The 57,671-nt window shown below is 50.2% G+C and carries 52 protein-coding genes (2 of these 52 cut by a window edge); 44 read left to right on the top strand and 8 right to left on the bottom strand.

Annotation, left to right across the window (positions count from 1 at the left end; genetic code table 11):
* The 18 genes from D0C16_RS13230 to D0C16_RS13150 form a co-directional block, all read left to right on the top strand.
* Positions 1-1,458: the 3' portion of a hypothetical protein gene (locus D0C16_RS13230; RefSeq protein WP_151032818.1), read on the top strand. Its footprint begins 168 nt before the window's first position; the window shows 1,458 of its 1,626 coding nt (coding positions 169-1,626); its start codon lies off the left edge, out of view; its stop codon occupies positions 1,456-1,458.
* Positions 1,451-1,978: a phage tail protein gene (locus D0C16_RS13225; protein ID WP_151032817.1), complete on the top strand. Its 528-nt coding sequence runs from the start codon at positions 1,451-1,453 to the stop codon at positions 1,976-1,978. The genes D0C16_RS13230 and D0C16_RS13225 overlap by 8 nt, the downstream gene beginning before the upstream one ends.
* Positions 1,975-2,847, top strand: coding sequence for a hypothetical protein (locus tag D0C16_RS13220; protein ID WP_191968484.1), 873 nt, complete (start codon positions 1,975-1,977; stop codon positions 2,845-2,847). The genes D0C16_RS13225 and D0C16_RS13220 overlap by 4 nt, the downstream gene beginning before the upstream one ends.
* 43 nt (positions 2,848-2,890) lie before the next feature.
* Positions 2,891-3,049 (top strand): hypothetical protein, encoded by a 159-nt coding sequence (locus tag D0C16_RS24045; protein ID WP_191968483.1) that lies wholly within the window; start codon positions 2,891-2,893, stop codon positions 3,047-3,049.
* Positions 3,042-4,091, top strand: coding sequence for a phage late control D family protein (locus tag D0C16_RS13215; protein ID WP_151032816.1), 1,050 nt, complete (start codon positions 3,042-3,044; stop codon positions 4,089-4,091). The genes D0C16_RS24045 and D0C16_RS13215 overlap by 8 nt, the downstream gene beginning before the upstream one ends.
* Before the next feature lie 2 nt (positions 4,092-4,093).
* Complete coding sequence (locus D0C16_RS13210; RefSeq protein ID WP_151032815.1) at positions 4,094-4,729, top strand: phage baseplate assembly protein V; 636 nt, start codon at positions 4,094-4,096, stop codon at positions 4,727-4,729.
* Positions 4,723-6,453, top strand: coding sequence for a hypothetical protein (locus D0C16_RS13205; protein ID WP_151032814.1), 1,731 nt, complete (start codon positions 4,723-4,725; stop codon positions 6,451-6,453). The genes D0C16_RS13210 and D0C16_RS13205 overlap by 7 nt, the downstream gene beginning before the upstream one ends.
* 19 nt (positions 6,454-6,472) lie before the next feature.
* Positions 6,473-6,850, top strand: a complete 378-nt coding sequence (locus D0C16_RS13200; RefSeq protein WP_151032813.1) for a GPW/gp25 family protein — start codon at positions 6,473-6,475, stop codon at positions 6,848-6,850.
* A 3-nt stretch (positions 6,851-6,853) separates the two neighbouring features.
* Positions 6,854-9,013 (top strand): putative baseplate assembly protein, encoded by a 2,160-nt coding sequence (locus D0C16_RS13195; protein WP_151032812.1) that lies wholly within the window; start codon positions 6,854-6,856, stop codon positions 9,011-9,013.
* A gap of 28 nt (positions 9,014-9,041) precedes the next feature.
* Positions 9,042-11,585 (top strand): hypothetical protein, encoded by a 2,544-nt coding sequence (locus tag D0C16_RS13190; protein ID WP_151032811.1) that lies wholly within the window; start codon positions 9,042-9,044, stop codon positions 11,583-11,585.
* Complete coding sequence (locus D0C16_RS13185; protein WP_151032810.1) at positions 11,582-12,532, top strand: hypothetical protein; 951 nt, start codon at positions 11,582-11,584, stop codon at positions 12,530-12,532. Before D0C16_RS13190 ends, D0C16_RS13185 begins: the two co-directional genes overlap by 4 nt.
* Positions 12,529-14,598, top strand: coding sequence for a hypothetical protein (locus D0C16_RS13180; RefSeq protein ID WP_151032809.1), 2,070 nt, complete (start codon positions 12,529-12,531; stop codon positions 14,596-14,598). The genes D0C16_RS13185 and D0C16_RS13180 overlap by 4 nt, the downstream gene beginning before the upstream one ends.
* A 2-nt stretch (positions 14,599-14,600) precedes the next feature.
* Positions 14,601-16,490 carry a hypothetical protein gene (locus tag D0C16_RS13175; protein ID WP_151032808.1) on the top strand — a complete coding sequence of 630 codons (1,890 nt, stop codon included), beginning with the start codon at positions 14,601-14,603 and terminating at the stop codon, positions 16,488-16,490.
* A 3-nt stretch (positions 16,491-16,493) separates the two neighbouring features.
* Positions 16,494-18,416 carry a hypothetical protein gene (locus tag D0C16_RS13170; protein ID WP_151032807.1) on the top strand — a complete coding sequence of 641 codons (1,923 nt, stop codon included), beginning with the start codon at positions 16,494-16,496 and terminating at the stop codon, positions 18,414-18,416.
* A 66-nt stretch (positions 18,417-18,482) separates the two neighbouring features.
* A complete protein-coding gene (locus D0C16_RS13165; RefSeq protein WP_151032806.1) occupies positions 18,483-20,057 on the top strand; it encodes a hypothetical protein in 1,575 nt (524 codons plus the stop codon).
* Complete coding sequence (locus D0C16_RS13160) at positions 20,050-22,182, top strand: ATP-binding protein (RefSeq protein WP_151032805.1); 2,133 nt, start codon at positions 20,050-20,052, stop codon at positions 22,180-22,182. The genes D0C16_RS13165 and D0C16_RS13160 overlap by 8 nt, the downstream gene beginning before the upstream one ends.
* The gene (locus D0C16_RS13155) at positions 22,179-25,739 is read left to right on the top strand and encodes a DUF4157 domain-containing protein (protein WP_151032804.1); all 3,561 of its coding nucleotides are present in this window, start codon (positions 22,179-22,181) and stop codon (positions 25,737-25,739) included. Before D0C16_RS13160 ends, D0C16_RS13155 begins: the two co-directional genes overlap by 4 nt.
* A complete protein-coding gene (locus tag D0C16_RS13150) occupies positions 25,736-26,647 on the top strand; it encodes a lipopolysaccharide assembly protein LapB (RefSeq protein ID WP_151032803.1) in 912 nt (303 codons plus the stop codon). The genes D0C16_RS13155 and D0C16_RS13150 overlap by 4 nt, the downstream gene beginning before the upstream one ends.
* Here the strand turns inward: D0C16_RS13150 and D0C16_RS13145 are convergent.
* Positions 26,644-27,309: a ChrR family anti-sigma-E factor gene (locus D0C16_RS13145; protein WP_151032802.1), complete on the bottom strand. Its 666-nt coding sequence runs from the start codon at positions 27,307-27,309 to the stop codon at positions 26,644-26,646. The two genes, D0C16_RS13150 and D0C16_RS13145, sit on opposite strands and share 4 nt — an antisense overlap.
* The gene (locus D0C16_RS13140; protein WP_225318669.1) at positions 27,306-27,923 is read right to left on the bottom strand and encodes a sigma-70 family RNA polymerase sigma factor; all 618 of its coding nucleotides are present in this window, start codon (positions 27,921-27,923) and stop codon (positions 27,306-27,308) included. The genes D0C16_RS13145 and D0C16_RS13140 overlap by 4 nt, the downstream gene beginning before the upstream one ends.
* Positions 27,924-28,175: 252 nt before the next feature.
* Between D0C16_RS13140 and D0C16_RS13135 the strand changes: the two genes are divergently transcribed.
* The 10 genes from D0C16_RS13135 (at position 28,176) to D0C16_RS13090 (ending at position 39,035) form a co-directional block, all read left to right on the top strand.
* On the top strand, positions 28,176-29,054 hold the full coding sequence (locus D0C16_RS13135; RefSeq protein ID WP_151032801.1) for a TraB/GumN family protein: 879 nt from the start codon (positions 28,176-28,178) through the stop codon (positions 29,052-29,054).
* A 106-nt stretch (positions 29,055-29,160) separates the two neighbouring features.
* Positions 29,161-30,051 carry an ABC transporter ATP-binding protein gene (locus D0C16_RS13130; RefSeq protein ID WP_225318668.1) on the top strand — a complete coding sequence of 297 codons (891 nt, stop codon included), beginning with the start codon at positions 29,161-29,163 and terminating at the stop codon, positions 30,049-30,051.
* Positions 30,048-31,400, top strand: a complete 1,353-nt coding sequence (locus tag D0C16_RS13125) for a hypothetical protein (protein ID WP_151032800.1) — start codon at positions 30,048-30,050, stop codon at positions 31,398-31,400. Before D0C16_RS13130 ends, D0C16_RS13125 begins: the two co-directional genes overlap by 4 nt.
* A gap of 67 nt (positions 31,401-31,467) precedes the next feature.
* Positions 31,468-32,802, top strand: coding sequence for a hypothetical protein (locus D0C16_RS13120; RefSeq protein WP_151032799.1), 1,335 nt, complete (start codon positions 31,468-31,470; stop codon positions 32,800-32,802).
* Positions 32,799-34,142: a hypothetical protein gene (locus tag D0C16_RS13115; RefSeq protein WP_151032798.1), complete on the top strand. Its 1,344-nt coding sequence runs from the start codon at positions 32,799-32,801 to the stop codon at positions 34,140-34,142. The genes D0C16_RS13120 and D0C16_RS13115 overlap by 4 nt, the downstream gene beginning before the upstream one ends.
* A gap of 41 nt (positions 34,143-34,183) precedes the next feature.
* Positions 34,184-34,564 carry a GntR family transcriptional regulator gene (locus D0C16_RS13110; protein ID WP_151032797.1) on the top strand — a complete coding sequence of 127 codons (381 nt, stop codon included), beginning with the start codon at positions 34,184-34,186 and terminating at the stop codon, positions 34,562-34,564.
* Positions 34,565-34,635: 71 nt separating this feature from the next.
* Complete coding sequence (locus D0C16_RS13105; RefSeq protein WP_151032796.1) at positions 34,636-36,195, top strand: alpha/beta hydrolase; 1,560 nt, start codon at positions 34,636-34,638, stop codon at positions 36,193-36,195.
* Entirely contained in the window at positions 36,192-36,992 is an 801-nt protein-coding gene (locus D0C16_RS13100) for an ATP-binding cassette domain-containing protein (RefSeq protein ID WP_151032795.1), read from the top strand. The genes D0C16_RS13105 and D0C16_RS13100 overlap by 4 nt, the downstream gene beginning before the upstream one ends.
* Positions 36,985-38,169: an ABC transporter permease gene (locus D0C16_RS13095; protein WP_151032794.1), complete on the top strand. Its 1,185-nt coding sequence runs from the start codon at positions 36,985-36,987 to the stop codon at positions 38,167-38,169. The genes D0C16_RS13100 and D0C16_RS13095 overlap by 8 nt, the downstream gene beginning before the upstream one ends.
* 152 nt (positions 38,170-38,321) lie before the next feature.
* Positions 38,322-39,035, top strand: coding sequence for a hypothetical protein (locus D0C16_RS13090; RefSeq protein WP_151032793.1), 714 nt, complete (start codon positions 38,322-38,324; stop codon positions 39,033-39,035).
* A 65-nt stretch (positions 39,036-39,100) separates the two neighbouring features.
* Here the strand turns inward: D0C16_RS13090 and D0C16_RS13085 are convergent, their stop codons facing one another.
* Both D0C16_RS13085 and D0C16_RS13080 read right to left on the bottom strand, forming a co-directional pair.
* Positions 39,101-39,661, bottom strand: coding sequence for a glutathione S-transferase family protein (locus D0C16_RS13085; RefSeq protein WP_151032792.1), 561 nt, complete (start codon positions 39,659-39,661; stop codon positions 39,101-39,103).
* A 13-nt stretch (positions 39,662-39,674) separates the two neighbouring features.
* Complete coding sequence (locus tag D0C16_RS13080; protein WP_151032791.1) at positions 39,675-40,142, bottom strand: nuclear transport factor 2 family protein; 468 nt, start codon at positions 40,140-40,142, stop codon at positions 39,675-39,677.
* Between the two features lie 261 nt (positions 40,143-40,403).
* Here D0C16_RS13080 and D0C16_RS13075 point away from each other — a divergent pair, with 261 nt between their 5' ends.
* The 4 genes from D0C16_RS13075 (at position 40,404) to D0C16_RS13060 (ending at position 42,850) form a co-directional block, all read left to right on the top strand.
* Positions 40,404-40,724 carry a hypothetical protein gene (locus tag D0C16_RS13075; RefSeq protein ID WP_191968482.1) on the top strand — a complete coding sequence of 107 codons (321 nt, stop codon included), beginning with the start codon at positions 40,404-40,406 and terminating at the stop codon, positions 40,722-40,724.
* Positions 40,725-40,806: 82 nt separating this feature from the next.
* Positions 40,807-41,331 (top strand): hypothetical protein, encoded by a 525-nt coding sequence (locus tag D0C16_RS13070; RefSeq protein ID WP_225318667.1) that lies wholly within the window; start codon positions 40,807-40,809, stop codon positions 41,329-41,331.
* A gap of 99 nt (positions 41,332-41,430) precedes the next feature.
* Positions 41,431-42,198, top strand: a complete 768-nt coding sequence (locus tag D0C16_RS13065) for a sulfite exporter TauE/SafE family protein (protein ID WP_151032790.1) — start codon at positions 41,431-41,433, stop codon at positions 42,196-42,198.
* A gap of 124 nt (positions 42,199-42,322) precedes the next feature.
* Positions 42,323-42,850: an outer membrane beta-barrel protein gene (locus D0C16_RS13060; protein WP_151032789.1), complete on the top strand. Its 528-nt coding sequence runs from the start codon at positions 42,323-42,325 to the stop codon at positions 42,848-42,850.
* Positions 42,851-42,904: 54 nt separating this feature from the next.
* Here D0C16_RS13060 and D0C16_RS13055 read toward each other — a convergent pair whose 3' ends face one another.
* From D0C16_RS13055 to D0C16_RS13045, 3 genes are all read right to left on the bottom strand, one after another.
* Positions 42,905-43,402 carry a hypothetical protein gene (locus tag D0C16_RS13055; RefSeq protein ID WP_151032788.1) on the bottom strand — a complete coding sequence of 166 codons (498 nt, stop codon included), beginning with the start codon at positions 43,400-43,402 and terminating at the stop codon, positions 42,905-42,907.
* 42 nt (positions 43,403-43,444) lie between these two features.
* Positions 43,445-43,783: a zinc ribbon domain-containing protein YjdM gene (locus tag D0C16_RS13050; protein ID WP_151032787.1), complete on the bottom strand. Its 339-nt coding sequence runs from the start codon at positions 43,781-43,783 to the stop codon at positions 43,445-43,447.
* 72 nt (positions 43,784-43,855) lie between these two features.
* Complete coding sequence (locus tag D0C16_RS13045) at positions 43,856-46,186, bottom strand: Tex family protein (RefSeq protein ID WP_151034922.1); 2,331 nt, start codon at positions 46,184-46,186, stop codon at positions 43,856-43,858.
* Positions 46,187-46,424: 238 nt separating this feature from the next.
* On the opposite strand from D0C16_RS13045, the gene D0C16_RS13040 reads away from it, so the two are divergent.
* On the top strand, positions 46,425-47,216 hold the full coding sequence (locus D0C16_RS13040) for a DUF2884 family protein (RefSeq protein ID WP_151032786.1): 792 nt from the start codon (positions 46,425-46,427) through the stop codon (positions 47,214-47,216).
* 26 nt (positions 47,217-47,242) lie between these two features.
* Complete coding sequence (locus tag D0C16_RS13035; RefSeq protein ID WP_151032785.1) at positions 47,243-48,016, top strand: GIN domain-containing protein; 774 nt, start codon at positions 47,243-47,245, stop codon at positions 48,014-48,016.
* Here the strand turns inward: D0C16_RS13035 and D0C16_RS13030 are convergent.
* Positions 48,013-49,341, bottom strand: a complete 1,329-nt coding sequence (locus tag D0C16_RS13030; protein WP_151032784.1) for a GGDEF domain-containing protein — start codon at positions 49,339-49,341, stop codon at positions 48,013-48,015. The genes D0C16_RS13035 and D0C16_RS13030 overlap by 4 nt on opposite strands.
* 167 nt (positions 49,342-49,508) lie before the next feature.
* Between D0C16_RS13030 and D0C16_RS13025 the strand changes: the two genes are divergently transcribed.
* The 10 genes from D0C16_RS13025 to D0C16_RS12980 form a co-directional block, all read left to right on the top strand.
* Positions 49,509-49,967 (top strand): hypothetical protein, encoded by a 459-nt coding sequence (locus D0C16_RS13025; RefSeq protein ID WP_151032783.1) that lies wholly within the window; start codon positions 49,509-49,511, stop codon positions 49,965-49,967.
* A gap of 5 nt (positions 49,968-49,972) precedes the next feature.
* Positions 49,973-50,680 carry a DUF4386 domain-containing protein gene (locus D0C16_RS13020; protein WP_225318665.1) on the top strand — a complete coding sequence of 236 codons (708 nt, stop codon included), beginning with the start codon at positions 49,973-49,975 and terminating at the stop codon, positions 50,678-50,680.
* A 39-nt stretch (positions 50,681-50,719) separates the two neighbouring features.
* On the top strand, positions 50,720-51,421 hold the full coding sequence (locus D0C16_RS13015; RefSeq protein WP_191968481.1) for a DUF4386 domain-containing protein: 702 nt from the start codon (positions 50,720-50,722) through the stop codon (positions 51,419-51,421).
* Positions 51,418-51,780 carry a GntR family transcriptional regulator gene (locus tag D0C16_RS13010; RefSeq protein WP_225318664.1) on the top strand — a complete coding sequence of 121 codons (363 nt, stop codon included), beginning with the start codon at positions 51,418-51,420 and terminating at the stop codon, positions 51,778-51,780. Before D0C16_RS13015 ends, D0C16_RS13010 begins: the two co-directional genes overlap by 4 nt.
* A gap of 1 nt (position 51,781) precedes the next feature.
* Complete coding sequence (locus D0C16_RS13005; RefSeq protein ID WP_151032779.1) at positions 51,782-52,657, top strand: ABC transporter ATP-binding protein; 876 nt, start codon at positions 51,782-51,784, stop codon at positions 52,655-52,657.
* On the top strand, positions 52,657-53,529 hold the full coding sequence (locus D0C16_RS13000) for a hypothetical protein (protein ID WP_151032778.1): 873 nt from the start codon (positions 52,657-52,659) through the stop codon (positions 53,527-53,529). The genes D0C16_RS13005 and D0C16_RS13000 overlap by 1 nt, the downstream gene beginning before the upstream one ends.
* Before the next feature lie 34 nt (positions 53,530-53,563).
* Positions 53,564-54,586, top strand: a complete 1,023-nt coding sequence (locus D0C16_RS12995) for an SUMF1/EgtB/PvdO family nonheme iron enzyme (RefSeq protein WP_191968480.1) — start codon at positions 53,564-53,566, stop codon at positions 54,584-54,586.
* A 41-nt stretch (positions 54,587-54,627) separates the two neighbouring features.
* Positions 54,628-55,455 carry a DUF2306 domain-containing protein gene (locus D0C16_RS12990; protein WP_151032776.1) on the top strand — a complete coding sequence of 276 codons (828 nt, stop codon included), beginning with the start codon at positions 54,628-54,630 and terminating at the stop codon, positions 55,453-55,455.
* Between the two features lie 17 nt (positions 55,456-55,472).
* The gene (locus D0C16_RS12985) at positions 55,473-56,309 is read left to right on the top strand and encodes a hypothetical protein (protein ID WP_151032775.1); all 837 of its coding nucleotides are present in this window, start codon (positions 55,473-55,475) and stop codon (positions 56,307-56,309) included.
* A gap of 127 nt (positions 56,310-56,436) precedes the next feature.
* On the top strand, positions 56,437-57,671 hold the 5' portion of the coding sequence (locus tag D0C16_RS12980) for an insulinase family protein (protein ID WP_151032774.1). The gene runs 1,624 nt beyond the window's last position; 1,235 of the gene's 2,859 nt are visible here — the first part of the coding sequence; its start codon is at positions 56,437-56,439; its stop codon lies beyond the right edge, outside the window.

Here is a 57,671-nt window from a genome sequence, read left to right as displayed (position 1 = left end):
CTCTTGGATCTGCTGCAGGCCAGCTATTCCCACTACAAAATTGAACTTGACCAGTTTCAGCGCGCTAACAAAAAAGATAGCGCGGATGTAGAAAATGCCGGCCAGCAACCTGAAATTCCACGGGCGTTTTCGCTGCAGGGATTGCCTATTCCCTTGCGCAGTCAGGAGGAGTTTCAACAATTATTTCCGCTGCGCGATGCGGCTCCGGCAGCGGCATCATTCATCAGTCGTCTTGGCGGCAATTACTTTTGGTTACCACTCGCCATCGCGGATTTCTTTCAGGCACAGGTGCTGCAATTGCCGCGTCGGTTGTGGATTATTGTAGTCCCACAATCGCTCGGGGTAGACGCATTCATGACACCCGATGCTGCGGTGGCTCCGGGCAGTAATGCACTGATCGATGCTGAATTAAAAAATAAGTCATCGTCACAGCAGCTTGAAGAATTGCTGGCACGGCAACCGGCACTGTTGCGTGCGCTGGATTTGCCGAACCTGGGGTTGCTCTGTTTGCCCGATTTTGAACGGCTGCATATATCGCCATCACTAACGCATATACCTCGCTTGCGCATCGCCAATCCGCTACCGGCATTTTTGCCCTGCAGCAGCAATACGGATGATGGCGTGCTTGAAACTGGCGCGATCGATGCAGAGGCGCCAGACGCATCCGCTTTTTTTGTGGCCCATTTGCAGCGACTGCTGCAAGTGATCGCCCGTTTTCGGCGCGACGTTAATTTGTTGTTGGCATTTCCATTTGATATGAATCGCAACGCCGAAGTGCCTCGGCATTCGCTGTTAGCGGTAGAGCAATTGCAGCAGTGGCAGAAGAATGGCGATGCCAAACTCTTGCGGCATGTGCAATTGATATTCCCCTATTTGCAGGATTCTCGTGGCAATTTAAGTTCACCCTGCGCGCTGCTCGCAGGGCAAACCCTCGCGACTTCTACGCGGCGTGGTGAATGGCGTTCCGTTGCCGGAGTTGCGCTACCCACGCTGAAGCGCACCTTCCCGTCAATTTCCCTCAAGCTTTGTGCGCAATTGCGCGAAACACCCGGGTTGGCAGTGTTGCGCGAAGAAAATGCCAGCCTGGTATTGGATGATGAACGAATTGCTGTTCCTTATATCGCTGATCAGCCCTCTACCAATTCAGGTGAGTTAGCACGGTTTATCGGTGGCTTGCAGCGCGCGCTGGAAAATCTTGGGTTGAATTTGGTGTTTGAAAATCAATTTGCAATTGATCAAAGCGAAATTTTGTTGCGCGATTTTTTTACCCGCCTGCATGTATTGGGTGCGCTGCGCGGTAGCCGGCCGGAAGATGCTTTTAGTTTGCGCCGTCACACCGATGTAGAAGGACAGGTGGTGTTTGAAATTGAAATTGCGCCGGCAATTGCGTTGGATAGTATTCAGGTAGATTTACGCAGTCACCAGAATAATCTGCAAATGGAGGTGCGCAATGGCTAATCCCACACCAGTTGCCGAACCTCTGCTCACGCGTGAATTTATCCCATTTCGGTTTGTGGTGTTGCTCTACCCTGAGGGCGGCTCTGCTGAACAACCATTGTGTGGTGGGGCGTTTAGTGAGGTGAGCGGTTTTGAATTCACTATGACCCCGAAAACAATTCAGGAAGGTGGACGCAATTGGGGCGAAGTGCAATTGGCTGGCAACACCAAATTTGCGCCCATCACCTTGAAGCGCGGAATTACTTCACTGAAAGATTTGTACCAATGGTTCGATATTAGCTCACGCCAAGCCAATTATGCGCTGCGCTTGAGTGGCCATATCGATGTGTTTGACCGCTCGGTTAATGGTAATGGCGAGCGAGTCAAGCCGGTACTGCGCTGGGAATTAACGCGCGCGATGGCAGTGAAGTTTAAAGGGCCGGATTTATCCGCCACATCGAGTCAGGTGGCGATTGAAGAATTGCAATTAGTGCACGAAGGCATGGAATTAAAAATTGCGCCAGAGGGGGATAACCCATGAGCAGCTTGCAAATTGTGCGCGCGCGTTTGGTGCCGATTAATAATGGTAAGCGCGCACCGGAAAAAGATTGGATTCCGGTGCAATTTAATCCCAATAGTTTGCGCATCAATTATTCCAATACGATGGCTGCGGAGCGTTCCACTGGCCGGAATAAATCGCCGGCGCCGCAATATATCGATAAAAGTGAATCGACATTCTCCGTGCAATTAATTTACGACACCACGGTTCCCGGCCCCGCGAAAGGTGAATTCAGTTGGGGAATTAACGACACGCCGGCAGCGGGTGACAAAAGCAGCGCCACCCATGAAGCGAATACCGATGTGCGTAACCTGACCAAAAAAATTACCGATCAATTTATGGATCCCGGCAGTTCGCCACAATCCAATGGTCACAGTGTGCCGCGCAAATGCCAGTTTGAATGGGGCGCGTTTATATTTCGCGGTATGGTCAGCAGTTATAGCGAAACGTTGGATTTTTTTTCGCCAGAAGGTATTCCACTGCGCGCAACCGTTTCGCTTACCTTAAAAGAAGATTCGTTTCAGTTTGAGCAATTGCAAGCGAAAGCTGGCGCGCGCGCGGCCTTAACCTTTGCTACGCACAACAGTGTGGGTGATGCAACTCCGCCATCCGCACCGACAGCGCCGGCCGCCGCCGCAGCCGCAGCGGGTAAAGACCCAAAAGACTGGCGCGCTATTGCTTTGCTCAATGGCATTGAAGATGCGCGTGCACAAGTAAGTGAAGCGCTGGCGATACCCAATATGGAATTGCAAAAAATTGCCAATCGTGTCGGTGCACCGGCGATAGGTTTTAGCGTGGGCGCCTCGGCGGAGTTAGGTTCATCCATTCCCGGCGCATTTAAATGGCGGTAGTTCTTATTAAACGGCATTAACAATTGTAAAACCGGATTTTTCTATGGCGCTGGTAATTAATGAATTAATTCTGGAAGTGGAGCGCACTGAACCACTCAATGAATTTGCGGATTATGGACTGCAGAGCGAGGAGCCGCAGCAAAAATTGATTCGCGATTTGGAAATTGCCGAAGAACGCAATAAGAGGTTGCAACTTGACTGAGCCCATCGCGTTAATTTCTGCCCGGCCGCAAATTGCGGTAAATGGCACGGCGCGCGCCGATCTGCAAGCGGCAGTGTTATTTATGCGTGTGAGCTTGCCGTTTACCGGTATGACGCACGCGGAAGTGCGCTTGGTAAATTGGGGTACAAATAGCGACAGTAACAGTGGCGAAGCTGGCTATGCGTTTCAACAGTTGGCGCTGGGCGATGCGGTGGAGTTAACGCTCGGTGATGTGCAAACCCCGCTGTTTAGCGGCGAGATTACCGCGATCGAAGAAGTGTACGGGCAGGGCGCACCGCGCTTGGTGTTGCTGCTGGAAGACAAACTGCATCATCTGGCCAAGTTGCGCAATAGCCGCGTGTTTGCGGCAACCAGCGTGGATGATCTGGTGCGCAGTCTGTTAAGCGATGTGCGTTTAACGGGCGATATTCAGGTCAGTAGCGATAGCGCTGACTATCACCAATTAAATGAAACCGGTTTGGGTTTTTTATTGCGTGTGCTTGCGCCTTACGGCGTTCCTGTTCGTTATAGCCCAACCGGGGTACGCGTGAAAAATGATGAAGAAGATGAGCAGCCAGTTGCTATCGATTCACAAAGTGGCGTGACATCGCTGCGTATCATTGCCGATGTAAATCGCCAGCCGCGCAGCGTTAGTGCGCGCGGTTTTAATCTGGAGGCAAATGAAAATGCCGAGAGTAGCGCGCAAGAATCCGGTGCGAATGGCGGCACAGATGCGCGTCAGTCATTAACGCAATTGAGTTGGGGGAGCGACGCCTTTTTAACTTATCCCCCGGCGCGCCATCAGGCAGAGGCTGATGCCTGGGCGCGCGCTGCCATGCGCACTCAAGCGCAAACGTTTTTGCACGGGGAGTTGCTTGCGAGTGGCAATGCCAATTTGCGCGCGGGTAAAGAAATTGAATTAAGTGGTGCATCGTCGCGCGTGAATGGCAAGTATCGCATTGTGCATGCGCAGCATTTGTTTGATACCGCCAATGGTTATCAAACACGCGTGAAAATCGCGCGCGCCAGTTGGAATTTGTGACTATGGAATTTAGTCCGCTGTTTCAAACCTTACATCTCGCGCGGGTGCTGGACAATCAGGATCCGCAAGGGCGCGGTCGAGTGCAAGTCGAGTTGGTAGTGAATCAGTTGGCGCTTTGGGCTAGCTGCATGACGAGCAGCGCCGGGCAAAATTATGGGGTCAGCTGTTTGCCGCGCAAGGATGAAATGGTGGTGTTGGCATTTATGGGAGCGGACCAGGCGATTGTGTTGGGCGCGGTGTGGAGTGGCAATAATTCGCACCCGCAAGAAGCGCAAGCAGTGGAAGATATTTATGCGCTGATCACGCCGGGCGGAACCAAATTGGTGATGGATGAATCCGCGTCGCCGCGCGTGCACATTGAAACTCCGGCAGGCCATAAAATTACTATTGATGATACCGGCGCAGGCGAAGTAATTATTGAGCGCGGTGGCGATCAGGTGAAATTATCCGCCGAGGGAATTGCCATCACCAGCTCACTCAAAGTGAAGGTAGAAGCGGCGCAAGTGGAAGTCAGCGCGGCCATGGTAAAAGTGGATGCGGGCATGAGCCAATTTTCAGGCGTAGTCAAATGCGACACCTTGATTGCGACCTCAGTGGTGGGAACCAGTTATACACCGGGAGCAGGAAATCTATGGTAACGCACGAGCCAATATTGCGCGCGCCCTGGTACGCCGATGCGAGTGACGGCACGCTTTTGCATCGCTATCTGCAAGATGATTTTGTGGAAACCTTTATTCAGGAAGCGCAGCAGGAAAAGTTAACGGCCAACCGGCATCAAGCCTGGATAGCTGCGGATAAATTCGGCGCGCAACATCCGCGCTTGCGCTTGCCCCTACAGCGTGCGTTTTACATGGTGGCTACCGAGGCAGTGTGCAACTTGCCCGGCAAGCCGGCGTTTACGCCGAAAAAAATTATTGCTGCCGGTTTTGTGGTGCGTAAAAAAAATAAATCGGGTTTGCAGCTCTGGCGTTTGCGCGATGGTAAAGCGCTCGGCTGGCAATCACCCAGTGGTTTGGACTTAACGCAGGACCCGGATTTGGCCAAACGCAATGCGCTCAATCCCTTGTTAAAAATTCGCGGCATAAAACCCATTGCGAATACCGCCACCGGTTTTAGCGGCGAGCAAACTTATCCGCTCCACGCGCGCGTGGTGCATACCGAGCAAGGGCCGCGCACCTTATTGTTTGGGTATTTGCCGTTGAACGGCCAACGTGAAGTGGAGGAGTCAACGAATCAACAGGCTGCTGGACAAACGGTTTCAGCTGCAGGTTACCTCGCTGAACTGGAGTGGCCGTTTGGCAGTTGGGATGGGCTTGCACGCGACACTGCCCTATGCAATTGCACTGGCAGCTTGCAAGACGTCATTCAAAAAATGTGCAATCAATTTGGCTGGGATGCGTCCTTGCAATTGCAAATAAAAAATGGCGTACCCACGCGCGCTTTGGGACGGTTACTCGCGCTGCTGGTGAATCGCTATCAAATTGGCGATGCAACGATCGCTGACAATGACTCGCTGCGCGCACTCTTGCAATCCATGCCGATTTTTACGCGCCTGTTAAGCGCACAGGAACTGGTTAGCATGCGGCAGAATTTTCCGCTGTTTATTCAACAGGCGCGGCAACAGAACATTATTCGCACCAGCCTATTGGGCTACCTGCAGGAACACAGTGAGATAGTTTCGCGCTGGTATAACCGCAATGAAGCGCGCATGGCACTGGGGCGGAATGAAGATAAAACACATCAAAACTCCACGCCCGGCTTTGATGCGCTGGAAAATTTTAACGGTCACCTTTACATCACCGAAGTACTCGCGCAAACCTGGCGCGCACAAATGCTGGCGCGTGCTGAACAAATTAACAATGTGATTGAAGCTGCCTTACCCTTGCCGCGTTACACGCAAGGAAAAGATGAGACCTATTTTGTGCAGCCTTTTATGCGCTACCGCGATGAATGCGATTGCGAAAAAGTGTGTTGGGGTCAGCCCAGTTTTGAATTCACTGTCGCGAGTCCTTTTGATACCCAAACCGTACGCCCGAGTGTAATTCAGTTGCCGGAGTTACGCGATATTAAAAAAGGTATGGCCAAGGGTGTCACTTTTCTTACCCCCAAATCCGTTGCCGATTTAATGCTGAAAATTGCACCGACTATGGAGATGAAAGAACAGCAGTCGCGCTCACCGCTCGATGCCTGTTTGGGTTTCAGTATCAGTTTCAGCATTCCTATCATTACGATTTGCGCGATGATTTTGTTGATGATTGTACTCAACTTGCTCAATTTAATTTTTCGCTGGCTGCCTTACGCGATTTTAATTTTGCCGCGCCTGTGTCTGCCGCGCGTCAATGTCAATGGTGATAACCCATGATCAACAAATGCGGGGGTGAATGATGGCGATGACACCGGGCTTTTCGCTGGATGGTATTAGTGAAGGCCGTTGCCATTGGGCGACAGGCAACGACAGCGTGCGCGATGTGCTGTGGAATATTTTGCTGACGACACCGGGCGAGCGCTTGATGCGTCCGGAATTTGGCGCGGGCTTGAAACAATTTATCCATCAGCCCAACAACGAAACGACCCGGCGGTTAATTGCGGATCAAGCGCGCACCGCCATTCAGCGCTGGGAGCCGCGTATTCAGGTATTGGAAATTCGGGTGGACACGGTGGCGCAATCGCTCAATGAAGTAGCGCTGCGTATTTTGTATCAACTGCCGCACAGCGGTGAACATCACAGCTTACAACTGGGGCTGCAATTGCAGAGCTAGATTATGCCGTTACCTATTACGTTATTAGATGATCGCCGGTTTGATGATTTGGTGGCCGAGGCGCGTCAGCGATTGGTATCGCAACTGCCGGAGCTTACCCAAGTGGTGGAAGGTGATCCGCTCTATGCCATTACCGATTTAATGGCCTGGATGACGGAAACCATTATTTACCGCGCGAATTTAATTCCTGAACGTCAGCGCCAGGCATTTTTAAATTTATTGCAAATTCCCTTGCGCCCGTCACTACCGGCGCGCGGATTGGTGGCGATTCACTCCAGCAGCAAGCAGGCGCAACTGCCCAAGCTTTTGCCAGATGCGACGCGCCTGAGTGCCGGTAAAATAATTATTTCCACTCGCGGTGAATTGCAACCCACACCGTTAACCTTGCGCTTGATGATTAAAGAGCGCCTGGGCATGAATGAATTAAATGCAATGGGCGTAACGCTTACACAATTACGCGAGTTGTATAACTTTGGTTCGCAAACCGCCTCACCCTTTCGCCCGCGCAGTTTTAATCTGGGTAGCGATCGCCCCAGCCTGCAGCAATCGCTGGATAAAAAATATTATTTGCTGCTGCATCTCAACGATAAAAAATTGGTGCAACACAAAGATAAGGTGCGTGCGAATCTCGCGGGCAAAATTCTTAATATCGGCCTCGCACCGGTGACTGATTTGCCCGCCGAGATTGCGCGTGAATTACCGCCGCGCGCACTGCGCTGGCAGTTATTGTGGCAGCAATCGGCTGACAGTCAGCGCGCGGAATTATTGCCGCTGGAAGTGCTGGACGACTCCTCGCGCGGCGCTCGCCAATGCGGAGTGGTGCGGATCAAAATTCCCGCCAATTTTCAGGCCTTTAATTCCGAGTTCACACAGGACCCGAAATACGCCGGTATGAATAACACGCCGCCGGAAGCACCGGTGGATGTCGACCCGCAAACCGTCATCGCCTGGTTGTGTCTGAGCGCGCCGGATGACCCGGATTTTTCGCTTGGCTTTATGGCGGTGAACGCAGTGGACGTAGTGGCGCAGGAGGTAGTGCAAGACTTGTTAATCGGCATGGGCGATGGCCGCGCCGGGCAGGTGGCCAACTTGAACCGTAGCGATGTGGATGCCGCCAGTTTGCGGATTGAAGTGAGCGAAAACGGCGCCTACGTGCTCTGGCAGCCAGTAGCTAACTTTAGCGGTTGTAGCCTCAATGATCGGGTTTATCAATTTGATGCGGCGTCTGGCAGTGTGATCTTTGGCGATGGAATTCGCGGCAAGCGCCCAGGCCCGACCGAGCGCATACGTGCGGCGCGTTTTTGCGCTGGCGGTGGCAGCAATGGCAACTTGCCCGCGGCCAGTGTGAAGCAATTGCTCTCTGCTGGAAACGCTGAATTGAAAGTCGAGCAGAACTGGCCCTTGGGCGGCGGGCTGGACGCAGAGACAGTCGCGCAAGCCGAACAGCGTATTCCTGCCGAGTTGCGCCACCGCGACCGCGCCGTTACGCGTGAGGACTTTATCCAACTGGCGCAGGACAACCCCATAGTTCCGGTAGGGCGCGCCGAGCTGATTCCGGGCCTGATGCCGGGCAATTCGCTCGAGGCGACCCAGCTGGACGTTCCGGGGGTAGTTAGCCTGCTAGTGATGCCACCGGCGGAGCCGGCCCTGAGCGCAGCACCCAAGCCGAGCGCGGGTTTGCTGGCGGACCTCTTTCGCTATCTCGCACCGCGCACCCTGCTGGGCACCGAGCTGTATGTGCTCAGTCCACAATTTGTCCCGGTCGCGCTATCGCTCAGCCTGGAGGTCATGGATCGCAGCAACCTTATCAGTGTCACCCGCGCGGTAGAGCAAAGCTTGTTAAAAAGTTTGTGGCCATTGGCCCCCGGCGGGTTCGATGGCAACGGCTGGCCCTTGGGCCGCGAGCTGGATGTGAATGAGCTGCGCACACTGGCAGGGCGCACTGCAGGCGTACTGGCGATCAACGCGTTACAGCTCTATCACCAGACGCGCGACGGTCAATGGCACAAGGTCAATAAGTTGCGCATGGATGCCTACCAGCTGCCGGAGTTGACTGAGGTGCATATCGAAGAAGGAGAGCAAGAACCCGGCCCGCCGCAGCGGGTAGTGCAACCGCCACCAGAGGCCGGCATTGCGGTGCCAGTAATCCCGGACTTTTGTTGATGAATGTAACCCTGAGATGAGTCGCGCTATGGACCCCACTCGCTATTTTGTGTTGAACAGCCTGGACGATTTCCGCACTCACCAGCGTCAGCGGTGCGTGTGGAATACCCGTGAGCAGCTGTTTCACCTGGCGATTAACCACCAGCCGCGTTTGCCCAGCCAAGGCCAGGCACTCGCGCTCGCCACCTGGGCAAAAGCGCAGCCCCTGGCGATGGATCAGTTCCAGCAACTGGGCTTTATCTCTCCCGACCAGCGGCAGTTGTATTACGCCCGAAGCTGGGAGGAAAAAGCCGAGTTTGATCGGCGCCAGCAGCTGCCCGAGGCAGAGCGCGCAACCCTCGCCAAGCTCGATGGTTGTGGGCCGGTTCTGGTGAACAGCGAGCAGCTGCAAGTAGATACCTTGGCGGAGCTAATTCTGGAGCCGGTGACGGCGAAAGCGGGTTGCAAGTTTAGTGATTTACACCTGGGGGGTGATGGACGAGTAGCGCTGCTTGAGGCGGATAGCGCTGGTGAAGTGGGCCTGCGTGTGGTGCATCTGGCGCGGCGCTGGCAGTTGAGCCTGCATTGGCCGTTGGCCGATTGGGGGCAGCCCAAACGCTGCTGGGTGGATTTGTTCAATCGCATCTGGGTGGCGAGCGACAGCCATCTACTGTTATTTGAAGGCGAGCCGCTGCCGCAGGATTATCGCCCTTGGGCAGACAGGTTCGAGCCGCTTCATATCAACCCCCACCCGCTGCGGTTGGTGGATCACTTGCCGCTTCCGCTCGGCCATGAACTTATGGCGCTGTGTGCCAACGCCGAGCAGTTGCACCTGCTGCTTTTGCACAGCGCTAACCAGACCCAGGAACTCTACAGCCTGCTGCTGGCGCAGTATAAAGCAGCCCCGGCGCGTCGACTTTTGTCTGGCCTCTTGCCTGGCTTGCCTTTGGTCATGGATATCGCATCAACCGAGACTGACCGGGTCTTTGCCCAATTTTATACCCCGCCGGAAGTGGTCAAGCACTGCGACTTCGTCTGCTTGTTGATTGACCCTGCGCAGCCGGACGGCAAACAACTTAGCCTGGAAGCGCGTGCCTATCCCATGCATAGCCAACGGAGTGTGCGCTTTGTGCAGGGCGATCCCTCCTCCATCCGCTACCTGCCCGACTCCGGCCCTACACGGGTAATTCCCCTGCCGCAAACCCGCTATCGCAGTGAAGGGCGCGCGCGCCTGACCCGCATTCTGGACAGCGGCGCGCCGGACACCTGGTGGGACAGGATCTACCTGGATGCCAGTATTCCCAGCGGTTGCAGCCTGCGGGTGTGGGTGAACGCCTATGAGGACTTTGCCCATGCCCCCAAAGACTGGCAGTTGCAGCCCGCGCCGCTCAAGTTACCGCTGGCGAGCGAGTTGCCGTTTTACCAAAGCCGTTTTAACTCCCGACTAAGTCACCAGGGTGTGTTCGAAATCCTGTTGCAGCGCCGCGATGGCAAGGTGCGTGATATTCGCGGGCGCTACCTGCAACTGGAAATTGAAATGTACGGCGATGGCCGCCACACCCCGGTGATTGAGTGCTTGCGCGTTTGCTACCCGCGTCAATCCTGGCAGGAACAATTCCTACCGCCACTGTTCCGGCAGGAGGAGTCGGTCGAGCTGTCCCAGCCTTTGTCGGGCGATGATCCGGATGCTCTGGAGCTACCGCCGCTGGACGCGGATTTGAACAATACCACAGCGCCGGTTGCTGCCAATGGTGCGGATTTTCGCGAGCGGTTGCTGAGCTCGCTCGATGGTTTGTTTAGCCCGTTGGAGCGGCGTATTGCCTGCGCGGAATCCTGGTTGTTACCGCAAGGGGCTCCCGCCGCCCAGTTGCCGGTATTGGCGGCCATGTTGGGCGAGCAATTGCCTGCTCATTGGCCGGAGCCGCGCCAGCGAGTATGGCTTGCTTGCATCAGCGAGTTGCAGCGTTGGAAGGGCACCCTGCGCGCGCTCTGTCTGGCGTTGGACATTGCCACCGACGGCGCCCTGGGACGTGGTCAGGTGATTCCGTTGGAGAACTATTTGATGCGTCGCACCCTCGCCACTATTCTCGGAATCGATATGGACGATGCGACCAATCCGCTCACTCTGGGTACTCGTCAGAGTGGAAATTCGCGGGTGGGCCAAACGCTGATCCTGAGCGATGAAAGCTCGCGGGACTTTGTCGCCTTGTTGGCGCCGGAGTTGTTGAATCAAAGTGACCAGGCTGTCGCGCGCCGGTTGATTGATGACTACGCCCAGCGCTTGAGTTTGCTGGTGCATCGCGATGCCTTCCCGCATCTGGCCAGTATTGAACAGGTACTAAAGGCCTATGTGCCGGCGGCGCTCAACATGAAAATTATTCAAACCGACAAGCCCTTCGTGTTGGGTTTGTCGCCCTTGCTGGGCATAGATACCTACCTGGAGCCCGCGCGCGCCGCGCGCCGTGTAGTGCTGGACGACACCTGGTTGGGGCGCGAGGGTCTGGTGCGCAACAACGCCAGCTTTTCACCGCGCGATCAACTCACCTCTGCACCCGCCAACTCCGCCTTAACTGCCAAAGGAGCAACCCTATGAGCCAGGCTTCATTTTCAGACACAGCCCTGAGCGAAAAACTGGAGCTGGACGCCCAACTGGCCCAGCCGCTGGAGCGGGTAAATTACGCCGCCGGGATGATGCTCAGCCTGGAGGCCATCAACGCCGAACAGCGCTATCACCGCCAGCGGGTCAATCGCTTGCAGTACTGGTTTCAGGGGGCGGGCACCCTGTTGGGGTTGGCCGTGAAGCAGGTTTCGGCGGTGGAAGTGGAAGAGGGCAAAGACCAGAGCCTGCGCCTGGTGGTTAGCCCGGGTATTGCCATCGATGGCCTTGGGCGCGAGCTGCTGTGCCACGAACCCTATTGCGTCAACTTGCGCGATTGGCTCGCGGCCCAACAAAAAAGTGACAGCGCCTTCCTCACCAACGCCAAAAAAGTCGGCGAAGAGGCCATCCAACTGAGTGTCACCATCCGCTATCAAAGCGCCTCCTCGGGGCTGCAGCCGGTGATGGCGCGCACTATCAACAGTGGCATAGATCCGGTACAGCCCAGCCGCGCTAAAGATGCACTCCTCTTGGAAATACTGCCCGGCGCGCTGCCGGTCGCGAGCACCGCATTTACCCGCGCCGGCCTGGCGCAGAACGCCGTAAACACCGCCGCGGTGGACGGCCCGCTGACAACCAGCGAGCGCGATTACCTGGCTGGCCTGACCGATGTTCAGGCGCAGCAACTGGCGCAGCTGCAAGCGCAACAGCTCTATGGCCCGCGCAGCGATGTGGGCGCGCTTGAGCTGCAGGGGCAATACGAAGAACTGGCGCGCGTGCTGCTGGCGGTGATCGAACTGCCGCTGCGCCCACCAAAACCCGAGCAGCCGCTGATAAGCCCGATTTTGCATCCCAAGGCGATTCGCATTAACAACCTCATTCGTCCGTTTATCACCACCCCTGACCAGTTGCGCTGGCTGTACCTGCAGGAGATTGCATCATGAGTTTTCTCGAAAGCCCGTTTAATCCTATGGCGACCTTTGAAACCCAGGCCAGCCTCAGCAGCACCGCCAGCCTGGACCCGAAACTGTCGCGTACTCACTACTACGATGGCCGCTTGCTCAAGGCCTCGGATCTGGTGCGCGACCAGTTCTATCTGGACGAACGCCTGTGTGAAGTCGGGCGGGTATTGGGGCAGGGTGTTGTTCGCGGCCTGCAGGTCCGGCTCAATCCCCAGGGTGGGCTGGACATCCAGGCGGGCCTTGCGATTGCGCCCTCGGGGCGGGTACTGGAACTGGAAACCGACATCGAAGGGCTCAAGCTGACGGACGATGCACTGCTCAACAGCTTCAATCCCAATTTCCGTTCCTTGGCGGCAGGGCTCTATGCGCTAGTGATTCGCTATGCGCAAAAAGGGGTAGGCACGGCCGAAGTCTTCCCCAAAGATCTGGAAAGCCAGCGCGGTTTTTACTTCAACGCCTATGAAGAGGGGGTCGAGTTCGCGCTGCAAAAGTTGGCGCAGCCACTGCCCTTGCAACACTTGCAACAGATGCCGGCAGATGAGATTGCCCTCTACGCCCGTGCGCAGCTGGTGCGTCCATTGTTGGTCAATAATCCCGGTCAACCGGTGGGTCTGGATGAAAGTTCGGTGGCGCTCGGGTTGTTGGCAGTAGAGCGGGGCATGCCCCAGTGGTTTGACCAGGGTTTGTTGCGGCGACCTTTCCGCAGCGCGCAAGCACTGAATTATGTGCAAATCGATTTATACAACCACTACGACGAATTGCTGCGCGCGCTTCTGGCACAGCGTCAGGTATTGCCCAACCGCGACCAGTTTTTGGCCTCACGTTATTTCTCGGTACTACCGCCGGTAGGTGCGATTCCCAAGGGCGCCATAGATCCGGAAAACGGCTACCAGCATTTTTTCCCCGCTGGTTATGAAGTCAGCATTTCGCCCCTGCGTGAAGACGATGTTGCCGCCGTGGTGCAGCAGAGCATGATGTTGGAGCCGATCGACCTGCAGCGCGAGCGGGATGTGGACATCATGGTTGCGGTAGTGCTGGACGATTTGCAATTCGCCACAGTCGCGCGCCAGTTGCAGCATTTAGCGGACAAGGTAGCGGGACAGAAAGAAGATTTTGCCCAGCCTCCGCATCTGGACGAATTTTTTCTGGGCAGTGCCCGCCTCAACAGCGCCGCCAGTGATAACCCATCGCTGTGGAAAAATATCTGGTCTAAAGCAAGCCGGGTTTTTTATGTGCGTCGGCCCATTCGCGTTGCCGAAACCCAGGTCAGTGCCGTGGTGTTAGCTACTGGCACACTGGAAGAATTAAAAAATTCCAGTGTGTTGTTGGAGCAACTGGAAGCTGCGAAAAAAAGCGTTGAAACCATGGAGAAAAATCTGGCCAGTACCATCAACCAACATCAACTGGCGTTGGCGAATAATCAGCTATTAAGCCAACAAATTATCGAGCTGAACAATGCGCTTGAAGCCACCAAGGCTGAATTAACTGCGTTGCAGGAAAGCAGTGCTTCGAGCGCGGATCTGACCGCGGCACTGCAAGAAATAGAGGCGTTAAATCAGCAAATCGCCAGCCATAAAAAAGCGTTGGACATTGCGCAAAAACAATTAGCCAGCAGCCAGGCCAATACGTTGGAAGCGCAGCAGGATGCACAACAAGTGCGAACTTTTATGGTGACGCTACTGGAATCGCAATCGGTGCAGTGGGAGAGCATGGAACTCCTCGCAAAACTGCGCATCCCCAATGAAGCTGAAGCAGAAGAAGCACAGAAAAAATTATTGGAAACGCTGGGTCGCAACAGCGATGCTCAACAGCAGCTGGTGCAATTGTTGGTACTGATGCCGGCCGCCTATGACGCGCTTAATTGGCCAAGTTTGTTATTTGTGTTTGAAAAAGATCAACCCAAAGCACTGCGCGAACATTTGTTGGCGGATGCATCGATCAGTTTCCTGGAATTGATGTTGAAATTTGGTGAGAGCAACGGTTTCCCCACCGAATTGCAAGCGGCCTGGAAAAAACGCCTAACCGCCTTGCGTCGCAGAGGGGGTTGATTATGGCTGAACAGTCAATTGTCATTTCTCCCGTCTATGGTGCAGCAGATACCCAGCGGTTACATTTTTTTGCTGGCCGCAGTTTATCGCAGCAGGAATTTGCGCTCATGCAGCGCTACGTGGACGAACGCTGCGAAGATTTATTGGTCGCGCGCCAACCCGGCATTGTTTATGGTTTGGAGGTGCTTGTACCGCGCGATAAAAATGAATTAACCCATAGTTCCTGGCGAATTAATCCTGGCCTGGGGGTGAGTTGGTCGGGCCGTGTTGTCAGCAATCGCACACCGATTCATTTGCGTTGGAATGAATTACGCGATGAATACCTGGCCCGTACAGCGGCCACCGGTGAAGCGCCGCTCGCCAATCTGCCCGATGGTTTTTATTTTCTCACGCTGCGTCGGCAAGTACGCGTTCTTGATGAACTGAAAAAAACCGACCCCTGTACGCGAACAGAATTGGACCCATTGCGCGATACCCGTGTGGCAACGCTCGCACAACTAAATTTGCAGCCGCTGCCTTTTGCCAGTGGTTGGATGGCGTTAAGCCGGCAACGCGTCGCCATGCGCGTGTTTAATGCCCTGCTGGTTGCGCATCCGCTGACACAACCATTGCCCTGGGAAAATAATCCGCTCGCGCCCGAGGATTTTCCTGATCCGGATGCAGGCGTATTTGCGGCCGAAAATCCCCACGAAGTAAAACTGGCGCTGGTAAAAATTAACGCCGGCGAGCCTGAATGGGTCGATGCGCAAGCAGGGCGATTGCTTGCCCGCGAGAATGCGGTGCAGCTGGCGATGTTGGATTACTGGCATAGTATTCTCAAAGCGCCAGCGCGTTTCCGTTTGGATGGTGCTGCCGCTGAGATTGCGCCGGAAAAAAATCTGCAGGAATTATTAGATCTGGATTATCTGCCTGCGGCAGGTAAATTTCCCGAGCAATTAATTAGCAATATTGCCGGCAAAGTCAGCCAAGTGGATTTTACCCAATGGCAGCGCCCGGCGTTGCAATTTGCCGCACACGGTTTGCAAATTGAAATAGTGCCGGTGCCAGCTAACAGTGTGCTGGGGGTGGTGCGTCAGGAGCTGGCGCGCGGCGTGATTGATTTAAGCGGTGCAGACATGGATCGTATTCGCTTGATGGTTGCGGTGAATCCGGACGATTACCACCCGCAACTATTTAATCTGCCGGAAATTGATAAAACCCTGGTGAAAGACGATTTGGCGAAAACCCAGTACCAGGCGTATCTCGCGTACAAAACCTGGGCGGAAGCCTATTGGAATCTATATTTCAAAATTGAAGTGCGAGCGCCTAAAAAATTGGCCGATCTTACGTTAAAAACAAAGGCAATTTTTTCGTCCCTGTATATCAGCCATATTCCCCATAACGCCTTTCCGGATTTAACGGCCGAACGCAGTTTGCGGCGTGAATTGGCAATTCCCGATATCTCGCCCAAGCCACAAAACGCAGCGGCTCTTTTGCGGGGATTAAAAATAGAGCGTTGCCGCGAATTAGGTTTTCCCATCAATAATCCGTTTACGGTCGATAACAAAAAATTACCGCGTCCCTGGAGTCTGTGTGATCAGGTGATCGCGGAATTGAAGGAAGAACCTTACAGCGATCCGTTATTTCCCGCAGGTGATGGGCTTATCGCCCAACGTATCGATACCCGCGAGGACATAGAGGAGATTGAACAATTTATTGTACGCACCAATCAGCTCATTGATGAGGTTCGCGATTATCTGAGCTCGCAGCGGCAGCAACTGGATTCAATTACTGTGTCTTTCTCGTCGCTGGCGGGTGGTATACCCGGCGATGGCACTGGTCTGAAATTATTCCGGTTGTCGGACAAACTGAAATTTACGACTTCCGCTGTAGTTAAAACTACGGAGAGCTAAATCATGGCCGATAAATTTAAAACTGATTTAACGGGTTTTGCCGGCATAGGTGGCTTTAATGCGATTAGCGGCGTAAATAACTTTACGTTTACACCGGCTAAAGAAACGCTACTGGAAAAAAACCTGGTTACCATAAAACCATCGCGTGCAATTGATGAGTTAATTAATTTTCGCCCACAAGTGCAGGAAATCTTTAATAGAAATGAAGTTCTGCCGGTAAAAGAAATTGTGCAAGTGGTCCCCAAAGAATTTGGTGTGCTGGGGCATATTGACCCTTCGCGGCAATTGCTGGTGGATGCACTGGCCGGTATTGCCAGCCTGCGCAGCCGGCTTAAAGGTGATGATGCGATTATTGCCAAAGCGAAAAAGTTGATGGACGACATTAGTGCGCGCAATGATGTAGAACAGCTGGGAATCAAAGCGGATTTTTGGACGTCATTTGACAATAAAGTGTCGCTGGCAACGGTCACCTATCAGGATGCGGCTAAAAATCCGGTTGATATACCCTTGAAGACGGTGGCCGATGTAACACTTCAACTTGATAAAGCAGAAAATACGGAAAAAGCCCCAGCGGCATCTTTGTACTCGGCGGGGCTATTTTCGGTTGGCAGCAATATGCGCAACGATATTCGCGAGATGGATAGCTTGCACGGTGTGCTAATGCGGCTGCAGGAAAACTTGAGTCGCGCGTTGGTAGCCAAGCGCAATTTGCTAACCAAACTTGATCTGGAGATTCCGGAGCGCCAACGAGAGTTGGAAAATCTAAACCAAGTGCGCCTAAAAGCACTGGGTGAAAGCAAAATGGTGGCATCGTTGGTAGAAGAAAACTGGCGAGAGGTAGAAGCCGCGTATGTAAAACGCGAAAAAATTCTCACTCATCATCGCGGTATTTACTTTGCCCGTGTCGGTGAGACACCGGTAGGAAAATCCACCTTGCTGGATGTGGATTTGCGCTACGGCACCTTGGAAGACTTGGTGCCGGGCACGGCGATCAGCCACCTGGAATTACCCGACGATATCGAGCCCTATATCGAAACGATTGCTGATATGCCTATCGCCCAGTGGAAATTTTTCAATCCCTACTGGAGCCAATTACCGGCGCGCCTGACGGTACTGAAATGGCTGGAAAGCAGACGCTTGCGGCTGAATTATCTCGCCGGACAGTCGCGCCAGGTTAATGGCAAATTTTTCAATATCATGCAGTCGCACCAAAGCATTCTGCAGGATTACGCGCGCTTTCATTTTCTCGGTGAAAATTCGCTGCAAGCCTTTTATCGCGAAGCGGTGCAAATTATTTCTTTGGAAGATTTATTAACTGGCGCTCCACACCAGTTGCGTGGACGCGCGCAATTTTTCCGCAATCAACTGGATCAAGCTACGCATTTACTGCTCAACAGTTTGCAGGCAGTAACACCCAGTTTGCGCCTGGACTGGGCTAACGCGGCAGAATTGGATCAGCTGGATTTGCGTCAACCTAACACCTGGCCTGGCATGCAACAGGCCAAGCTCGCCGACTTGAGTGAAATGCGCACCTTGGTGGAGTTGGTGAACTGGTGGTGGCGGCAATTAAATGACGGCGCCAGCAGTGCAGCGGTTACCACACTACGCAATTTATTGCGCGCGGCACTTATGGTTGCAGTGGGTGATGACCCCAAAGAAATGTTGCACGGATATTTGCAAGTGCTGCCAACACAGTTTCGGACTGGGGAATTAGTGCGCGCGACCCTGAATCGCCACGCGACTATAGGTACCGAATTGCAACTGGTTAATGAGCAGGATCAACTTATTGGCAAGTTGCATGTGGAAGATGCCGACGAGCGCGGTGCAATTCTGCGTATCGCACAGGTATACAACTCCAACGCAGTAAAACCGGACGCGCAATTTTCACTGGTAGGTGCTAAAGCGTCGGTGCGCAGTTTGGTGTAGAAATTTTTGCCTGAACGTAGGTTGCAAGAAGTAGATCGTAAACGAAAATCCTAACAGGTAACTGCAATGAGCAATCTGGCCGGTGTGCAAATTCATCGTTTAGTCTTGCGTGGTGATACGCGCGAGAAAGCGAGTTTGCTGGCGTCGCTGGATGCGCAGCGGTGGCCAGGAGATGATGACCAACGCATTATTTTTATCCGGCGTCTGGAAGTGAAATCACCCTGGTGGACGATGGCAAGCAAGCTGGTTCAAGAATGCGACGCTGAATATCATTCGGCGGCGCAGGCAAATACCGTTAGCGATGACAGTAACCTGATTATGTTTGCGTGCGAAGCACAATTGATTGCACAAGTCATCATCAATTTACAACGGAACCAATCGCCTTGGTATCAACAATCCTGGCTAGCGCAAACGCAGGTGATCGCGAAACCCATTGCGCTCTTGCTACACCGTCCGGTTCTGATTCCCGATGTCTTGCAGCAGTTACAGCAGCAACAGCAACTTGCATCCTTGTTTGCCCGTTTAACTGAAATGGAGTTGCGTCAGTTGGTTGAAGAGATGCAGCTTTTTTTAGCGATAAATCCGGTTCTTTTTGCTCGATCACTTGGTTCAACAGGTGACGATGTTGGAGCGGACAACAAGTCCCGCATTTTGCCTCCTGTGCAAACGCGGTGGATAAAAGCAATGCTGCCATTGTTGGCGGAAATATCGAGTGCTTCTGCGCAACAACTTGCATTGCAACTAGTTATCTGTTTGGGGTTGTGGAAGTTTTCGCCGCAACAGTTGCAACAGCCTTCGGCGTGGGTCTTGTGGTTTCGGGTGTTAGGCGAAAATGTACGCGCATTAAATTTAGCGGGCGCCTTTTCGTCGAAGGCGAAAAATTTTACCTCCGAAAACGCTGAGCCGAGTGCTGATAAAAAATCCGCACAGGTTGCAAACATGCTGGCAGAATCAGTCGGTGCTGAATCAGGAAATGCAGCAGTCGGTATGAGCGACACCAAGGATGCTGTATTGCCACCAGCGCGCCCCCTTGCAGATGTAAACGCGCAAGGTTCCATTCCTCAAGGTCACGAGCAAGTGGCAACAACGGGCCCAGCACAATGTGAGCAGTCTGAATTCAATACACCTTTAACTTATCGCTACATTCGGCACGCCGGCTTTTTGTATCTGCTCAACTGGCTGCGCGACTATCCCGCTTTGGTTAATTTACCGGTTCCCTTATCGCCCTGGTTGTGGATTGCACAGCTTTATGCGGAGTGTTGTTCGGTTTGGCGATTGCCACCGGATAAATCGCTGCAGCAATTGTTGGTAGAAATTAGCGGTCTGGATGACATCGAGCTTCATCAAACGACTAATCTATTTCCAACTGCAGAATTACGCGCAGCACGCATGTATTTGCAAGCACGTTTGGAAAAATTTCAGATTGACGATTACACCTGGGTGAATGTGCCGGCGCGGGTGTGGGTGGAGCAGGGTTACATCCAAATTTATATTCACGAATCCTGTGTGCGCTTAGCACTGCGCCTTGCGGGTTTGGATATCAACCCCGGTTGGGTTCCCGGTTTGGGGCGGGTTATCCAATTTCACTTTGGCCATTACCCTGAGTTGCCTGCTGCCGAGGGAGGTTTACCTAATGAATGATCTCGTTACGTCGCTAAGGTCGCCAGCAGTGCTAACACCGCCAAAAATAAGCCGGGAATTAAATCTGGAGCTGTGGGTTCGCGGTAGTCTCAGCTGGTTCATGCAAACGCAAATAACTGCAGTAGACGTTAATACGAAAGAAAATAATGCAATTGACGTAAATTATTTGCCAGCTTCATGGTCGCAAGAGCTGGCGGCACATTTGCAGTGTACGAGTGCAACTATGGAGACATACTTGCATCAGTTGACGCTGGCGCAATTGGATTTGTCTCCGGGTGTGCGACGTTTGGTGGAGCAAGGTGCTTTGGAAAAAGCGCAACTATTTGTTTTGGGCTTTTGTGCGGTACTGAATGATTACTACGAATTAAATCTCGCGCTGCAAACCTTGCAAGGCACACAGCAAAATGCCTGGCCCAGATTGTATTTACTGTGCGATCTGGTAGAGGCAATTTGTGGTCATAGGGTTTCTCCCACCGAAATGGCGCAGTGGCATTGGTTGCACAGCAGCGTTTTGCAATTGCATTCGGCGGGGCCTTTGGCGCTAGCCTGGGTGGAATTCAATATTCGCGATTGGCAATGGCTGCAAGGTGTTACGGCGGCGACCACTGTTCGCAATGAATTTTTTAGCGTTATCCAATACCCCGGTGAGGTTTACCGGGGCACTCCCTCTAATGGTGTGAATACTCGTAATGCTGTGAATACTCGAACGGCAAAAGAGTGTTCTGATTTTGCGGTTGCTATTCGTCTGGAACAATTGCAGCAGTTGCATCTGTGTGGCAGCCGTGGTGCGGTGATGAGTTGGGTGAAAATTCTGGCTGAAAATTTAAATAAAACACCGGTGTTATCGTCAGCGCGCTGCCCATTGCACTGGATGAATTTGTTATGTATTGCAAACAACCTATTGCCGGTTGTCGAGGCATCTGGTGATTTGCCGAAGCCAAACGATTTTTCTTGCGCTGCTGATTTTAATTGCGATGTAAAACACACACCTATCGTTGTATGGCATGTCGCCCCCTTGAGCGTCGCCGATCTGGCGGAGCTTCAACAATATAAGTCGGTGGCGATCCATTATTTACCCGGCAGTCTTCGCGATGAGCGCTGTACTGCCTGGCGGCGCTGGGTGCCGCCTGCCCAGGCCGAGGAATTTGGCCGGCGTTGGCTCATTGCGCCGGAAACAATTCCCGCTCTAGCGGCAAGCTTGCCGTTATCGGTTTGGCAACAGCCCGCAGCAGAATTGCGTGCAGCAATTGGTCAGGCGCGTCAGCAATTAGCGCCGGAACATTTGCAAAACCTCGCGTTTCTGGTGCCGAACCAAGTAGCGGCAGATGCGTTGGTACTTAGTCCAAAAATTCACGTGGAGCTTGAGGCGTTGCAGGTTCGATGTGAACAGCGCGAGCAGGTATTTAGTGAATTGGGTGCGGCGGTGGTCGGCGGTGGACACGGTGGTGTGAAGGCGCTCTTATATGGCGAGAGCGGCACCGGAAAAACCCTCGCAGCGCTTTACCTGGCGCACCGATTGGCTACCCCTGTGTATCGTCTGGATCTGGGGGCGGTGCTCAATAAATATATTGGTGAAACCGAAAAAAATATTCATCAGCTAATGTTGGAGGCGGCGGCGGGTGATTTTATTTTGTTGATTGATGAAGCCGATGCGCTTTTTGCCAGACGCGGTGATGGCGATAGCGGTGGCGAGCGTTTTGCCAACATGTTAACCAATTATTTACTGGCGCGTATTGAACAGCATCCCGGCATTGTGCTGATGACAACCAATGGCTTGGGGCGTATGGACGGCGCGTTTATGCGGCGTTTTGATCGTGTTATTGAATTCCACTCCCCGGCATTGGATGAGCGTGCGCAGCTCTGGCAAAACCATTTGGGCGCGCGCAGCCCGGGTGAGCAAGCTTGCATGCACCTCGCGAGTCTGTGCGATTTAAGTGGCGGGTTTATTCGCAATGCGGTTCTTGCAGCAGCGGCTGAGTTGCCGGTTAGCGAACAGTCACAGTTAAGTTTTACGTGTTTGTTGCAATCCGTTGCGCGTGAATACCGAAAATCCGGCAAGCCGCTACCGCCTAAATTGCTCAATCAATTAAATCTGGCGCAGCCTGATAAGGCAGTGCAAGTATGAGCCAGACTCAATCACTCAAGAAAAAATCAGCGCAAGACAGCGGAGAAAAACAATCGCTGCAGCGCAGTGCCCAAAAAAATTCCGATGAGGCGCTAAACAAAAAAGCAACCGCTACCCCCGAAGAGACTCCCGCGCTACAGAAAAAAATTTACCGTACCGCAGAGCCTGAGCAGCCAGAAGGCAACGCGCAGCGAAAACCTCGCTTGCAAACCAAGCTCAGTGTCAGTGAACCGGGCGATAGCCACGAACAAGAGGCAGATCGTGTTGCCGACGAAGTGGTTAGCCGCAGCGCAGCACCTGTTGCAGAGGAAAATAAATTAAATCCTGGCAATACCAAGCCGGAAAATAACGCCGCTAGCCCGCAATCCCTGCAAACCAAAATCTCGCGCATGGAAGAACCTGCTGCTGAATCTGCACCGGTAGAAACTGAAGTACCATCAACCGAGACGGAAGCCGCTACTGACGCGGCAGCAAATTCCGAACAGGGCGTGAGTGAAGAGGTTGAACAACAAATTGCCGGGATGCGCGGCCAGGGTGCGCAATTGCCAGAGCAATTGCGCACGGAATTGGAAGGCCAATTCAATCACGATTTTTCCTCTGTCTCTATTCATACCGGCGGAACCGCCGATGCACTCTGTAAACAATTAAGCGCACGCGCGTTTACCGTTGGCAGTGATATTTTTTTCGCGTCCGGTGAATACGCACCGGATTCACAAGAAGGCAAACGTTTGCTGGCCCATGAGTTGACGCACGTGGTGCAGCAGGGGAGTGGCGTTACAAGGAAGATAATGCGGGATGTAACACCTGCTCCATCACCTGCAGTTAGCCCGGGTTCAGATGCAGAAACCAAGTTGAATGAACTCTGCAAACTCGAGTTGCCGCCAATAAAACACCGCCACGCGGCACTTTACACCGGACATGGCGCGCGCCGTGCGGCAGGCTATGCGCGTAACACGAGCGAGCAACAGATAGATGTTTGGAAGCGTGATGTAAATTTAACTGAGGCAATCATTGCGCAAAAAATACAGGCGTCGCTGCAACGTTCAAATCCGAATGCGACCTTCACGATACCGTCTTCCCCGCATGCGATGGTAAATTTTTCACTACCGGGAAGTCCAACACCAATCAGCGGTCAATGGCGCGGGTTGCGAAATCAATTGTTGATCCCTGATTGGGACAGGCGGGGTGTTGCGTTAACTACTCGTGAAAATAAATTCCAGGTCGATCACATGATCGAGTTGCAAGTCTATGGTGATTCAACTGGAAATTCTGGCAACGTCGTTGGAAATATGGAGTTGCTCAAAGGGTCATCAAATGCAAGCTCTGGTTCTACCATAAAAAATAAAATATACGAAAAAGTATTTGATTTTCTGGGAGCGCAGGACAGTAATTTCGCCACCCTCGCTGAAGACACTAAAAAAGCGCGCAGGCGCAGCTTTCTCAGTGCCCATACCATAAATTTCACTGAAATGGTTCGTGGTTCAGGTCGCGGCGGTGATGATGCTGATTGGTGGACTAAAGCCGAGATTGAAACCGGGGCGCACATGGATATTTTGCAAGCCGCACCTGCGACACGGTTGCAAGGTAGCTCTGGGAATTTCGTATTTGCGACTGGTCCAGGGGGTAGTGAAATTCGTCGTTACTCCTACACAGGCTTTCCAATCGCAGTAACGGATCCAGCTGGACAGAACGCTTTTGCTGGGATAATCATTAATTCTTTCAATCTGAACAATCAAGTCGAAGTTGGCACAGAAGGGGCTGATGTCGGAACAATTCAGGGGACTTGGAATTTGCCACAGGGTTTCGCATCCGGTGCCGCTGTAACCATCCCATTAAAAGCGATTGGACCTTATTGTGCTGGGCCAGGGCAAATTCCGCCGTTAAATACCACTTTTAATCATCTGAGCCCGGTTGAATTTACCGAGTTCGAAATTCGCAACAATGAACTTTATTCGATGGGGCGAATTCCCACTCCGACGATTCCGTTATTGTCGCGCGCACAAATTGGTCTGGTGCTACAGGGAGATGACATTCGTTTCCAGATTCAATACAACACTGGCATGTTGAATTTGCCTATCCCGGGCGTCTCGATTGACGATAGCAGCATTGCGCTTTTTTACAGTGTGCAACAGGGGTTCGGTGCAGAGGGTAGTTTGGATTTTGGCATCAATAATCTGGGCGCGGGCAATTTGTCGGTAGCCGCATCGCAAGAAAGTGGATTTTCTGCGAGCGGTAACTTTTCATTTGATACCAGTTTGTTTGATCGCGCGCGCATCGGTATTTGGTATAGAAATGGTGCATTTGGGGGCTCTGGTGAAATAGGTATAGATACACCCAATAAAATTCGTGGTATTCGACGAGCAAATTTGAATGTAAGTTTCACCGACGGAAACTTTTCAGCAACAGGAGATATTCAACCAGCAATACCAGGTGTTCAACAGGCGGGATTGCGGGTTATCTACACTGAGCAAGAAGGCTTAACTATCGGAGGCAATTTACAATTAAATAATGAAACTCCCGGGCTACAATCCGGATCTGTTGATGTGACGTTAAACAAGCGCGACGGCCTTTGGAAGGTTTCTGCAACAGGTACAGCAGTTCCTGCGATTCCAGGCGTAAATTCCCAGTTAACGATTAACTACAACGATGGTACTTTCACCGCCGAAGCCAATGCTGATTATTCGCGCGGTATGTTGTCCGGACGCGTGAACGCGGGCGTGACTAATCGCACGGTTAATGCGGATGGTTCGCTCAGTGAAACTGCTACAGAGGGAAATCCGCTAGTAATTTACGGCGGCGGCCAACTCACCTTACAAATCGCCCCTTGGTTGCAAGGAACTGCCGGAGTGCGTTTTGCGCCGAATGGCGAAGTCACCGTTACCGGCGAAATTGGTTTGCCGAGTCAGTTAGAAATATTTGCGCGCAAAGAAATTAATAAATCGATTTTTAACATAGCAGTACAAGCCCCCATATTTCCCGGCATTGTTGCAGAAGTGGGGGGCGGCTTGAGCGCTACTGCTGGTATTGGACCGGGCGTTTTGGATCGCTTGAGTTTGGGGATCACTTACAATCCCGCACACGAAGACCAAACGCGAATTACCGGAGACGCCCATTTAAATATTCCTGCCAATGCCGGTTTGCGTTTGTCGGTGCGTGCAGGAATTGGATTGGGTATTACCGGCGCCAGTGCAACCGGCGGTTTGGATATTGGCGGAACTCTGGGTATTGAAGGTGCAGCAGAAGCCGGTGTGCATGTCGAGTGGACACCAGCAACCGGTTTGGATCTTCGCGCCGAAATTGCGGTACACGCCCAACCCAGTTTTACCTTCGATATTGGTGGTTATGTCAGCGTACGCGCATTGGGTTTCGAAGTTTATGACAATCGCTGGCAATTTGCCTCTTATACCTTCGGTTCAGATTATCGTTTTGGAATTCGCTTGCCCATTCACTATCACGAAGGTGAGCCCTTTGATATTTCGCTCGATGACGTTCAATTTGAAGTGCCTAACATAGATACGGATCAATTACTGCGTGGCCTGATAGCGAGGATTGCATGATGACTACTGACGCTCTGAGACAAAATCAAATCCAACAACAATTGCGCGCCGGAGTAGATGCGCATGTGCGCGGAAATTTACTCGCCGCCGAAAATGCGTACAAAACAGTGTTGAGCCTGGATGATATTAATGCAACGGCGCACAACAACCTGGGGTTTGTTTACGGCCAGCAAGCCAAGTGGCCGCTGGCGCTGGAGCATTTGCACAAGGCCATTGAAATAAGCCCTGACTATGCCACGGCCATGTCCAACCTTGGGCAAATTTATTTTTCTACCGGTGAGCAGGAGAAAGCATTAACGCTATTGGAGCAAGCCATCGCATTGGATGCCAATGACCCACAGCATTGGCACAACCTCGCGCGTATAGATTTGCTTCGCGGCAATTTCCAGCGCGCCGAGTATGGTTGGTGGCGGGCCTGCAATTTGCGTGCGGATTTTCTGGATTATCAAGTCAATATGGCAATTGCCATAGCAGCGCAGCACAGGTTTGCGGAAGCAGAAAAAATTTATCAGGGCGTTGTCGCGCAACAACCACAACATTTTAATGCGCTTCTGCAATTGGGTATCTGTTGGTTGCTGATGAAAAACTATGGCAATGCGCAACAAATTTTTCAACGCGCCTTGCAGCTAGATCCACAAGACCCATCGCTATTGCGACATTGTGGTTTGGTTGAGTTGACGTTGGGCAATAAAGTCAGTGCGGCGCACTTCTTTCAGTCCTTGCTGGACCTAACGCCGGAAGATCAAGACGCGCGTGTTGATTACGCGTTAGTACTGCTGGAATTGGATGACAAGCTGGCATTAGCGGAGCAGCGTGATTATTTGCAGGCAGTTGCTCTGCCGGGCGAACGTGTGCTCCGCTATTTGCCGGTGATTGACCGTGCGTTAGGTGAGCCGGAGCTGCATTAGCTCCATGCGATAAATGGATTTAATATCCGGTGCCAACCAGTAAATTTCAACGGCGCACTAAGCACAGTTAAGCAAATACAATCTTCATTTTGTAATGCCGTGGGGCTGTGTTTATGGCTTGCATCGCGCGCAATAAAATCGCCTGTGTGATAAACACCGAGCTCATCGGAAAAGCCGCCGTTTAAAATCACCGTATACTCAACACCCTTGTGGGTATGAGTAGGAATTTTTGCCCCGGCTTTAATTTTCTGCAGCGCTACCTGAAAGCCTTTGGTTCCGAGTAGTTTGGTCAAATCGTATTTACTTACTTCTTTGGTTTGTCGATGCCAGGATAAATTCTCCAAGGGTTCAGGCAGGTATTTTTGAAGTGGATTTTGCGCCGCTGGTGCTGTTTGTGTAGCCGGTGCAGCAGGGCGCGAGTTCCTGATTGCTGGAAGGTCTTTATCGATTTCTGCCATGAGCGCATCAAAACTGGAGCCGTCGGTGCTTGCAGGCGTAATGTTTTCCAGCAATGCGCCGCCCAAATGGTTGAAATTTTTCACATGCGTGCGGCACTCATGACAAAAACACAAGTGCATCGCAATTGCCAATGCCTCGGGCGCGCTTAGGCTACCCGCAGCATAGTTCATCAGCGTCATATCATCCGGGTGCCAGGCGTTCATAGTTCTTTAGCCTCAAACATAACTCTTAACTTTTGCAGTGAAAGGCGCAAGCGCCCTTTCACGGTACCTAAGGGAATATTCAATTCCTCTGCCACTTCTTCGTGAGTCTTGCCCTCGTAGTAGACTTTGCGCAGGGCAATCATTTGTTCTTCGGGTAATTTGTTGATGGAATGATTAACAAATTTTTCGGTGGATAAATTCTGAATCGAACAAACGGTCGTGTCCTCTTCAGTGGGTATTTGCCAGAGGTCTTCTGTCTCAATGACGACTTCCGCGCGCGTGCGATTTAATTTACGCAGCAGATCGATGCGTTGGTTGCGGGTGATGGTAAAAATCCAGGTCGAAACTGAAGCAAGCGCGGGCGAGTATTTATCGGCATTGCGCCAGACGTTGGTCATAACCTCCTGCACCAATACCTCTGCATGTTGGCTAAAGCCCTGGTTAATCGCATAGGCCTTAATACGGGGCGCGAAATAGGTGTATAGCTGCCGAAACGCAGCGCGATCATCCTGTTGCGCGACCCGGCCAAGTATTTCGGCCCAATGCAGCGCGTCACCGGGCATATCACTACCCGTCGTAGAGTCATTCATGGACCTGGCCTTTGCGTCAGTCATCAGTTAATGCCTCATTATCGCTGGTTAAGGGCTGCTTGCCAGAAGAAAAATGTTTAGGTCCCTTTATACGTTGAAGCGCTTGGGCTGGATCAGTGGGGTACAGCCACGTGATGCGGGCAGGTAAAAAGGCTTGCCAAGAGGTTTTTTGTGTATTAGTGTATTATTTAAATAATACACAGTGCGAGTGCGCGCTGGGGCTATGCCAGGCCCTATGCCCGCAGTCTCTTAGGTTTCTCTGGCAAGGAGTGAGTCATGAAAAAATTAATGGTTGTCCTGGGGTTTAGTGTCGGTTTGTTGTCCACCTGTGCGGTGGCGGAAACCAGTCTTTACGAAATCAGCAAAGGCGAACAAAAAATCTACCTCGGCGGCACTATCCATGTGCTGCGCAATAGCGATTATCCCCTGCCTGCGGAATACGAACAGGCGTATGAGCAAACACAAATCCTGGTTTTGGAAACTGATTTAAAAAAATCCAACTCACCGGAGTTTGGCCAGCAGCTTGCGCAGGCGTTTATGTACACCGGTGGCAAAAATCTCGCCCAGGACCTGCAACCCAAGCTCTGGCAACAATTGCAAGACTATGCCGATAAAAACCAGTTTCCGCTCGGCCAAATGAGTATGTTCAAGGCCGTATTTGTCAGTCTGTCGTTATCGATTATGGAAATGCAGAAGCGCGGTTACGGCTTGGGGCAGGGGGTGGATATGTATTTTTACCAAAAGGCGAGTTTGGTGAATAAACCAATTCATGAGCTTGAGTCGGCCGAAGACGTGTTGTCGCACTTGAATGAGTTGGTTGATCTGGATGCAAATCAGGTAATCAAATCTACACTGCGCGATTTAAGCAAAATCGATAAGGTAATGAGCCAATCACTGGTGTTTTGGCGCAAGGGTGATTTGGAAAAGCTCGACAAAGAAATGGCGAGCGACATGCGCGAGCAAACCCCGGAAATTTATCAGCACCTGCTCGTGAATCGCAACCAAGCCTGGCTGCCAAAATTGGAGGCGATGTTTGCAACGCCGGAAACCGAATTGGTGCTAGTGGGCGCATTGCATTTGGGTGGCAAAGACGGTTTGTTGAACGCCTTAAAAGCCCGCGGATATCAAATAAAACCCTTCGATTTAAAGAAATAGTATTGCTAAAGCGCTCTTGTGGTTGTGCTGAAAAGTTCAGTGCAACGCGAGCGTTCGTTCGATAACCATAACAATTGATTGCACCACAAAGCTACAAGGAGTCTCTGTGCTCAGCCCGAATTCATCTCAACCGGTTTCGTTGCAAATCTTGCAGCGTACGCTTGGCGGCGTAACTATTTTAAAAGGAATTACCGCAGACGTATTACCGGGCCAGGTTATTGCCTTGCTCGGAAAAAACGGCGCGGGAAAAACCACCTTGCTGGAAACCATTTTGGGGTTTGGGTTTCCATCGGCAGGCGAAGCAAAATTGTGGGATACCAAAGCCACCTCGATCGACGGTGAGATTAAGCAGCGTTTAGGTTTTGTGCCGCAACAAGATGAATTGCTTGCAGGTTTGAATGGCAAGGATCATTTGGAGTTATTCAAAGCCTTTCGTAAAACCTGGAACCAGCAGCTGGTAGATCGCCTGGTGGCTGAATGGCTTATTCCTACGGATATCGCGGTAGGAAAAATGTCTGTCGGCCAACGTCAAAAATTATCCATTCTGCTAGCCATGGCCCATGAGCCGGAATTGTTGATCCTGGATGAACCCGTCGCGAGCCTGGACCCAATCGCACGCCGCCAATTCTTGCAGCAGCTGGTGGAAATCGCGGCCGATGAAAATCGCGCAGTGATTTTTTCCACCCATATCGTCAGCGACGTGGAGCGCGTTGCCAATCAGGTGTGGATGCTGCGCGATGGCTTGCTCGCCTATCAGGGTGGATTGGATGAGCTGAAAGAATCCTTTGTGCGCGTCACGCTCAGTTTCAGTCAGCCTTTTAATCAAAAAATTAACTGGGCTAATTTAGTTAAACAAAAAAATAGCGGCAACCAAACCCTGCTTACATTCAGCCATTGGCAACCGGCAATGGAACAACAACTAGCACAAGAATTTTCTGCGCAAGTACAGGTGGAATATCTGGGGCTGGAAGATATTTTCCTGGAGGTGAATCAATGAGGGAAGGATTGTCGCTGCCACAGCGGTTGCCACTATTGTTGCGCTTGCTTGTGCCGCAACAATGGCTACGGATATTGTTCCTCGGTGCTCTGGGGCTGTTGCTCAGTGGGTTTTTGTTGTATGGACTTTTCGGTTGGGCGTTGGCTAAATTTTTTATTTTTATGGGTACATGCTTTGCCATTCTCCTTCCAATGCTGAGTCTGCCCAGTCAGTTACTGAGTTTGGTGAGTTGCCGTCCACTGCGGCTGTTGTTCAATGGACGTCTCTGGTTGTTTGTTTTCTTGCTGGTTTATTGTGTTCTGCTGAGTGTCGTGGCTTTTTGTGCATTAATAATCATCGCAAAAGAAAACATTCCTGCGTCAATGTTGGCGCATATTTTTTTACTCCTTTCCATGATTTTTTGCGGCAGTATTTGGATGAGTAGCCGATGGGCTTTTGGCCGCGAGGCGGTGTTTTTGTTCTGCGCGTTCTGGCTTGGGAAACATCCGCAGCTACTGATTGATCTGTCGCTTCGCGATTGTGTGTGTCTGTTAAGTTTAAATTGGTTGATGTTTGGTAGGTGGTGGTTTAAATGGCAACCCGCAAAGCATCATGCGAATCTAATGTTTTTTAAGCCAACCGCCGCGCAACAGCGCGAAATTCAGCAGCGCGCACCTTTGGTCCTTGTTTCGGGGCACGCAAAAGCTTGGCTGGGCTCACGCTTGTTGGGCGCGCCGGATGGTTGGTTGCGGCGGGCGAAAGAAGTGTTGTTGCTGCCTTTGTTGTTATCTGTATCTCTTTTGCCTCTATCGTTATTGTTTCCGCAATTTTCTTGGCTGTTTAACATCGGTGTGAGCGGGTTTTTGTTGTTGTTAACTAGCGGTATGGGGCTTGCTGTATTGATTAACTTCTACCGTTTTTTACCGATGGTTTGGTTAACAGGGGTGGGTAAAAGGGAGCAATTATTCTCGGTCTTGTGGGCATGCTTTTGGCGCGAGCTGAGTGTCGGTATTGCTGTTATTTTCACGCTGCTAATGCTCAGCGAAATCGTCTTTGACACCTGGTCAGGTGTTAAACATTGGCTAGTACTGCTAGCGCTAGTGTTAGTACACCAGTGCCTGGTTTTCTTTCTCATGGCTTGGATTTACCAAAAAGGAAAATCCATTTTTAAGTATTTCTGGGTTGGCTTGATTCTGGCCCAAGCTTGGTTCGCCGGTTTGTGGGCGACCGAGCTGGTAGTAAATTTACCTTTTGATTGGCAGGGTATATCGGCGCATTGGCTGTGGATGCCTGAAGTGATTTTGTTGCTGCTACTTTTTAAATCAGTGCGCCAGGGCTTTGTACGAATCAATTTAGGTAGAGCTCCGTGAAGTTATTGGAACAGTGGTCTTTTATTACGGGATTATCATAAGGGGGCAGCCAATGAAGGCCAGTCATATGAATTTAGATCGGGGACTAATAGTTCTCCAGCAGTTGTTCCCAACTCGAGTAATTCGTTGGTTGATGCTGTTAATGCTGACAATTTTTTTGATTGGATTTGCACTGACAGAATTATTCGCGTTGGATTTGATTGGTGTGGTTGCCGGGGCATTGGCTATGCCGTTGGTATTGATTGGGATGATAATCCTACCGACCCAAATGGTGGCCCTGGCAACCCATAGAGCGGCCAGTTTTTTTCCGGGATTGCGTGGAATCCTGCTGGCTACTTACTGGTGGATCTGTTTGGTCTTATCGTTGACCATTTGCTGGATTTGGAATTTATCCCAGTTGAATCCGTTTTCGCTCTCTATGTTTGTTGTGGTCTGGCTGATTACCTCGCTGATATTCCAGGTGAGTGTATGGCTCTGTACCTTTTCGCAGACGGGCCATTTTTTGCACTATGCGGTTTATATAATGTTGGGCGATATTTTTGGCTGGTTTGCTGCGGTTAACCCGCTCTACATTCTCTGTTTTATTTTGCTCAGCTGGGCAATTTTTGCGAGCCGCTGGTTTGGCTGGAAACCGGCGCACTATAAAGCCAATCCGTTTTTTGTAGGCTTGCAGGTGCGTGAGCAAATGCTCTGGGGGAAAGCCTTTAAGTCTTGGTTCAATGTCGCCCAGGCGCGGACTTGGCTGGGTTCGCGTTTGACTGGTATTCCCGATGGCCGCGTGGCACGTATCCAGCGGATGCTGCCCGCTTTAGGGTCCGCAACTGTGGGTTTTTTGCCGGGTTATCTCCTTATGGGTAGCGATTGGTTACTTGGCCTTGGGTATATGTTCCTGATGGCTGGTGGCGGCTTTTTTGCGATGCTGATGCTCATGGGGTACGGGATGAATGTGCATCGAATTTGGTTGTATAGCCCCGGTAATCGTCGCGCGCTTTTTACTTATCTGCATGGTCGCTTTTGGTCTAGTGTGCTGCCGGTAACCCTGGTGTTGGTGCTCGTGGGTACGCTGGTAAATCTGTTCTGGAAAAACTGGCACAGTCCTTCTGACTGGTTGATGTTTATGGTGAGCTTGTTGCTGTTGCAGTCGCTGTGTTTTCACCTTTATTGGTGGTTGTACCAGCGCTTGGGGGCGAATCACGTATTGCTCAGTTTCGCGTGCGGCGCCTTGGTGCTGTGTTGGTTTTTAATGTCCATCGTGAGCGGTTTTTTAATGAATGGGCCCGCAAGTTGGCCAGCTATATCACCCCTGTGGATTCTTATTTCAGAAGTGCTGGGTTTGGCGCTGCTTTATCGGCCGGTGCGATTTGGTTTTTCCAAGATTGAATTCGTGGGAGCAGGGCAATGAAAAACCTAACGGGAAAAATGAATACCTTATTGGTGGTTTTTAAGTTGTTATTCCCGCTGAGGGTTTTTCGCTGGGTAGTTTATGGCAGCGTAGTGATGTTGGCATTGGCATCACTGCTGAATCTGGAATGGTTAATTGCCGTGGCGGCAGGATGTATTTTGCTAACGGTTTTTTTTGGAGCAGTTTGTGTACCTATGCAGGCGGCGAGCTTGGCCTCGTCGCGCCCCTTTAGTCTGCTGGGTAATAGCCGCCAGTGGTTGCTGTTAATGCTTATGCTCATTGGCGTGGTATTCAGTCTTGCTGTTCAGTGGATGTTGGCACACCTGGACAGACTCGGCTTTATTGCTTCGCTACCCGTGCTCTGGTTGATGGTTTCATTGGTCTTGCAAATTGGGGCATGGATTTGTAGCCGCTGGCCAGGTTTCAATGGATTTATTTTTATGTTGAATCCGCTGTTTGATGATATTGCTGCGCAGTTACATGAACAGAACCCAATCGGAGTTGTCGTTGCGCTGATAGTCAGCTGGGGCGTTTTTTCAATCTGGTGGTTACAGTGGAAACCAGAGAAGTATCAAATAAACAATATGAATCTTCCTAGTGGTGAGCTGCAAAAACGTCAAATGGAAGGCATGGCAGCATCCCGTTTAATGCAGGGCAAAGCGAGCTCTTGGATTGGAGCGCGTCTGCTGGGATTTTCGGACAGCTGGAGCGTACTTGCGCGCCGTATGTTTGGTTCATTGGCCTTGGTGGTATTTATTTTGGTGCCGATAACTATTTTAATCGGAATAGATAAGTTTCTACCTTTCATACAAGTAAGCACCCCAATTTTGCTGCTGACCTTGAGTGGAGTAATAGCACAAACAACCGCAACTAAATTATACCGCAACATTCGCGTGATCTGGCTGTGTAGTTCGGGGGGACGCAGCGACCTGATTGCGATAACTCGTCGAATCTATATGCGCGAAGTTGGTTCCTGGACATTTTTAACGGTTGTTATAGCAATAATGGTGGAAATCGCGTCGGGTGGATGGAAGGGCGCTGAGTCCTGGGGCCTAATGCTGTTTTCAATAATTTTATTGCAGGTATTATTGTTCTATACCGCCTGGTTTATTTATCAGCGTAAGGCCGCGAGTGTAATGTGGTTAAGCTGGGTTTGTGGTGGAGTATTTTTGGCGTGGTTGTGCTCCATAATAGCAACCGGTTTTTTATTTCCTTTGCCCTTTGAATTGCAGGGGATTTCCAATCTTTGGGTGTGGATGCCGGAACTGCTTGCAATCGTATTAATTCATAGCAAAGTTCACCGGCAGTTTGCTGCCATCAATTTGTTGCGGGCGGTATGAAATGGGTAACTACGCCCGGTTAATTTATTGGGGAATTAATTGTGTTTACCCTTAACCCCAATTCTGGAATTCCTATCTATCGCCAATTGGTCGAGCAGGTGCGGCGGATGATCGCCGGTGGGCAGTTGCAGGCGGGGCATGAACTGCCGTCAGTGCGTGAACTCGCTGTTGAGCATGCGGTCAACCCCATGACGATTTCCAAAGCTTACAGTTTATTGGAAGTGGAGGGATTGCTTATTCGCCAGCGTGGCAAGCCTATGCAAATTGCACCGCAAAAAAAATCGCAACTAACAGAACAGGCGCGTTTACAACATTTGCAGCCGCAGCTGGAACAATTGGTGATGGCGGCGCGGCAGCTGGAAATTTCCGATGCGCAATTAATTTCCAGTTTACAAAAATTATTAGAAAGCCCTGCTGAGTAGTTGTCGAATCCTCAATAGGTGATTCGTTACTCCTTCAGTAGGTAATCAGGAAATTATTAAGGAACCGGTTAATGAGAAAAAAACTACTTTTATTGCTCGCTGCAGCAACCTGGCTGGGAGGCTGTGGTGAGCAGCAGGTCGCGACTACCTCAGCGCCGGCCTTGCTAAAACCTTGTCCTGGCTTTGTGGAAACCGGCAAGCCGCCACTGGTGTATGGCGCAGAATGCGGTAGCTTGTTAGTGAGAGAAAATCCGGCAGATCCGGCAAGCAAGGAAATAGCAGTAGAAATTTTACGCCTGCCGGCCATCACACCTGCGCCGCAGCAAGATCCATTGTTTTTAATTCAAGGGGGACCAGGTGGTTCCTCTATCGAAATGGCAAGTTTTATCCATCCTGTGTTTGCCGATGTGCGTAAGAACCGTGATTTAATTTTTGTTGATCAGCGCGGTACGGGCAAATCCAATCCCTTGCGTTGTGAACAACTATCCTCCGCTGAGATGCGTTTGCCAGATGCCGAGCAAATGGATATTTATTTTCAGCGTATGCAACAGTGCGCAACCAAGTATAAAGACTCACTGCCTTTCTATACTACCTTGCACGGTGTTCAGGATCTGGATGCCGTGCGGCAGGCGCTAGGTTATAACAAGGTCAATCTTTGGGGCGTTTCCTACGGCACCCGGGTTGCGCTCGAATACGCCAAGCATTATCCGCAATCGACGCGCACTATTATTCTCGATGGTGTTGCGCCAAAAGAAATTGCGTTGTCAAAATTTTCTGGGCGTGATGCGCTCAAAGCGTTGAATGCTGTCAATGCTGAATGCCTCGCCCAATCTGAGTGCGCGACAGCGTTTGGCGATATATTACAAAAAGCGGAAAAGGTTTATGCCCGCTTACACTTGGCTGAGCAAAGTGGTACGCCGGTACAATTAACATTTGCGCACCCGGTAAATCAACAGGTCGAGCAGTTAACGTTGACCGCTAAAAATTTTTCTATGCTGATTTTTAATGCGCTTTACTCGCGCGACCTCACGGTACTTTTGCCTCAGGCGATCAGCGAGGCGGAACATGAAAATTATCGCTTGCTGGCAACCTTATTTTCCATGGCGATGGATCAGTCCCAGAAAATGAACATTGCCGATGCCATGCATTTCAGCGTGCTCTGCAATGAAGATTGGCATTTTGTGTCAGCAACCGATGTTGAAACAACGGCCCCCTTTTTTGGCATGAGCCTGATAAAAGATAAAGCCACTGTCTGTCACTTTTGGCCCAAAGCAAGTTTGCCGGAAGATTATTTTACGCCTGTCATAAGCGAAGTGCCCGCGCTGCTGCTCTCCGGGAAGCATGACCCGGTTACGCCTGAAGTATGGGCAGAACTGGCAGCTAAAGATCTACCGAATGCGACGCGATTACAGGCCGCTGGCGGCAATCACGGTGTTTCCTATGAAGGTTGTCTGCCGCAAATTATCGCGCAGTTTATTGAGCGGGCATCCATGCAGGATGTAAAAGCAGATTGCGTAGGGAATATAAAACCTTTGCCGTTCATGCTTGGGGCTAATCAGAAAAAAAGCTCGTCGTCTTCCTTGAGCAGTGCGGCGTCCAGTGTGGTGACGGCAGAAGGAGTTACACCATGATTCGCGTCGAACAACTTGGTAAAACCTTCCCGGCAAAACAGGTAAAGCGAATTACCTTGCCATTTGGACGGCAAGCGCCCGCTGCGCAAAATATTGTTGCGTTAAACAATGTAAGTTTTACGTTGAATGATGGAGAGATTACTGGCTTGCTCGGTTTGAACGGTGCGGGTAAATCGACCCTAATGCGTTTAATTTACGGTTTGCTACAGCCTACCAGTGGCGAAGTCTGGATGAATGATGTTTCCGTTAGCGGAAATCCCAATCTGGCCCGCCAGCATTTGGGCGTGCTGCCGGATGATACGGGTTTGTATAAACGTTTGAGCGCGCGCGAAAATATTCGCTACTTTGGTGAGCTGCAAGGAATTGCTGGTGCTGAGCTGGATCAGCGCATCGACAAATTAATTGGTTGGCTGGGAATGGAATCTATTGCGGACAGACGGGCGGATGGCTTTTCGTTGGGTGAGCGAATGAAAACCGCATTAGCGCGCGCCATAGTGCATCAACCCCAACATATTTTGTTGGATGAACCCACCAACGGCTTGGATGTAATTACCACCCGTGCGGTGCGCCATTTGTTGCATGAATTAAAAGCCGAGGGACGTTGTGTGATTTTTTCCAGCCACTTGATGCATGAAGTGAGCGGCCTGTGTGATCGCATTATTGTCATTCACAAGGGGGATATTTTGGCAGACGGCAATCTGGAAGCGATTAAAGCGGCGGGCAAGGCAGAAAATCTGGAAGACGCTTTTGTGAATTTAGTGAGCGCGGGCGCAAGCACGGAGAACAATCATGCATAAAATCTGGGTGGTATTTACGAAAGAGTGGCGCGACGCCTTGCGCGATAAAAAAAGTTTACGTATGACGCTGTTAATGCCGGTGTATTTTGTCGGGATTTTTGTGGCTTCAACATTGTTTGCTATTCATATGGGCAATCAATCACGTGCAACCACTACCGAGCCGATCAAGTTGTCGGTAGTTGGTGCGGAGCAATTGCCGGCGCTGATAGATTGGTTGCGTGAGCGCGGCGTGGATGTGCAGTCTGTCGGTGAAGATGCCTACCAACAGGTAGAGCAGGCAAAGTTGGATTATGCGTTAATTATTCCCGAGGATGCCGCCGAAAAATTTGCGATAGGTGAAAGTGTAGAGTTGGCGTTGGTATTTGATATGACCAATAGCAAAGTGCACGGGAGTTTGAGTTTTGTGCGGCAGCAGATCTGGAGTTGGAACGCGCGCATGGGCAGTTTGCGTTTGCTTGCTCGCGGAATTTCACCGGCCATTGTTAACCCTGTGAGTGTGCGCGATTTGAATATCGCCAGCGACGAAAAAATGGGTTTCTTCGTGATGCTGAGTTTACCCACTCTATTAATTTTGACGGCGTTTATGAGTAGTGTTGGTTTTAGCGCAGATATGGTCGCTGGTGAACGCGAGCGGCGTTCACTGGAGTCTCTGCTTATCACGCCAGTGACATCGGGTTCATTGGTGTTGGGGAAATGGTTGAACGCTTTTTCAATAACCGTATTGGTATTGCTGGTAGAAGTTTTTTTGTTTGCTTTGGCGTTTCATTTTTTGCCCTTCAATGATTTGGGCTTGCGCGTAAACGTGACGCCGCTGGATTTGGCATTAGTATTGTTAGTGCTAATTTCCGTTGCTTTTGTTGCCACAGGGTTGCAATTTTTGGTTTCTATTTTCGCGCGCAGTTTTAAAGATGCGCAAACCTATATGGGGTTAATGGTGTTTATTCCTATGGTGCCCCTGTTTTACAGTATGTTTAATCCCAGTGCCTACGCCGACTGGTTTCGCTGGGTGCCAATTTTAGGGCAACAAATATTGATCAAAGATTTGTTGTTAGGAGGGCGTGTTCAGGTTGCGCAATTTGGGCAGGTTTGGTTGGTGGCTTTAGTATTAGCTATCGGCATGCTGTTGTTAACTGCACGACAATTGCGCAAGCCTGGCATAGTATATGGCGCGGCTTAGTAAAACATCTGCAGAACTTTAGGGGGATGTTGCTTTATCGGCGTGACATTTCTCACTGGTTAGTCGCGCGCAGTTTTCTTAGAGTGGGCACTGTGACGTTTTCATGATTCGTCCAGTGAACAGAGTAATTGTTCATTGAGAGGCAACGGGAATTGATAAAAACATTTACGATATCGGCTATTTCTTTTGGCCTTGGCGCCGCACTTACGTATTTTCTGGTTGCTGATGTTAAGCAGCCGGAGAGTGAAAAAAGTGCTTTTTTACCGAGCGAAAGTATTAAAAGTAGTGGTCAGCAATCGACGAGTGTCTATACGGATTACATTCGTCAATTGGAGGAGTTGAATCGTCAGCTAACCAACGATCTTCAGGCGGCGCGTGGTGTGCAATCGGCGTCGAGCAATAACAACGCAAGTGATCTACCTGCAATTGCACAAGATGGTGCAAGCTTGGAGGAGTACTACAAGGCGCGTAAAAACTCGGAGGATTTTAGCCAGTATTTGCAAACTGCGGGTGCTGCCAGTGGGATAGGGTACGTAAAAGATTTGGCGGCAAAGTTTGAAAATGAGGCGGTAGATAGCCAATGGGCTGTAGATTACGAGTCAAGGCTTTACAACTTGCTGGAGTCAGATGCTTTGGCAGGCAACGTGACAGCACAATCGATTGTCTGTAAATCGCGGCGTTGTCAAATAAAGGTAGCCATAAGCGATATTGAGCAAGCCAATAAGATTATGGAATCGTTTTCTCAAGCGTTAAATAATAATCAATTGTCAATTGATAAAAGCATGGTGGTTTCTGCACCGGATGTGAGTGAGGGAGTGGTGAGTTTGTATGTGGCGCGCGATGCGAACGTGAAAATTCACGAGTAAGCGTGTATTTGTTATGTTAAATGGATACAAGAGATGCCGAGCAGAGTTATTGCTCGGCATTTTTTTTAACTTTGCGGTGGTTGGGTGGATTGAAATGCGGGATACGCTTGAATGCCGGAATAAAAATTTTCCAGCGTGGTATGTTGAGTGAAATCTACCTGCTTGCGTAATTTGCACCAGCCGATATAACACGCTAGTCGTAACTGTGCGTCGGTATAAGGTGGTGCTACGGGCAATTGTAGCTGGTTGAGTTCTGCAACCGTGGATTCAATTCGCGCCGCCTGGCGTTGCAAGTAGGGAATCGTTTGAATATCCACTTCGTCGCGCTTGATAAAAAATAAATTCACCGTAGTGTCCAGAGCGGTATTCACTAAACAAAACTCATCCAACTCCTTGGCAGTTTTACAAAATTCCTGCCCGGCTTTCTCGCGCAGATATTTAATAATTGAGCTGGAGTCGGTTAAAAATGTTTCGCCATCCTCCAAAAACGGAACACGTTTTGTGGGTGATTTAGCGGCGCTACCTGCTTGATCGGTTTCTATAAATTCACAGGGTAAACCGGTTTCCAGTAAAACCATGCGCACATGTCTTACGAACGGTGATGTAAAACTGCCATAGAGTTTCATAATGACCTCGCGCTTATTGCGTTATGGGTGGTGGAAATTTAAATGCCTGACGCGCTAGCAGCTTCCATTCACCCTGTTGTTTTTGCCATACCAACAACACACCCAGTTTGATGGTGTTGGCTGCGCCGCCATCTTTAATATCAGCATTGAGAATATGGCGAACCAATGCGGTGTCACCGGAAATACTGATGGTCTGCTCACTCAAATCCATAGTTACAAAGTCGGATTTTCCACTGACAATTTTCTCGATAAATTCTGCCTGGTTTTCGATGTGACCGCCGGAGTGGCCATAGCTCAGCATGGGTGAAGAGAGCGCTTTCAGGGCTTTGGCATCGGCGTCAATCATGGCAAGCCGCAGGGCTGCGACTTTCTTATCTACAACATTAGCCTCGCTGTCTGCAGCTAGCAGTGGTGGGCTAATAAAGCTTGCCAGCAGGCTTGCCGACGCGAACAGATACTTTAAGGTAGGGCTTAGGTTCATTGGTTTGGGGCTCCACAGAGGAATGGGTGAGTGCACGACCGAACAACCATCTTATTGATTTGGGTGTAAATTCTAGCGGCTAAACACGAGCGGCAACAGAATAATTATGTAAAACCATGCTGAGTGGATGACTTGATATTCCAAGATGGTTTTTGACAAAAATGATTATTCTAACGACACTGATGTGAAGCCTGTCACGGTTTATGTTGGTTGGTACTTCCGTAGCTACAGGCGTTCTCAATCAACTAAGGGAGTTGTGGTATGCGGGAATTACATAATTCAGTTGCTGGTACTTCCAAGCCTGTTGGAAAGTCTTCTCTGGCCGAGCGGTTGCAACATGTGGTTGATGACCGTCGCGGTATTCATAAAGCTGTCCCCATAGATCTGGGGCGTTATCTGAATGAATTACAATTGCTGGCGTTACACAGCCTGGAAAGTTTTGGCTGGCATTTGTGGTTTGTGCGGCGACCGCTATTTATGCAGCCGATTGTGGTGGTAAGTAATCCTGAATCTACCCAGCACGCCGTTCTGGAAGAAGATGGTTCAGTGAACCTCAAGCCGCAATTGCATATTCGTCATTAATTGAGTGGCGAAAGAATTATTCAGGATGGATTCAGTCGCAAGATCCTAGCATCAATACCGTAAACCTAACGGAGTTGGTGCCATGAAAAAAATTCTATCGACCGCAATTATCGCGCTCTGTTCTCTAGCCATGTCCGGATGTGGAGGCGAGTCGCACGCGGTCGATGATCCGCATCACGATGATTACGTGCCTGAGTTGCGCGTGTTTGATTTGATCGATAGTTACGATACCGACACCGCCAAACCCAATCATCCAGCGCTTGCGCTGAGCCCCTATTTGTACGATGGATTGTTCGATGTATTCTGGCAGGTAAACAGCTTGGAAGATTACACCGTCACGCTGCGGATTAACGATCGCCCATCGCTCACTAATAGCTTGAAAATTCATTCGCAGGTTTGTGGTGCCGGCCGTCGTTGCGATCAGGGCGGCAACTGGATATGTGAGTACACCAACGATTTCTACATGTCCTGCGATGGCTCCGGTGTTGAGCGGGATATCTATCCGCTAGTGAGTAAGGTGCCGCAGTTGGTTTACTTGTTGTTAGAGGTTTGTGATTCCAATTCCGGCTATTGTGAGTACGATTATTATCCGGTAACACTGGAGTAATTTGCTCTCATCAGATTATTTGCGCACAGGGATAGTGCTGGATAATTTCCTTTCATCTCGTCATGCTAGTTGTCTTTTGCGAACCATATGATCTAGCAGATGATTTCAGACCCTCTTTTTTATAGCCTTGCTGTTCCCGTTGTAATTTTAGTCGGTATGTCCAAAGGCGGCTTTGGCGGCGGCTTTGGCACACTTGCCGTTCCTTTATTAGCCTTGATGATTGATCCGCGCTTGGCGGCTGCCATTTTGCTGCCCATTTTATGCAGTATGGATGCGGTAAGCTTGTGGAGCTTTCGTGGCACTTGGGACAAACTCAACTTAAAAATTTTATTGCCCGGCGCTTTGTTGGGTACTGTCGCGGGTGCGCTTACCTTTGAGATGACCAACGTGGATTGGATCCGACTTATTATCGGACTCCTAGCCATCTACTTTGTCGCTCATTACTTGTGGGGAAAGCGATTTTTAGAGCAGCTGCAAGTGCGCCCGCCAAACAAAATCGCGGGCAGTTTTTGGGGGACAATCGCAGGTTATGTGAGTTATATTGCACATGCCGGTGGTCCGCCAGTGGCAATTTATTTATTGCCACAACATTTGTCCAAGTCTGCCCTGGCGGGTACTACGATCTTGTTTTTCGCGATTATCAACTTCATAAAATTGATCCCCTATGTATGGCTGGGGCAAATCAACAGCGAATCTTTTTATACCTCCTTGGTGTTGTTGCCCCTGGCTCCGCTAGGCGTAATGCTCGGGGTATATTTGCATCACCGCGTTTCTGACCAGGTGTTTTACTGGGTTAGCTACGGTTTTTTGCTGTTGGCGGGAATTAAGCTAAGTTACGAAGGTGCTTTGGGGTTGTTGAGTTGGTAGATGTCGACGACTACGCTGGAATTTGTGTTTGGATTAGGTATTATGCCAACGCGAGGCTAACTGCCATCAGTATTGGGGCGCCAGCCAAATTGGGCCTGATTATTAAAGCTAAAGGAATCAAACGATGAAAAATTGGTTATTTGCGTTGCTCATAGGTGTACCTGCGGTTGCGGTTGCTGGCGATAACATGACCGGTGGGTTTTATTTGGGCGGTGGTATAGCGCAAGCAGATTTCCGCTACAAAGATAAACCGGAAGGTGCTAAAGACAGCAAAATTGAAGTTTGGTATGCCGAGGAGCTTTTGGCTGGGTTTAAGGTAAATCCCTTTGTGGGTGTTGAGGGGCGTATAGGTGGCGGCGCAGGTGATTCTGACTTGGTATATGCTTCGCTGTACTATCGCACAGAGAGCTCCAACGACACAGCAAAAACTTATTTGTTGTTTGGTTACACTGCAGGTCAAAATATGGATGATGATGAAGACGCTAATATCTATGGACCATCCTACGGTGCTGGAGTTGGGTTTCCGGTCACGCCCAGCTTGAATTTCAATTTGGAATATCGAATGATTTTAGACGGACGAGCAAAAGTCGATGATAATTCGACTCGAGTTCGTATGGGCGGATTTACTGTCAATGTGGACTACCGCTTCTAAATAAGCCGCCAATTGCAGAACGCAAAAAACGGGCAACTTATGTGCCCGTTTTTTTTAGTTAATTTCAGCGGTTGGATGGTTTGGCTCAGGCGTTGGTTGTGCGCTGCTGCTAGTGTTTTCCGTTAATGTGCAGTAATAATTAATCTTTTCTTCTATTTTCGCGGCGGCACTGGTTGTTTTTTGCTGTTGCCTCCAGAATTTGCATTCCACACTATTTTGTTTTGCTTTTAATAGTTTTGCCAGTCGCTCAGCCTCAGTTTTATTTTCCAGCTTTTCTTCCCGGCGAGCTTCCGCCTCTGCAAGAAATGCGGCGTGCGTCATTTCTGTTGTAGCCTCATCTATAGAGGAAGTTTCAGATACGTTGGATGTATCTGTGGGTGACGTACCTTTTTGTTCAATTTGGGCGATTGCGGCCTGCATTGCGCTATTGTTTTGTTGGTGTGCAGGTGTTGCGTGTAACGGCTGCCCTTTAGGGGTTAGCAGGTAAACACTGAGTCCACCCAGAATAAACAAGCTAGCCCCAATTATTATCGCCTTTTTACTAACTTCCATTGTGTGTCCTTGAGTGCAACTGGTGATCCGATTCTTAAATACTTAGGCCTTCTTAACAAATTCTGATTTCAGCATCATGGCTCCATGACCATCGACTTTGCAATCCAGATCGTGATCGCCTTCTACCAGTCGTACAATTTTTACTTTAGTGCCGACTTTGATCACTGATGAGGTGCCTTTAATTTTTAAATCTTTAATGACAGTGGCGTTGTCCCCGTCAGCGAGCAAATTGCCGTTGGCATCACGCACTATAATTTTGTCTTCATCGGACGAGCTGGCAGATTTTGGCCACTCATGAGCGCATTCCGGGCAAACGTAATTGTCGCCGTCTTCATAGGTATATTCAGAATTACATTTGGGGCACTGGGGTAAATTGCTCATTCGATAGCTACTTTAAATTAGAGAAAAAATTGCCCGTTACCACAACCGTTGGTAACGGGCTTTTGGTTACTACTATTTCTTTTTCATTGCCTGCTGCAGTAACGCGCCCAAGCTGCCGGTGCTGGCCGGTGCGGGATTGTTTTTCTGCGCAGCGCGCTGTTGGTTTTGTGAGGGGCGATTTCCGCCTTTATTGCCAGCTTCCACCTTTTCGCCCGGAGTATCGTCAAGGCGCAAGGATAGTGCAATACGCTTACGCGGTACGTCCACTTCCATCACCTTGGCTTTAACAATATCGCCGGCTTTTACCGCTTCGCGCGGGTCTTTAATAAAGTTGTGTGACAGGGCAGAAATATGGACCAGTCCATCCTGATGCACACCTATATCGACAAAGGCACCGAAGTTGGTGACGTTGGTCACTGTGCCTTCCAGAATCATACCGGGCACCAAGTCAGTAATTTCTTCCACTCCATCCTGGAACTGCGCTGTTTTAAATTCCGGGCGCGGGTCGCGGCCGGGTTTATCCAATTCTTTGATGATGTCGGTCACGGTGGGCACACCGAATTTTTCATCGGTATAGTCCGCTGCTTTTAATCCTCGCAAGAATGATGAGTCGCCAATCAGGCCTTTTAACTCTCGCGTATTTTTCTGCGCGATTTTTTCTACCACTGAATAAGATTCCGGGTGCACAGCTGATGCATCGAGCGGATTGTCGCCACCGGCAACGCGCAAAAATCCTGCTGCTTGTTCAAAGGTTTTTTCACCGAAGCGTGGGACTTTTTTCAGTGCTGCGCGCGAGGCAAATACGCCGTTCTGGTTGCGGAATTCCACAATATTGTTAGCGAGAGTGGTATTCAAACCGGATACCCGTGCGAGCAAGGCTGCTGATGCAGTGTTCACTTCTACACCCACGGCGTTCACGCAGTCCTCTACAACTGCATCGAGTGAGCGTGCCAATTGTGATTGAGATACATCGTGCTGATATTGGCCAACACCAATGGATTTAGGATCAATTTTTACCAGTTCCGCCAGCGGATCTTGCAAGCGGCGTGCAATGGAAATTGCGCCGCGAATAGTAACGTCCAAATCCGGAAATTCTTTTGCTGCATATTCAGAGGCAGAGTAAACCGAGGCGCCGGCTTCGCTGACAATTACCGTGCTGGCTTTAATATCGCTGTGTCTTTTCAACACATCTTTGGCGAATTTTTCGGTTTCGCGCGATGCAGTGCCGTTGCCAATTGCGATCAACCCCACGTTATGTTTGTTGCACAGGTGTACCAGAATCGCTTCGGATTCAGCAATTTTATTCAGCGGCGGCGTTGGGTACATGACGCAGTGGTCGAGTACTTTGCCGGTCGCATCTACCACCGCGACTTTCACGCCGGTACGCATACCTGGGTCTAAACCGATAGTCGCTTTTTGCCCGGCAGGGGCCGCCAGCAGTAAATCTTTTAAATTGGATGCGAATACTTTAATTGCTTCTTCTTCGGCTTTTTCGCGCAGCTCTCCGAGTAAATCAGTTTCCAAATGCGTTAATAATTTTACTCGCCAGGTCCAGCGCACTACTTCCGCGAGCCAGCCATCGGCCGCGCGGCCTTTGTCCTGTACTTGCCAGTGCTCGGCGATCATGGTTTCGCAAGGGTGGCCTTTGCTCACCGCATTGGCGTCGTCATCGCCCACTTTAATGCTGATGCTCAACACGCCTTCATTGCGGCCGCGGAACATGGCAAGTGCACGATGCGACGGCACGGATTTGAGCGGTTCGTCGTGTTCAAAATAATCGCGGAATTTTTGTACTTCTTGCGAGGTGTCGTTGGCTTTTTCCGGCACCGCGCGTGCAGTAAAGGTGGCTTCGTTGTGCAGGAAATGTCGCAGGCGACCGAGCAATTCTGCATCTTCACTGAACTTTTCCATGAGGATGTACTTGGCTCCGTCGAGGGCGGATTTCACATCGTTAATACTGTGCTCGGCATTGAAATATTTTGCCGCTTCCACATCGGGGGCGAGAGTTGGGTCGGCGAGCAGTGCTTCCGCCAATGGTTCCAGCCCGGCTTCTTTGGCGATCTGGCCCTTGGTGCGACGCTTGGGTTTGTAGGGCAGGTACAAGTCTTCCAGGCGGTTTTTGGTATCGGCGATGGATACCTCGTGCTCCAGCTCCGGGGTCAGTTTGCCCTGTTCGCCAATAGATTTCAGGATGGCCGCGCGGCGTTCTTCCAGCTCGCGCAGGTAGCGCAAGCGCTCTTCCAGTGTACGCATTTGTGAGTCGTCCAGCCCGCCGGTTACCTCTTTCCGGTAGCGCGAGATAAAGGGTACGGTTGCGCCTTCATCCAACAGCCCCACAGCGGCGCTAACTTGTTGTTCTTGAACGTTTAATTCATCGGCGATGCGTTTGGCAATACTCGGCAAGCTGGTCATAAATCGGGCTCGTGTTACGGCGGAATCGAAGGGCACCATTATCGCCAAAAACCCAAACCCCGCCAGACTTGAATTTGCCTGCCATTTATGGGCGGAAAACCTGGCGAGCAATGGTGAGGTGAAGGCTAATACAAAATTTTTATAGAAGGTGAATCCAGTCGACGAGCATCTGCATCTTAAAGATCAGTAACCGCAGTAATGGGTACTGCGGCTAATCCAGGGAGTCATTATGAAATCGCTACTGTCATTCGCGTTGGTCTTGGTTGCCGGTTCAGCTGTGGCCGGAGAAGGCTGTAATTTGCAAATCGATGCCGGGCTGCGAGTATCGCCGCAGGTGTTGGAGTTTTATGACCATGACAAAACCGTATATCAAATTAAAGACGGCCAGTATTTGGTAGTGGATGGTGAGCGGCTGAGTTTGAACGGTGCACAACAAGCGTTGGTTGCGCAATACGATCGCCAGGTACGCGCCTTGGTGCCGGAAATTCGCGGTATGGCACTGGAGGGAATTGATTTGGCGATTTTTGGTGTAACTGCCGCGTTTGATGAATTGCTGGGCGAGCGCAATAAAATTTCCACGCAATTGCGCGGCGAATTGAATCATTTAAAAGGCGATGTGCGCCGCTATTTCGATAGCGAAACGATTAGTCTTGGGCGTGAGCACGATGATGCGCCGGAATTATTTGGAAAATATTTTGAAACGCGCATGGAGCGTATCGTGGAAACCTCGGTTCAGGATTCTATTGGCGACATAATGTTTGCGCTGGGCAAAGAAATTATAAGTGCCGGTGGTGATATGGAAGCGTTTGGCGCGCGCATGGATCGTTTCGGTAAAACGCTAGAGGCGCAAATGCAGGCGCAGTCCACCCGATTGGAAGCGCGCGGTGCCAGTTTGTGTCATGCCGCGACTGCAATTAACGCGGTTGAGGACGAGTTGCGCAGCGCGGTACCGGATATTCGCGCACTGGATCTTATTCGTTTAACCGCGGCCAGCAATGAACAGGCCGCGGTAGAAATTTAATTCCTTAACAGTTATTGGAGCTTATCATGTTATTTAGAGCATTCATTCCCGCATTGACGCTGAGCTTATTGACGCCCGCGGTGCTGGCTGAAACTGTAGCCAAAACCTATCCGGTAAAAGATTTCAGTGAATTTGTCGCCGGCGGCGGTACCAAAATTGAAATTACCCAAGACGGCACAGAATATTTGCGCGTAGAAGCCGATGCGGAAGTGATGAAGCGAGTAAAGGTAGATCAAACGGGAAAGCGCGTCAGTGTGTGGGTAAAAAGCGATAACAATTTTTTTAACTGGTTTGGTCATGGCGAAGGTCAAGTGCGTGTGGTGTTAAATGTAAAACATTTGGAGTACTTGGAGTTGTCCGGCGGTGCGCAGGCTAAAGTAGGTAGCCTGCAGGAGGATAAGTTTGCGGTTAGCAATAGTGGAGCAGCCAATGCTGAATTTGCCGCTATTAATGCCACAGAGCTTCATGTGGATTTATCCGGTGCAGCCAATGCTCGTATCGCGAGCGTGAATAGTCAGCAACAAGACTTTGATTTATCGGGCGCTGCTAATTTGGAAATTAAAGGTGAGAGCAATACGCAATCACTTGATGCGGATGTCAGCGGGGCGAGTAACTTGCGCGCTAAATTGCTGACGGCAAAAGTTGCCAGGGTGGATGCGAGCGGTGCATCGCACATTGAGCTAACGGTTACTGATGAGTTGGACGCGGGGGCTAGCGGTGCATCAAGCGTAAATTATTACGGTAATCCCAAAGCTAATACCGATTCCAGCGGCGCTAGCCATATCAATGCCAAAAATTAAGTGGTAGAAAAAGGGTCTGTAGAAAGATGGCCGCGCTGTTTATCGGAGTACATGGCTGCGTCAGCGCGGTGCAACAGATCTTTATCGTTGTCACCGTGCAATGGAAAATGCGCAATGCCGATACTGGGTGACATGCTAAGCGTAATTCCATCCAGCTGAAAAGGTTTGCTCAGGGATTGGCGAATTTTTTCTGCCACACCTTCGCTCTGCTCAGGCTGCTCAATATTTTCCAGCAGTATTACAAATTCATCACCACCAAAGCGCGCAATCGTGTCGCACTCACGCACGCAGTGTTCCAGGCGGCGCGCCACTTGCTCCAGCAATAAATCGCCGACGGTATGCCCGTAGTTATCATTCACTTCTTTGAATTTATTCAGGTCGAGATAAAACAATGCAAAAATTCCATTATTGCGTTTTGCGCGCGCAATGGCGGAATGAATGCGATCGTAAAATAGTGTGCGGTTAGGTAGGTGGGTGAGTTGGTCGTAAAGCGCGAGATGTTCCAGGCGAGCCATCATTTGTTTGCGCTCTACCGCCGCTGCAATTTGGGTGGACACAAACTGCAATAGTTCGGTGCTCTGCGTTGTGTATCTATCGCGCGCGGAAAAACTTTTCAAAATCAGCGCGCCCAATAATCCTGTTTGGGATTTTAATGGCACGCCCAGCCAGCTTTGTAGGGGCTGGTTATCGTGGGTGGCATTGTAGAGTTGAGCTTCCCCGAGGTTTAGCACCTGCTCCAGTAGTTGATCCCCCGCATCGTTGCGTTGATTGGCAAACGAAACCAATACTTGTTCGCGTACGTAGGGGAAACTGATTGCAGCATTTTTATCGCGCAGGGCAACGGAAAAATTATCGGCCGGAAGCAGTTCGCCGATAATGCGATGGATCTGCGCAAACAAGGTGTGCAAATCCTGGGTGGTGAGCGATGCCTCGGCAATTGCATACAGGGCCTGTTGAATCGCCTCCGCCTGTTTACGCAAGGTTACATCGCGTGCAACGGCAACCCGGCATTGATCGGCCTCAGACCAGCGCGCAGACCACATGATGTGCGCCGTAGAGCCATCCTTGCGGATATAGCGATTTTCAAAATGCGGCTGGGTCTCGCCCGCCACAATCTTGTCCACTGCACTCAGCGTACGCTGGCGATCCTCGGGGTGGATCAACTCGAGCATCTGCTTACCCATCATTTCTGACTGGGTGTAACCAAAGATGTGTTCGGCGCTGGGGCTTACATATAAAAAATGGCCATGTTTGTCCACCACGCAGAGTGTGTCGACCAACAGATCAAGGTATCTCCCCAGGGGGGGGAAGGGCAGGGCAGTCATAGATGGGGTCCGGCGCAAGCGATTCCAGCGGTTTGTCTTCTAAATCATCTTAGCTTATTTATTGGAATGTTGCTGTGAATTGACCAGCATCCTCCAGTTGCCAAAATTAAATATACTGTTATAGTTATGTATAACACTATATCAATGCTGAAAAGGAGGCTTGTGCGATGTCGGACGTTAGTAGGTTGCAGTTGCGCTTGTTGCGCGCCATGTACCTGTTGGTGGTGGTGGGTTTGGGCTTAACGGCCTGGCCGGAAATAATTGCCCCGGAAACCCGCGCCGCCGATTCCCATTCGGTAGTGCAGGCGTTTCTGGGGGCGCTGAGCTTGTTGGCATTACTTGGCTTGCGCTATCCATTGCAACTCTTGCCAATATTGCTGTTTGAAATTTGCTGGAAAAGTTTATGGGTGTTGGTGTTTGCACTGCCGGTTTGGTTGGAGTCCGGGCTTGATGAATATGCAGCCGGTGTTCTGTTTGCCTGCGTATTGGGAATCCTGTTAACGCCGCTGGCGGTGCCCTGGAAGTATGTGTATGTGCGTTATGTTCTGGTCGCCGGTGAATCAATTCGCGGGAACTTGTTGCAGGCAAAGCCCTTTGCAACAGAGAACAAACCGGCGGGCGAGTAATGCATATGAATTCACTTGCACAATCCCCACAAATTTATACGCGCATCGCCGGTATTTGTTATTTGCTGATTATCCTGCTGGGCATTTTTGGCCAGATTATTGTGCGCAATTCATTGGTGGTTATGAATGATGCGACCATGACAGTCAATAATATTGCGGAGTCATCCCAGCTGTGGCGCTTGGGAATTGTGGGGGATATCACCATGCATCTATTGGATATTCCGCTAATGGTTATTCTTTATTTGCTGTTAAGGCCGGTACACAAAACCATCGCACTTATGGCGCTGGGGTTTAACGTTATTCAAACCGCGGTGCTTGCCACTAATAAACTCACGTTAATTATTCCGCTGCTGTTGATTAGCAGCCAACAAACAGTCGTTTTTACGCCTGAGCAAATCAATGCGCAGATTATGTTATTGCTGGATGCGCACAATTATGGCTTTGCCCTCGGGCTTATCTTTTTTGGTTGCGCCTGTCTGGGCTACGGCTATTTACTTTTCAAGTCGGGTTATTTTCCCAAGCCAATTGGCATTCTGATCGCTGTTGCCGGTCTGTGTTATCTCATCAATAGTTTTATGTTGATGCTGGTCCCGGCGCTGTCTTCATATACATTTTTGTTGTTGGGTGTTTGTCTTATTGCAGAGTTATCGCTTTGTTTGCGCTTGTTGTTCTTTGGTGTAGATCTTCCGGTGTGGACGCGCGTAAACAAGTAATGATTGTTAATGGTTTCAGCAAAATACAAGGAAATATTTATGCATATTAATTCGCCAATCCTATTGGCTCGTCTGGCCGGGTTAACCTACGTGATTTTAATCCTATCCGGGGTGTTTGGCATCGCCAGCGTGCCGGCAAGTTTGATTCAATGGGCTGACCCAGCGGCAACTATCGCCAATATCAAAAATTCTGAAGCACTATTCAGGTTGGCCATTACGGGCCAATTGATCTGTTTTATTTCGTTCATTCTACTGCCTTTCCTTTTGTATAAATTGCTGGCGAGTGTTAGCCCCACGGCCGGATTTTTTATGCTGGCCTTTTCGTTGGTCAGTGTTCCGGTGCTGTTAGTATCAGTTGTCTGCCATGTTAATGTCCTGCATCTGATTGGTGACTCTCCTTACTTGCAGCAGTTTTCAAAGGAGGCTATTCAGTTGCAGGTAATGCAATCGCTGGCTATCTCGAACAATTGCGCCACTATCACAAATATTTTTGCGGGCCTATGGTTGTTTCCGTTTGGGTATCTGGTGATTAAATCTGGATTGCTTCCCAAAATATTGGGCTACTTATTAATACTTGGTTGCTTTGGGTATCTCTACGAGTTTGTAGCAGGTTTTATTTTAGCGCTTGGCACTAGTCCCTGGTATGTGGGCCTGGCCGGTAATTTGGGTGTGTTTGCGATTGCATTGTGGTTGTTGGTGCTCGGTGTTCGCAAACAAAAAGAGAGCTATGAATCAATATGAACTGGAACGATGATCAACCTATTTACCGGCAGCTGCGCGACAAAATCGTAGCATTGATTATCTCGGGCACGTTTAACGAAGGCGAGCCGTTGCCGTCGGTGCGTCAGGTGTCGAGCGATTATCAAATTAATCATATAACTGTTAGTAAGGCCTATCAGGAGTTGGTGGATATGGGATTGGTAGAAGCGCGGCGCGGTATGGGCATGTATGTGTTGGAGGGCGCACAACAAAAGCTACACACGGTTGAAAAGGAAAAATTCATTTCCGCCGAGGTGCCAGCATTACTAGCGCGTATGCGCCAGCTTGGTATCAGCAAAAAAGAATTGATCGCTGCCCTGCAAGCGGTTCAAGGAGAATAATATGAACGAATTAATTCGCGCGCGCGCTGTATCAAAACGCTACGGAAAAAAAATTGCGTTGGACAATATTGATCTAACCATAGCGCCAGGAAAGATTGTCGGTTTGATTGGCCCGAATGGCGCAGGTAAAACCAGCTTGCTGAAAGGGATTTTAGGTTTGGCCCCCGTTGAAGGGGAGTTGAGTGTGCTGGGTATGAACCCGCAGCATGAACGGGTGAAATTATTAGAGCAGGTCTCGTTTATTGCCGACACCGCGACCTTGCCGCGCTGGATGCGCGTGAAAGAATTGATTGATTATACCGAAGCGGTGCATCCTCGTTTTAGTCGAGCCAGCTGCATGAAGTTCCTGGCTGATACCAATCTTCAATTAAAAGACAAAGTAGAACAGTTATCCAAGGGGATGGTGACGCAATTGCACCTTGCGTTGATTATGGCGATCGATAGCCAATTATTGGTGTTGGATGAGCCGACCTTGGGTCTGGATATTATCTATCGAAAGCAATTCTACGAAAGCCTGCTCAATGACTATTACGATGCGCAAAAGACCATTCTGATTACTACGCATCAGGTAGAGGAAATTGAAAGTATTCTCACCGACCTTGTTTTTATCAGTGGGGGAAAAATTTTACTAAATGCGAGTATGGAAACTGTTGCTGACACCTATGTAGAGCTACAGGTGGATGCACCTTTAAAAGCGCAGGCGTTAGCGCACAACCCCATTCATGTGCGCAACCTGCTTGGAGGGTACGGCATGCTCTATGAAAATTGCCAAGAGCGCGATGCGCTCGCTGCCCTGGGGCGGTTGGCCGTACCCAGCTTAAGTGATTTGTTTGTGGCCAAAGTTAAACCTCAAATTAACATGGAGGGAGTTGTGTAATGAATGCAAAAAAAATGCTGGCACAGTTGAAACGCGAGCTGTGGGAAAACCGGGTTGGATTTATATGGGCTCCGCTAGTGCTTAGTGGGTTGCTGTTTGTGGTGGCAATGTGGGTTGTGCTTGAAAATATCACCATTCACGGAGAGAACAATATTCCAGTTAGCGCAAGCTCACCTGGTGCTATGGTCTTAATGACACTGATTTATCAGGTGGCATCGAGCGCTGTCTACTTGATCTCGTTTGCAATTGTTATCGCGGTTTACGCGCATTCCAGTTTGTTTGCAGATCGAAAAAGTCGGGAAATTCTTTTCTGGCGATCCATGCCTGTTAGCGAAACTGTCAATGTGCTCACCAAGCTGGCGATGATATTGATCTTGATGCCTTTAATTGTATTTCTTGGGGCGTTAATAGGTGGTTTGTTGTTTGCGTTGTTTCTAGCTGTATTGAATCCAGCGCTTCATGAATTCGGGGCTGCATTGCGGGAGCTTTACGTTAGCGTTGAGCTTTTAATGAGTAGCTTTATTGTGGTTATGCTGCTGCTACCGCTTATTGCCTGGAGCCTGTTTTGCTCTGCATTTGCGCGTCGCTCCCCGGTAACGATCAGTTTGGCTGTTCCCTTGGGGTTGTGGATTGTGGACTCTATAGCGCAAAGATACTTGGAGATTAATTTGCTATTTAAGGATGCGCTTCGAGCCTACGCTCAGCTTACTAGTACCACAGCAAAAAAAATGATGGCCGACTCCCAAACGTCGCTTTTCGATATTGATTTGCTTTCGCGTGCGGATATTCCTGTGGTAAGCGTCGCATTACTCTTTTCCGCAGTCATGATTGGGGTGACCATTTGGTTGCGCAATAATCGTTATGAAATTTAATGGAATTCTGATGAATCAACAAGGAACTGCAAAAATGAAATCGACTATTCTGGTTGTTTTAGTGACTATGTTCTTGTGGTCGCTGGGTTCGGCGGCCGAACAGGAAATTATCCTGCCTTCAATGGTTAGTATCCCGGCAGGGACATTCACAATGGGTAGCGATACTGGTGAAGGCTTCAAAGTGTTTCATTCACCTGCACATGAGGTAAGGGTAAAAACTTTTCAGCTTTCCCGCTATGAGGTGACAGTAAAGGAGTTTCGAAAGTTTGTTGAAGCTACCAATCATAAAACCAGGACCCAGTGCTGGAAAAGAAAAGCGGGTACTAGTGAAATTGAAATGGTTGATGGGCAATGGAATTCACCCGCCTATGCGCCCACCGAGAATTACCCGGTAATGTGTGTTGGGCGGGATGATGCCAAGGCTTATGCCGCATGGCTCTCCAAGAAAACCGGCAACCAGTATCGCCTGCCCAGTGAAGCTGAGTGGGAGTATGCCGCGCGCGCCGGTTCAAAGGAGAATTACTTTTTTGGTAATAATGAGCAACAGCTGTGTGAATTTGCCAATGTGCTAGATGAATCTGGATCGGCAGCTTTCAAGCGCGATTTGGGTGTCGATTGGCCAGGTGTGAAATGCAACGATAAGGCTGAATATACATCGGCAGTTGGTATGTACAAACCCAACGCATTTGGTTTGTACGACATGATTGGTAATGTCGGTGAATTGGTGGAGGACTGCCAGCATTTTTATTACACCGGTGCGCCTAAGGATGGCTCCGCTTGGGTAACTGGCTGTGAAGACAATGTGTATTTCTTTGGCTTACTTCGTTCTACACCAATGTTTATTCATCGCGGTGGCAATTACGGTTTGGGTGGTTCAGGTAGCCATATATTCTTACGTGGGCATACTGGCGGCGATAATGCGAGTAGCCTGGGTGAGGGATTTCGGTTGGCGATGGATGTGGATTCCACACCCTCCCAAACTAATGTACAGCACACTGAAAATACGCGCGGCCTTTTGACTGAATACTCCCCGACACAGAAAAAACCTGAAAATTAATTAAGATTTTTTTAAATAGCATTCAAATTAAGGAGAAATTTATGAGTGAGTTAGTGTTGGATCAAAAGGTACATGTTGTTTCCTCGGGCGATAGGCCATTACAACTCGCCGCAAATTTCTGGTTTATTACGGCAGTTTTCGGGCAGTGGCTATTCGCCAGCTATTTGATGTTATTTTATGGCGGTACTGCTGCGCGCGGTGAATTGCATTTATGGAAGGAAAAGCTAACTCACGGTTATGTGCCTGGTGATTCTGTTGGCAATACGGCGGTTGCAGCGCATTTGCTATTGGCGGTAATTATTATGCTGCTCGGGTCGCTGCAATTAATTCCACAAATTCGCACGCGCTTGCCAGTTTTCCATCGCTGGAGTGGGCGTCTGTATTTGTTGGCGGTAGTAGCCACCAGTATTGCCGGTCTTTATATGTTATTTGTGCATGGCACTGTGGGTGGGTTGGTGTTGCAGGTTGCGCAAAGTCTGGATGCTTTGCTGATTTTGGTATTTGCAGGTATTGCGTTGCGCGCGGCCATGCAGCGCGATTTTAAAGCTCACCGCCGTTGGGCATTGCGCTTGTTTATGGTGGTCAGTGCAGTCTGGTTTTTCCGGGTGGGGTTAATGCTGTGGTTGGTAATTCATCAGGCTCCAGTGGGTTTTGATCCCAATACATTTACCGGACCGTTTGTTACCTTTATCGCGTTTGCGCAATATGTCATTCCGCTATTGGTGCTTGAATGTTATTTTCGTGCACAGGATTCCGCCAGTGCCCGCGCCAAAATTGCGCTGAGTGCGGTGCTGGTGATCTTAACGCTGGCAATGGCCATGGGAATATTTGGTGCGTGGATGGGGCTGTGGCTGCCCAATCTTAAATAATTCAAATAGGAATTCAGATGGTTAGGTTGGGCCTGTTGTGCACGCTTGCAAGAATGTTGCTGGGGGCGGGCTTGCTTATCACACCAGTGTTGGCATTGGCGGATGGGCTGTCTGATTTGCGCACCGCTCTCAAGCAATTGCAAAGCGGTGATCCTGTTGCGCTTGATGTGGAGTTCAAGTTATTTGGTCGCAGTGGTGAAAACCATGAGTTGGTGGATCGCGAAGGGCTGCTGAGGCTGCGTTTGGAAGATGGTGAACAGGGCATGAGGGTAGTGTACGCGCCCGACACTATCGCGCTTTTGCACAGAGAAGAGTTGGCTAAAGTCGCCGACGAAAATGTTAAAAATTCAGCACTCAATGCGGTGGGGCAATTTGATTACTGGGAATGGCGCGAGTTGATCTACCCGGCGGCGCAATTGGAATTGGCAATTGCCAGTTATCGTTTTGTTGATGAAAAGAGCGATGTGTTTGAAGGCAAGCCAGCTAGATTGCTGACATTTAGCTTGCCACAAGAAAAAATTGATAAAAGTTTTCGCAAATACGTTAAAAAATATAATCATAAATTTAAACTCTGGGTTAATGATAAGGGTGTTCCTCTGGCGAGTCAGTTAACTGAAAAGGGCTCTGGCCGCATCTTCCTGGTGGTTGGTTTTACGTTCAAAAATACCGTCGCTATGCGTTACCAGCAGCAAGGCAATCGCTTGATTAGCGTTCACCGTGAAGTGCAGGACGCAAGCTCGGGCGCCACCATGCAGAGCCAGCGCCATTTTATCTCCCGGGTTACTGCTGTTGATAATTCCATTGGTGTTGTTTCATCCGCTAATAAAGCCGGGAACCCTGCTTCGTCGCCGTAGTCAAAAGGCCCCACAAGTTAACGATTTTAGTCTGTGTTCTTTGTCTGCGTCGTCGTGCGCAAGCCAGCAAAGTCTGTTAGGCTTTGGCGGCTTTTAATTGTTCGATCAATTCCAAAAGGGAACTATTATGTCCAAATCCTATTCGGCGCTGGCGCTCAGTATTTTATTGCTGGGTGGCGTTGCGCTCAGCGGCTGTGAAACTACGCAAACTGCATCCAGCACTGCAACAGTTGCTGCAGTTCGCAACCTCGAAGAAGTCACCATTATTAAAAGCCCTAATGATGATCGCCAGTACGGCGCCTTGATGCTACCGAATGGGCTGCAAGTGGTGTTGGTGTCTGACCCTAGCCTGGAAAATTCTGCTGCCTCTTTAGCGGTAGGTGTGGGCAGCGCGCACAATCCCAAAGATCAATTGGGCCTTGCGCATTACCTTGAACACATGTTGTTTTTAGGCACTGAAAAATATCCCGAGCCGGATGGGTTTATGAAATACACCCAGGCCAATGGCGGTATGACTAACGCATTTACTGCCTACGATAAAACCAACTACATGTTCCAAATCAATGCGGGCAAGTTTGATGATGCCTTGGATCGGTTTAGCGATTATTTCAAGAAGCCAACCTTTGATCCGCATTTCAGTGATAAAGAGCGCAACGCCGTGAATAATGAATGGTCGCTGCAAAAAGCGCAGGACCCATGGAATTTATTTGTGCTGCAAGGTTTTACTGCCAGCCCGAATAACCCCAGCTCCAAATTCAATATCGGCAACCTGGATACCTTGAAAGACAAACCGGGGTCGGTGTTGAATGATGAAATGAAGAAGTTTTATGATGCTTATTATTCATCGAATATCATGAAATTAACATTGGTGGGCAAGCAATCCCTGCCAGAGTTAAAAGCCCTGGCACAAAAACATTTTTCCAGTATCCCTAATAAAAATATTCCCTTTCCAGAAGTGGTTGTACCCGGCCTGACCAAAGCAGAGTTAGGCAAAAGTATTCACTACAAACCGATTAAGGAATTGAAATCCTTATATGTGGATTTCCCGGTAAAATCTAACAAGACTGAGTGGCGGTTGAAGCCTAATGAATTTGTTCATAACCTGCTGACGTCGGAAGAGCCGGGTACGTTAGGTGAGCAATTGCGCGTGCAGGGTTTGGTAAAATCCCTGACTGCTTATTTCGACAGCGAAGCCTATGGTCCCGATGGATTTTTGCGCGTGCAGGCGGATTTAACGGATGCCGGCGTACAAAAGCAGGATGAAATTATTGCGGCCATTTTTGCGTATGTGGAGCTGATCAAGAAAAAAGGCTTGGATGAAAATTATTACCGTGAATTGCAAGCAATGCGCAGCAAAGATTT

The organism is Cellvibrio sp. KY-GH-1, from assembly GCF_008806975.1.
GTDB lineage: Bacteria > Pseudomonadota > Gammaproteobacteria > Pseudomonadales > Cellvibrionaceae > Cellvibrio.
This window is presented reverse-complemented; position numbering and strand designations above follow the sequence as displayed.

Bases quoted from the DNA above. Each gene is read 5' to 3' on its own strand.
- D0C16_RS13190 (WP_151032811.1), top strand. From the start codon at position 9,042: ATGGACCCCACTCGCTATTTTGTGTTGAACAGCCTGGACGATTTCCGC.
- D0C16_RS12995 (WP_191968480.1), top strand. From the start codon at position 53,564: ATGAAATCGACTATTCTGGTTGTTTTAGTGACTATGTTCTTGTGGTCG.
- D0C16_RS13060 (WP_151032789.1), top strand. From the start codon at position 42,323: ATGAAAAATTGGTTATTTGCGTTGCTCATAGGTGTACCTGCGGTTGCG.
- D0C16_RS13175 (WP_151032808.1), top strand. From the start codon at position 14,601: ATGGCTGAACAGTCAATTGTCATTTCTCCCGTCTATGGTGCAGCAGAT.
- D0C16_RS13080 (WP_151032791.1), bottom strand. From the start codon at position 40,142: ATGAACCTAAGCCCTACCTTAAAGTATCTGTTCGCGTCGGCAAGCCTG.
- D0C16_RS24045 (WP_191968483.1), top strand. From the start codon at position 2,891: ATGGCGCTGGTAATTAATGAATTAATTCTGGAAGTGGAGCGCACTGAA.
- D0C16_RS13195 (WP_151032812.1), top strand. From the start codon at position 6,854: ATGCCGTTACCTATTACGTTATTAGATGATCGCCGGTTTGATGATTTG.
- D0C16_RS13055 (WP_151032788.1), bottom strand. From the start codon at position 43,402: ATGGAAGTTAGTAAAAAGGCGATAATAATTGGGGCTAGCTTGTTTATT.
- D0C16_RS13015 (WP_191968481.1), top strand. From the start codon at position 50,720: ATGCATATTAATTCGCCAATCCTATTGGCTCGTCTGGCCGGGTTAACC.
- D0C16_RS13125 (WP_151032800.1), top strand. From the start codon at position 30,048: ATGAGGGAAGGATTGTCGCTGCCACAGCGGTTGCCACTATTGTTGCGC.
- D0C16_RS13160 (WP_151032805.1), top strand. From the start codon at position 20,050: ATGAATGATCTCGTTACGTCGCTAAGGTCGCCAGCAGTGCTAACACCG.
- D0C16_RS13075 (WP_191968482.1), top strand. From the start codon at position 40,404: ATGCGGGAATTACATAATTCAGTTGCTGGTACTTCCAAGCCTGTTGGA.
- D0C16_RS13025 (WP_151032783.1), top strand. From the start codon at position 49,509: ATGTCGGACGTTAGTAGGTTGCAGTTGCGCTTGTTGCGCGCCATGTAC.
- D0C16_RS12985 (WP_151032775.1), top strand. From the start codon at position 55,473: ATGGTTAGGTTGGGCCTGTTGTGCACGCTTGCAAGAATGTTGCTGGGG.
- D0C16_RS13150 (WP_151032803.1), top strand. From the start codon at position 25,736: ATGATGACTACTGACGCTCTGAGACAAAATCAAATCCAACAACAATTG.
- D0C16_RS13065 (WP_151032790.1), top strand. From the start codon at position 41,431: ATGATTTCAGACCCTCTTTTTTATAGCCTTGCTGTTCCCGTTGTAATT.
- D0C16_RS13205 (WP_151032814.1), top strand. From the start codon at position 4,723: ATGGTAACGCACGAGCCAATATTGCGCGCGCCCTGGTACGCCGATGCG.
- D0C16_RS13070 (WP_225318667.1), top strand. From the start codon at position 40,807: ATGAAAAAAATTCTATCGACCGCAATTATCGCGCTCTGTTCTCTAGCC.
- D0C16_RS13165 (WP_151032806.1), top strand. From the start codon at position 18,483: ATGAGCAATCTGGCCGGTGTGCAAATTCATCGTTTAGTCTTGCGTGGT.
- D0C16_RS13030 (WP_151032784.1), bottom strand. From the start codon at position 49,341: ATGACTGCCCTGCCCTTCCCCCCCCTGGGGAGATACCTTGATCTGTTG.
- D0C16_RS13185 (WP_151032810.1), top strand. From the start codon at position 11,582: ATGAGCCAGGCTTCATTTTCAGACACAGCCCTGAGCGAAAAACTGGAG.
- D0C16_RS13005 (WP_151032779.1), top strand. From the start codon at position 51,782: ATGAACGAATTAATTCGCGCGCGCGCTGTATCAAAACGCTACGGAAAA.
- D0C16_RS13200 (WP_151032813.1), top strand. From the start codon at position 6,473: ATGATGGCGATGACACCGGGCTTTTCGCTGGATGGTATTAGTGAAGGC.
- D0C16_RS13120 (WP_151032799.1), top strand. From the start codon at position 31,468: ATGAATTTAGATCGGGGACTAATAGTTCTCCAGCAGTTGTTCCCAACT.
- D0C16_RS13140 (WP_225318669.1), bottom strand. From the start codon at position 27,923: ATGACTGACGCAAAGGCCAGGTCCATGAATGACTCTACGACGGGTAGT.
- D0C16_RS12990 (WP_151032776.1), top strand. From the start codon at position 54,628: ATGAGTGAGTTAGTGTTGGATCAAAAGGTACATGTTGTTTCCTCGGGC.
- D0C16_RS13115 (WP_151032798.1), top strand. From the start codon at position 32,799: ATGAAAAACCTAACGGGAAAAATGAATACCTTATTGGTGGTTTTTAAG.
- D0C16_RS13010 (WP_225318664.1), top strand. From the start codon at position 51,418: ATGAACTGGAACGATGATCAACCTATTTACCGGCAGCTGCGCGACAAA.
- D0C16_RS13170 (WP_151032807.1), top strand. From the start codon at position 16,494: ATGGCCGATAAATTTAAAACTGATTTAACGGGTTTTGCCGGCATAGGT.
- D0C16_RS13180 (WP_151032809.1), top strand. From the start codon at position 12,529: ATGAGTTTTCTCGAAAGCCCGTTTAATCCTATGGCGACCTTTGAAACC.
- D0C16_RS13105 (WP_151032796.1), top strand. From the start codon at position 34,636: ATGAGAAAAAAACTACTTTTATTGCTCGCTGCAGCAACCTGGCTGGGA.
- D0C16_RS13085 (WP_151032792.1), bottom strand. From the start codon at position 39,661: ATGAAACTCTATGGCAGTTTTACATCACCGTTCGTAAGACATGTGCGC.
- D0C16_RS13145 (WP_151032802.1), bottom strand. From the start codon at position 27,309: ATGAACGCCTGGCACCCGGATGATATGACGCTGATGAACTATGCTGCG.
- D0C16_RS13035 (WP_151032785.1), top strand. From the start codon at position 47,243: ATGTTATTTAGAGCATTCATTCCCGCATTGACGCTGAGCTTATTGACG.
- D0C16_RS13210 (WP_151032815.1), top strand. From the start codon at position 4,094: ATGGAATTTAGTCCGCTGTTTCAAACCTTACATCTCGCGCGGGTGCTG.
- D0C16_RS13135 (WP_151032801.1), top strand. From the start codon at position 28,176: ATGAAAAAATTAATGGTTGTCCTGGGGTTTAGTGTCGGTTTGTTGTCC.
- D0C16_RS13220 (WP_191968484.1), top strand. From the start codon at position 1,975: ATGAGCAGCTTGCAAATTGTGCGCGCGCGTTTGGTGCCGATTAATAAT.
- D0C16_RS13095 (WP_151032794.1), top strand. From the start codon at position 36,985: ATGCATAAAATCTGGGTGGTATTTACGAAAGAGTGGCGCGACGCCTTG.
- D0C16_RS13100 (WP_151032795.1), top strand. From the start codon at position 36,192: ATGATTCGCGTCGAACAACTTGGTAAAACCTTCCCGGCAAAACAGGTA.
- D0C16_RS13000 (WP_151032778.1), top strand. From the start codon at position 52,657: ATGAATGCAAAAAAAATGCTGGCACAGTTGAAACGCGAGCTGTGGGAA.
- D0C16_RS13020 (WP_225318665.1), top strand. From the start codon at position 49,973: ATGAATTCACTTGCACAATCCCCACAAATTTATACGCGCATCGCCGGT.
- D0C16_RS13040 (WP_151032786.1), top strand. From the start codon at position 46,425: ATGAAATCGCTACTGTCATTCGCGTTGGTCTTGGTTGCCGGTTCAGCT.
- D0C16_RS13155 (WP_151032804.1), top strand. From the start codon at position 22,179: ATGAGCCAGACTCAATCACTCAAGAAAAAATCAGCGCAAGACAGCGGA.
- D0C16_RS13225 (WP_151032817.1), top strand. From the start codon at position 1,451: ATGGCTAATCCCACACCAGTTGCCGAACCTCTGCTCACGCGTGAATTT.
- D0C16_RS13050 (WP_151032787.1), bottom strand. From the start codon at position 43,783: ATGAGCAATTTACCCCAGTGCCCCAAATGTAATTCTGAATATACCTAT.